Annotated in this window: 62 protein-coding genes and 1 pseudogene; 10 read left to right on the top strand and 53 right to left on the bottom strand. The window is 63.4% G+C overall.

What is annotated here, in order from left to right:
* Positions 1-162 precede the first annotated feature (162 nt).
* The 3 genes from AC22G6_RS04080 to AC22G6_RS04070 are packed head-to-tail and all read right to left on the bottom strand — an operon-like array spanning position 163 to position 4066.
* Entirely contained in the window at positions 163-1431 is a 1269-nt protein-coding gene (locus AC22G6_RS04080; RefSeq protein WP_487365713.1) for a sialidase family protein, read from the bottom strand.
* Entirely contained in the window at positions 1428-3056 is a 1629-nt protein-coding gene (locus tag AC22G6_RS04075; RefSeq protein ID WP_487365712.1) for an ArnT family glycosyltransferase, read from the bottom strand. The genes AC22G6_RS04080 and AC22G6_RS04075 overlap by 4 nt, the downstream gene beginning before the upstream one ends.
* A gap of 2 nt (positions 3057-3058) precedes the next feature.
* Complete coding sequence (locus AC22G6_RS04070) at positions 3059-4066, bottom strand: NAD-dependent epimerase (protein WP_487365711.1); 1008 nt, start codon at positions 4064-4066, stop codon at positions 3059-3061.
* Between the two features lie 115 nt (positions 4067-4181).
* On the opposite strand from AC22G6_RS04070, the gene waaA reads away from it, so the two are divergent.
* Positions 4182-5441, top strand: a complete 1260-nt coding sequence (gene waaA, locus AC22G6_RS04065; RefSeq protein ID WP_487365710.1) for a lipid IV(A) 3-deoxy-D-manno-octulosonic acid transferase — start codon at positions 4182-4184, stop codon at positions 5439-5441.
* Positions 5442-5477: 36 nt separating this feature from the next.
* On the opposite strand, the gene AC22G6_RS04060 is transcribed toward waaA, so the two are convergent.
* The 4 genes from AC22G6_RS04060 to AC22G6_RS04045 form a co-directional block, all read right to left on the bottom strand.
* Positions 5478-6842, bottom strand: a complete 1365-nt coding sequence (locus tag AC22G6_RS04060; RefSeq protein ID WP_487365709.1) for a sigma-54-dependent transcriptional regulator — start codon at positions 6840-6842, stop codon at positions 5478-5480.
* Complete coding sequence (locus tag AC22G6_RS04055; protein ID WP_487365708.1) at positions 6839-8395, bottom strand: sensor histidine kinase; 1557 nt, start codon at positions 8393-8395, stop codon at positions 6839-6841. Before AC22G6_RS04055 ends, AC22G6_RS04060 begins: the two co-directional genes overlap by 4 nt.
* 2 nt (positions 8396-8397) lie before the next feature.
* Positions 8398-8634, bottom strand: a complete 237-nt coding sequence (locus AC22G6_RS04050; RefSeq protein WP_487365707.1) for a PP0621 family protein — start codon at positions 8632-8634, stop codon at positions 8398-8400.
* A gap of 139 nt (positions 8635-8773) precedes the next feature.
* Entirely contained in the window at positions 8774-9934 is a 1161-nt protein-coding gene (locus tag AC22G6_RS04045; protein WP_487365706.1) for a pyridoxal phosphate-dependent aminotransferase, read from the bottom strand.
* Between the two features lie 218 nt (positions 9935-10152).
* On the opposite strand from AC22G6_RS04045, the gene mtnA reads away from it, so the two are divergent.
* The 3 genes from mtnA to AC22G6_RS04030 are packed head-to-tail and all read left to right on the top strand — an operon-like array spanning position 10153 to position 14319.
* The gene (gene mtnA, locus AC22G6_RS04040; RefSeq protein WP_487365705.1) at positions 10153-11223 is read left to right on the top strand and encodes an S-methyl-5-thioribose-1-phosphate isomerase; all 1071 of its coding nucleotides are present in this window, start codon (positions 10153-10155) and stop codon (positions 11221-11223) included.
* On the top strand, positions 11220-11879 hold the full coding sequence (locus AC22G6_RS04035) for a class II aldolase/adducin family protein (RefSeq protein WP_487365704.1): 660 nt from the start codon (positions 11220-11222) through the stop codon (positions 11877-11879). The genes mtnA and AC22G6_RS04035 overlap by 4 nt, the downstream gene beginning before the upstream one ends.
* Before the next feature lie 49 nt (positions 11880-11928).
* The gene (locus AC22G6_RS04030; RefSeq protein WP_487365703.1) at positions 11929-14319 is read left to right on the top strand and encodes a putative bifunctional diguanylate cyclase/phosphodiesterase; all 2391 of its coding nucleotides are present in this window, start codon (positions 11929-11931) and stop codon (positions 14317-14319) included.
* A 20-nt stretch (positions 14320-14339) separates the two neighbouring features.
* Here the strand turns inward: AC22G6_RS04030 and AC22G6_RS04025 are convergent.
* Positions 14340-15275 (bottom strand): annotated as a pseudogene (locus AC22G6_RS04025) (NAD(P)-dependent oxidoreductase); the annotation flags it as partial.
* Complete coding sequence (locus AC22G6_RS04020) at positions 15218-16099, bottom strand: NAD(P)-dependent oxidoreductase (RefSeq protein WP_487365702.1); 882 nt, start codon at positions 16097-16099, stop codon at positions 15218-15220. The pseudogene AC22G6_RS04025 and the gene AC22G6_RS04020, both read right to left, overlap by 58 nt.
* A 95-nt stretch (positions 16100-16194) precedes the next feature.
* Here AC22G6_RS04020 and ybiB point away from each other — a divergent pair, with 95 nt between their 5' ends.
* Entirely contained in the window at positions 16195-17112 is a 918-nt protein-coding gene (gene ybiB, locus AC22G6_RS04015; RefSeq protein WP_487365701.1) for a DNA-binding protein YbiB, read from the top strand.
* A 34-nt stretch (positions 17113-17146) separates the two neighbouring features.
* Here ybiB and AC22G6_RS04010 read toward each other — a convergent pair whose 3' ends face one another.
* Positions 17147-18034, bottom strand: coding sequence for a pirin family protein (locus AC22G6_RS04010; RefSeq protein WP_487365700.1), 888 nt, complete (start codon positions 18032-18034; stop codon positions 17147-17149).
* A 46-nt stretch (positions 18035-18080) separates the two neighbouring features.
* Positions 18081-18680, bottom strand: a complete 600-nt coding sequence (locus AC22G6_RS04005) for an FMN-dependent NADH-azoreductase (RefSeq protein ID WP_487365699.1) — start codon at positions 18678-18680, stop codon at positions 18081-18083.
* Positions 18681-18773: 93 nt separating this feature from the next.
* On the opposite strand from AC22G6_RS04005, the gene AC22G6_RS04000 reads away from it, so the two are divergent.
* The gene (locus AC22G6_RS04000; RefSeq protein ID WP_487365698.1) at positions 18774-19682 is read left to right on the top strand and encodes a LysR family transcriptional regulator; all 909 of its coding nucleotides are present in this window, start codon (positions 18774-18776) and stop codon (positions 19680-19682) included.
* Positions 19683-19816: 134 nt separating this feature from the next.
* Positions 19817-20317 carry a disulfide bond formation protein B gene (locus AC22G6_RS03995; RefSeq protein WP_487365697.1) on the top strand — a complete coding sequence of 167 codons (501 nt, stop codon included), beginning with the start codon at positions 19817-19819 and terminating at the stop codon, positions 20315-20317.
* A 45-nt stretch (positions 20318-20362) separates the two neighbouring features.
* Here AC22G6_RS03995 and AC22G6_RS03990 read toward each other — a convergent pair whose 3' ends face one another.
* The 7 genes from AC22G6_RS03990 to AC22G6_RS03960 form a co-directional block, all read right to left on the bottom strand.
* Positions 20363-20671 (bottom strand): PilZ domain-containing protein, encoded by a 309-nt coding sequence (locus tag AC22G6_RS03990; RefSeq protein ID WP_108949496.1) that lies wholly within the window; start codon positions 20669-20671, stop codon positions 20363-20365.
* An 87-nt stretch (positions 20672-20758) separates the two neighbouring features.
* Positions 20759-20974: a YgaP family membrane protein gene (locus AC22G6_RS03985; protein WP_108949497.1), complete on the bottom strand. Its 216-nt coding sequence runs from the start codon at positions 20972-20974 to the stop codon at positions 20759-20761.
* Entirely contained in the window at positions 20971-24216 is a 3246-nt protein-coding gene (locus AC22G6_RS03980; RefSeq protein ID WP_487365696.1) for an efflux RND transporter permease subunit, read from the bottom strand. Before AC22G6_RS03980 ends, AC22G6_RS03985 begins: the two co-directional genes overlap by 4 nt.
* 14 nt (positions 24217-24230) lie before the next feature.
* Positions 24231-25271, bottom strand: coding sequence for an efflux RND transporter periplasmic adaptor subunit (locus tag AC22G6_RS03975; protein WP_487365695.1), 1041 nt, complete (start codon positions 25269-25271; stop codon positions 24231-24233).
* An 83-nt stretch (positions 25272-25354) separates the two neighbouring features.
* Entirely contained in the window at positions 25355-25744 is a 390-nt protein-coding gene (locus AC22G6_RS03970) for a sirohydrochlorin chelatase (protein WP_487365694.1), read from the bottom strand.
* A 27-nt stretch (positions 25745-25771) separates the two neighbouring features.
* The gene (locus AC22G6_RS03965; protein ID WP_487365693.1) at positions 25772-26572 is read right to left on the bottom strand and encodes a tRNA threonylcarbamoyladenosine dehydratase; all 801 of its coding nucleotides are present in this window, start codon (positions 26570-26572) and stop codon (positions 25772-25774) included.
* A gap of 63 nt (positions 26573-26635) precedes the next feature.
* Positions 26636-27604: an MBL fold metallo-hydrolase gene (locus tag AC22G6_RS03960; RefSeq protein ID WP_487365692.1), complete on the bottom strand. Its 969-nt coding sequence runs from the start codon at positions 27602-27604 to the stop codon at positions 26636-26638.
* A 123-nt stretch (positions 27605-27727) separates the two neighbouring features.
* Between AC22G6_RS03960 and AC22G6_RS03955 the strand changes: the two genes are divergently transcribed.
* The gene (locus AC22G6_RS03955; RefSeq protein WP_487365691.1) at positions 27728-28879 is read left to right on the top strand and encodes a MalY/PatB family protein; all 1152 of its coding nucleotides are present in this window, start codon (positions 27728-27730) and stop codon (positions 28877-28879) included.
* Positions 28880-28889: 10 nt separating this feature from the next.
* On the opposite strand, the gene AC22G6_RS03950 is transcribed toward AC22G6_RS03955, so the two are convergent.
* From AC22G6_RS03950 to AC22G6_RS03925, 6 genes are all read right to left on the bottom strand, one after another.
* Complete coding sequence (locus AC22G6_RS03950; RefSeq protein WP_487365690.1) at positions 28890-31391, bottom strand: two-component system response regulator; 2502 nt, start codon at positions 31389-31391, stop codon at positions 28890-28892.
* Positions 31392-31406: 15 nt separating this feature from the next.
* Complete coding sequence (locus AC22G6_RS03945) at positions 31407-31850, bottom strand: response regulator (protein ID WP_487365689.1); 444 nt, start codon at positions 31848-31850, stop codon at positions 31407-31409.
* Positions 31847-34081: a sensor histidine kinase gene (locus AC22G6_RS03940; RefSeq protein WP_487365688.1), complete on the bottom strand. Its 2235-nt coding sequence runs from the start codon at positions 34079-34081 to the stop codon at positions 31847-31849. The genes AC22G6_RS03945 and AC22G6_RS03940 overlap by 4 nt, the downstream gene beginning before the upstream one ends.
* A gap of 1 nt (position 34082) precedes the next feature.
* Positions 34083-35045 carry an ABC transporter substrate-binding protein gene (locus tag AC22G6_RS03935; protein ID WP_487365687.1) on the bottom strand — a complete coding sequence of 321 codons (963 nt, stop codon included), beginning with the start codon at positions 35043-35045 and terminating at the stop codon, positions 34083-34085.
* Between the two features lie 68 nt (positions 35046-35113).
* Positions 35114-35596 (bottom strand): single-stranded DNA-binding protein, encoded by a 483-nt coding sequence (gene ssb / locus AC22G6_RS03930; protein WP_487365686.1) that lies wholly within the window; start codon positions 35594-35596, stop codon positions 35114-35116.
* Positions 35597-35619: 23 nt separating this feature from the next.
* The gene (locus tag AC22G6_RS03925) at positions 35620-36828 is read right to left on the bottom strand and encodes an MFS transporter (RefSeq protein WP_487365685.1); all 1209 of its coding nucleotides are present in this window, start codon (positions 36826-36828) and stop codon (positions 35620-35622) included.
* 92 nt (positions 36829-36920) lie between these two features.
* Here AC22G6_RS03925 and uvrA point away from each other — a divergent pair, with 92 nt between their 5' ends.
* Positions 36921-39743 carry an excinuclease ABC subunit UvrA gene (uvrA, locus tag AC22G6_RS03920; protein ID WP_487365684.1) on the top strand — a complete coding sequence of 941 codons (2823 nt, stop codon included), beginning with the start codon at positions 36921-36923 and terminating at the stop codon, positions 39741-39743.
* A gap of 103 nt (positions 39744-39846) precedes the next feature.
* Entirely contained in the window at positions 39847-40146 is a 300-nt protein-coding gene (locus tag AC22G6_RS03915) for a hypothetical protein (protein WP_487365683.1), read from the top strand.
* Between the two features lie 15 nt (positions 40147-40161).
* Here AC22G6_RS03915 and galE read toward each other — a convergent pair whose 3' ends face one another.
* From galE to rpsJ, 29 genes are all read right to left on the bottom strand, one after another.
* On the bottom strand, positions 40162-41184 hold the full coding sequence (galE, locus tag AC22G6_RS03910; RefSeq protein ID WP_487365682.1) for a UDP-glucose 4-epimerase GalE: 1023 nt from the start codon (positions 41182-41184) through the stop codon (positions 40162-40164).
* A gap of 91 nt (positions 41185-41275) precedes the next feature.
* Positions 41276-41674, bottom strand: a complete 399-nt coding sequence (rplQ, locus tag AC22G6_RS03905) for a 50S ribosomal protein L17 (protein ID WP_108949511.1) — start codon at positions 41672-41674, stop codon at positions 41276-41278.
* 27 nt (positions 41675-41701) lie between these two features.
* A complete protein-coding gene (locus tag AC22G6_RS03900; protein ID WP_108951370.1) occupies positions 41702-42682 on the bottom strand; it encodes a DNA-directed RNA polymerase subunit alpha in 981 nt (326 codons plus the stop codon).
* A gap of 35 nt (positions 42683-42717) precedes the next feature.
* A complete protein-coding gene (gene rpsD, locus AC22G6_RS03895) occupies positions 42718-43347 on the bottom strand; it encodes a 30S ribosomal protein S4 (protein ID WP_108949512.1) in 630 nt (209 codons plus the stop codon).
* Between the two features lie 11 nt (positions 43348-43358).
* Entirely contained in the window at positions 43359-43748 is a 390-nt protein-coding gene (rpsK, locus tag AC22G6_RS03890; RefSeq protein WP_108949513.1) for a 30S ribosomal protein S11, read from the bottom strand.
* A gap of 12 nt (positions 43749-43760) precedes the next feature.
* Positions 43761-44123 (bottom strand): 30S ribosomal protein S13, encoded by a 363-nt coding sequence (rpsM, locus tag AC22G6_RS03885; protein WP_108949514.1) that lies wholly within the window; start codon positions 44121-44123, stop codon positions 43761-43763.
* Positions 44124-44176: 53 nt separating this feature from the next.
* Positions 44177-44290: a 50S ribosomal protein L36 gene (rpmJ, locus tag AC22G6_RS03880; protein ID WP_011767118.1), complete on the bottom strand. Its 114-nt coding sequence runs from the start codon at positions 44288-44290 to the stop codon at positions 44177-44179.
* Positions 44291-44535: 245 nt separating this feature from the next.
* Positions 44536-45861: a preprotein translocase subunit SecY gene (gene secY / locus AC22G6_RS03875; RefSeq protein WP_108949515.1), complete on the bottom strand. Its 1326-nt coding sequence runs from the start codon at positions 45859-45861 to the stop codon at positions 44536-44538.
* A 14-nt stretch (positions 45862-45875) separates the two neighbouring features.
* Positions 45876-46313, bottom strand: a complete 438-nt coding sequence (gene rplO / locus AC22G6_RS03870) for a 50S ribosomal protein L15 (RefSeq protein WP_108949516.1) — start codon at positions 46311-46313, stop codon at positions 45876-45878.
* Position 46314: 1 nt separating this feature from the next.
* Positions 46315-46497, bottom strand: a complete 183-nt coding sequence (gene rpmD, locus AC22G6_RS03865; RefSeq protein WP_108949517.1) for a 50S ribosomal protein L30 — start codon at positions 46495-46497, stop codon at positions 46315-46317.
* Positions 46498-46500: 3 nt separating this feature from the next.
* On the bottom strand, positions 46501-47025 hold the full coding sequence (gene rpsE, locus AC22G6_RS03860; RefSeq protein ID WP_108949518.1) for a 30S ribosomal protein S5: 525 nt from the start codon (positions 47023-47025) through the stop codon (positions 46501-46503).
* A gap of 12 nt (positions 47026-47037) precedes the next feature.
* Positions 47038-47391: a 50S ribosomal protein L18 gene (gene rplR / locus AC22G6_RS03855; RefSeq protein ID WP_108949519.1), complete on the bottom strand. Its 354-nt coding sequence runs from the start codon at positions 47389-47391 to the stop codon at positions 47038-47040.
* Between the two features lie 11 nt (positions 47392-47402).
* Positions 47403-47936, bottom strand: a complete 534-nt coding sequence (gene rplF / locus AC22G6_RS03850) for a 50S ribosomal protein L6 (RefSeq protein ID WP_108949520.1) — start codon at positions 47934-47936, stop codon at positions 47403-47405.
* An 11-nt stretch (positions 47937-47947) separates the two neighbouring features.
* The gene (gene rpsH / locus AC22G6_RS03845; protein ID WP_108949521.1) at positions 47948-48343 is read right to left on the bottom strand and encodes a 30S ribosomal protein S8; all 396 of its coding nucleotides are present in this window, start codon (positions 48341-48343) and stop codon (positions 47948-47950) included.
* A gap of 12 nt (positions 48344-48355) precedes the next feature.
* A complete protein-coding gene (gene rpsN, locus AC22G6_RS03840; RefSeq protein WP_108949522.1) occupies positions 48356-48661 on the bottom strand; it encodes a 30S ribosomal protein S14 in 306 nt (101 codons plus the stop codon).
* Positions 48662-48668: 7 nt separating this feature from the next.
* Positions 48669-49208, bottom strand: a complete 540-nt coding sequence (rplE, locus tag AC22G6_RS03835) for a 50S ribosomal protein L5 (RefSeq protein WP_108949523.1) — start codon at positions 49206-49208, stop codon at positions 48669-48671.
* Between the two features lie 9 nt (positions 49209-49217).
* A complete protein-coding gene (gene rplX / locus AC22G6_RS03830; RefSeq protein ID WP_108949524.1) occupies positions 49218-49535 on the bottom strand; it encodes a 50S ribosomal protein L24 in 318 nt (105 codons plus the stop codon).
* Positions 49536-49547: 12 nt separating this feature from the next.
* On the bottom strand, positions 49548-49916 hold the full coding sequence (rplN, locus tag AC22G6_RS03825; protein WP_108949525.1) for a 50S ribosomal protein L14: 369 nt from the start codon (positions 49914-49916) through the stop codon (positions 49548-49550).
* Between the two features lie 150 nt (positions 49917-50066).
* Complete coding sequence (gene rpsQ / locus AC22G6_RS03820) at positions 50067-50336, bottom strand: 30S ribosomal protein S17 (RefSeq protein WP_108949526.1); 270 nt, start codon at positions 50334-50336, stop codon at positions 50067-50069.
* Positions 50336-50527, bottom strand: a complete 192-nt coding sequence (gene rpmC, locus AC22G6_RS03815) for a 50S ribosomal protein L29 (protein WP_108949527.1) — start codon at positions 50525-50527, stop codon at positions 50336-50338. The genes rpsQ and rpmC overlap by 1 nt, the downstream gene beginning before the upstream one ends.
* Positions 50524-50943 carry a 50S ribosomal protein L16 gene (rplP, locus tag AC22G6_RS03810; RefSeq protein ID WP_108951371.1) on the bottom strand — a complete coding sequence of 140 codons (420 nt, stop codon included), beginning with the start codon at positions 50941-50943 and terminating at the stop codon, positions 50524-50526. Before rplP ends, rpmC begins: the two co-directional genes overlap by 4 nt.
* Positions 50943-51698: a 30S ribosomal protein S3 gene (gene rpsC / locus AC22G6_RS03805; RefSeq protein WP_108949528.1), complete on the bottom strand. Its 756-nt coding sequence runs from the start codon at positions 51696-51698 to the stop codon at positions 50943-50945. The genes rplP and rpsC overlap by 1 nt, the downstream gene beginning before the upstream one ends.
* A 9-nt stretch (positions 51699-51707) precedes the next feature.
* A complete protein-coding gene (gene rplV / locus AC22G6_RS03800; RefSeq protein WP_108949529.1) occupies positions 51708-52037 on the bottom strand; it encodes a 50S ribosomal protein L22 in 330 nt (109 codons plus the stop codon).
* A gap of 2 nt (positions 52038-52039) precedes the next feature.
* A complete protein-coding gene (gene rpsS / locus AC22G6_RS03795) occupies positions 52040-52315 on the bottom strand; it encodes a 30S ribosomal protein S19 (RefSeq protein ID WP_108949530.1) in 276 nt (91 codons plus the stop codon).
* A 10-nt stretch (positions 52316-52325) separates the two neighbouring features.
* On the bottom strand, positions 52326-53153 hold the full coding sequence (rplB, locus tag AC22G6_RS03790; RefSeq protein WP_108971394.1) for a 50S ribosomal protein L2: 828 nt from the start codon (positions 53151-53153) through the stop codon (positions 52326-52328).
* Positions 53154-53159: 6 nt separating this feature from the next.
* Entirely contained in the window at positions 53160-53465 is a 306-nt protein-coding gene (rplW, locus tag AC22G6_RS03785) for a 50S ribosomal protein L23 (RefSeq protein WP_108949532.1), read from the bottom strand.
* A complete protein-coding gene (gene rplD, locus AC22G6_RS03780) occupies positions 53462-54082 on the bottom strand; it encodes a 50S ribosomal protein L4 (RefSeq protein ID WP_108949533.1) in 621 nt (206 codons plus the stop codon). Before rplD ends, rplW begins: the two co-directional genes overlap by 4 nt.
* Positions 54083-54096: 14 nt before the next feature.
* Positions 54097-54735, bottom strand: coding sequence for a 50S ribosomal protein L3 (gene rplC, locus AC22G6_RS03775; protein ID WP_108949534.1), 639 nt, complete (start codon positions 54733-54735; stop codon positions 54097-54099).
* Positions 54736-54849: 114 nt separating this feature from the next.
* Positions 54850-55161: a 30S ribosomal protein S10 gene (gene rpsJ / locus AC22G6_RS03770; RefSeq protein WP_108949535.1), complete on the bottom strand. Its 312-nt coding sequence runs from the start codon at positions 55159-55161 to the stop codon at positions 54850-54852.
* Positions 55162-55270 lie beyond the last annotated feature (109 nt).

Below are 55270 nucleotides of genomic sequence, written 5' to 3'. Positions count from 1 at the left end.
GCCCGCGCAAGGCGGCAATCAGACTCACGCCCGCCGCCGGCACACTGAGCGCACCCACCAGGATTGCGAGCACGCCCAGCGCGCGAGGCGTGCTGCGGCCGAGACCGGGCACACACAGCGCGAGGGCGAGCGCCCAGCCCAGCGTGTCAATCAGGGGCGCGATCACAGCTTGCTCTCCAGCCAGGCACGGTTGAAACTCAGGTGGCGCACAAAGCTGCGGTTCCAGGTGTAGACGAGATGAAACTCGCCGGCATCGGTGCGGATCAGGTAGGGATAGTCGTACTGCCAGCTGCACGTGTCGCCGTGACGGCACAGTGCCTGCTCGGCGTTGGCCTCGACTTCAGCCGGCGCGGGACCGGGCCCGAGCGCAGCCAGATCACCGGCAAGCAAGGGGCGGAACTGATCGAGCGCGAGATCCTGCCCCAGAAAGTCCTGACGGTCCTCGAAGCGGTGGATGGCGCGCCAGTGCGCGCCGCGGTCCTCACTCACCAGCAGTGACAGACGCAGGCGTTCGTCCTCGGTATCGTTCGCGACCGCGATCAGGCGACCGTCGTCCAGGCGCAGCGCAGCCAGCGCCGAGTTGGGGTTGGGCAGATCGGTCAGTTGCGGCGCACTCCAGCTGCGCCCGCCGTCCGTGGTCTCGCTGCGCCACGCCCGCGGCGGGTGTTCGGCGCCATCGCGCATCAGCGCAATCGCGCGCTGCGCATCCTCGACCAGCACCACCGGCTGCAAGGTCCGGTGACCGTGATCCATGCGGATCTTGCGCCGCATCTCGCCCGTATCGGAGAGCACCAGCAGCTCGGCGAACTTGCCCGCAAGCTCGTGATAAACCGGCATGCCGACCTCGCCGTTGTCGAAGAACACCGGCCCACCTTTGACCAGGGTGCTCAGGTTAATGAAGGGCGAGGTCACCAGGCGCGTGGCCGGCAGCCAGCTGCGGCCAAGGTCGGGCGAGCGCATCAGGTTGATGTGGCTGGTCGCCCACCCGCCCATGGTCACGCTGACATAGGTCACCCACAGTTCGCCGCGCGGGGTGACAAAAGCCACCGGATTGCCCATCTTGCGCACCAGCATTCCGGTATCGGCCGTCGTCTGTTCCGGCGAGGCAATGGCGTGCTGTTCGCCCCAGGCCAGCGCGCCCGGCTCGCGGTAGGCTGCAAAGATCTTGACGTCGGTGCTGCCCTCGCGCTCGCCACCGAACCACACCGAGAACAGGCGGCCGTCGGGCAGTGCCGCAATCGACGCTGCATGCACCCGGGGCGGCGTTGCGGCATTCACGAGCGCGCTGCGCAGATAGGGCTCGGCCTCAGCGCCGGCATGCACGGACGGCGGCACGAAGCCTGGGGCGGCTGTACCGGAAAAACCCGGCCAGGCCACCCAGGCCGTGAGCAAGCAGATCAGCCCGCAGCCCAGCCAGCGCCCTGCGCTCATTGCGCCACCACCCGGAGCAGGAAGACCTCCGACAGCGTGTCGGGACGCTTTGCCGGATTGAGAAAACGCGCATTCAGACGGGTCACGCGGAAATCCGGATTGCTTGCCAGCACTTCGGCACGCAAGCCTGCCGCCTCTACCGCCTCACGTCCGGAGGCCGAGGTGTAGAGCACGACCGGCGCGCTCATCGCCTGCAACTGTGCAAGCGTCAGGGTCGGTGTCAGCCGGGCGGTGGTGAAATCGAAACTGCCCGCCCGCCCCTGCTCCTCGAGGTAGTACACCGACGCGGGGTCGAGCGCGAGTCGTTCGACCGCTTCACCCAGCACGGTACCCGCCTGATAGCGCAACAGCTGCGGGTAGAAATTCCACGCCAGCAGGAAATTGAACACCACACCAGCGGCCACCGACGCCAGCACCACGCGCGCGCCGCCGGAGCGACTCAGACTCAGCGCCACCCCCGCCACCAGCAAGGCCACGGCGCCTGCCATCACACCCCAGCCAAGCGGCGGAAACGCCCAGCCATTGATCGCCACGGCGAGCAATGCAAGCACCAGAATGGCAAGGAACTGGACCGCCCACACTCCGCGCGTCGCAGGCCGTTCGATCCGCGGCGCAAGCCAGGTGGCGAGCACGATGGAGAACAGCGGCAGCAGGATGTTGAGGTAGTGCGGCAGCTTGAACTGCGAAGCGGAAATGATCGCGAACAGCACGACGATCGTTCCCAGGGTGAGCATTTCCTCGCCGGGCTGAGGACGCAGTCTGCCGCGCAACACGCGCAGCCCCTGCGACCACAGGGCCACAAGCGTCAGAAACGACCACGGCAGGAAGGCCCACAGGAAGGTATGAACGAAGAACAGCGGGTCCTCGGCGCCGGCATTGCCGAAGCGCTCGCCCGCGAGCCGCTCGAAGTTCTGCGACCACAGGATGAAGCGCACCCCGTCGGCACCGAACTGCTGGTAGTAGGCAAACAGCACCGGCGCCGCAAACACCAGCACGATCAGCGGCAGGGCCAGCCAGCGCGGGTCGAACAGACGCGCCCAGTCACGCCGGTAGAGCAGGTGCAGGAAGACGGCGATGCCCGGCATTGCCACCCCAATCATGCCCTTGGTCGCAAAGCCGAGCGCGAGTCCCAGCCCTGCCAGCACCAGACTGCGCCAGCGCCCGCCGGCAACGAACTCGGCCAGCTGCCAGATGGCGAACATGATCGACCCGGTCAGCAGCGCGTCCATGCGAACGTCGTTGTTGGCAAGGATGAAGGCGATTGCGCTGGCGAGAATCAGGCCCGCCAGCCGACCGACCTCGGCCGAGTGCAGCAGACGTCCGAGACGTACCGTGGAATACACCGCCAGCACCGAAAACAGCAGCGACGGCAGCTTGTAGGCAAAGGTGCTGACGCCGAAGACCTTGAACGACAGGGCCGCGAGCCAGAACAGCAGGTGCGGCTTGTCGAGGTAGTCGTGGCCCTGGGTGATCAGGCGCAGCCAGTCCCCCGATACATGCATGTGCAGCGCAATGCCGGCGTGATGCGCCGAGTCATTGTTCATCAGCGGGACCATGGCCCCGCCGACATACACCACAAGCAACAGCAGATAGCAGGCCAGCGTGCTGCGTGCGTCCAGCCGCACGCTCAGGCTCCGTAGTAGCCGCGATACCACTCGATGAAGCGGCCGACACCGTCGCTCACACTGGTAGCCGGCACGAAGCCCGTCCATGCATTCAGCTCGGAGGTGTCAGCGTAGGTCGCGGGCACGTCACCGTCCTGCAAGGGCATGAAGTTCTTCTCGGCCTTGCGCCCGAGGGCGTTCTCGATGGCCTCGACGAAGGCCATCAGCTCGACCGGATTGTTGTTGCCGATATTGAATACGCGGAAAGGCACGTTGCTGCGACTGGGATCGGGCTGGTCGGCATTGAAGCCGGCATCGGCCTCGGCCACATGATCGAGCGTACGCAGCACGCCCTCGACGATATCGTCCACGAAGGTGAAGTCGCGCTTCATCCTGCCGTGGTTGAAGACATCGATCGGACGCCCTTCCAGAATCGCCTTGGTGAACAGGAACAGCGCCATGTCAGGCCGGCCCCACGGCCCATAAACCGTGAAGAAGCGCAGGCCGGTGGTGGGCAGACCGTAGAGATGGCTGTAGGTGTGCGCCATCAGTTCGTTGGCCTTCTTGGTCGCTGCGTACATGCTGACCGGGTGATCGACGCTGTCGTGCTCGGAGAAGGGCATGCGGGTGTTGCCCCCATACACGCTGGAGCTCGACGCATACACGAGGTGTTTCACCTTGCTGTAGCGACAGCCTTCAAGAATGTTCATGAAGCCGACGATGTTGCTGTCGATGTAGGCATGCGGATTCTGCAGCGAATAGCGCACCCCGGCCTGGGCCGCGAGGTGAATGACGCGATCGAACTTCTCCTCGGCGAACAGACGCTCCATGCCCGCACGGTCGGCGACGTCCATCTTCACGAAGCGAAACGCGGGGTGCGGCGTCAGTCGCGCCAGCCGGCTCTCCTTCAGCCTCGGATCGTAGTAGTCGTTGAGGTTGTCCAGCCCGACCACTTCATCGCCACGGGCGAGCAGGCGTTCGGAGGTGTGCATGCCGATGAAGCCGGCAGCGCCGGTGACGAGAATTTTCATGATGTCTATGCAATGGATGACAGGAATGCGGCGATTATCTCATGAGCGTCATGACGATTGCCCTTCGATCATGTCACGCCCTTATACTTTCGCCGTCCCATCATTCCCGGCCCCGATGCTGCAACGCCTGCCCTACTCCCTGCTGTGGTTGCTCGCCCTTCCCCTCGTCCTGCTCCGCCTGCTGTGGCGCGCGCGCAAGCAGCCCGCCTACCTCCGCCACGTGAGGGAACGCTTCGGCAGCTACGGCGTTCGCGCACCAGGCCCGACGATCTGGGTTCACGCGGTGTCGGTCGGCGAAACACGGGCCGCCGAGCCCTTGCTCCGCGCCCTGCTGGCACGCTGGCCCGAGCACACCATCGTGCTCACGCACATGACCCCGACCGGGCGCGCAACCTCGAAGTCCCTGTTTGCCGACGAGGCCCGGGTCCTGCGCGTCTATCTGCCCTACGACCTCGGCTTTTTCGTCGAACGTTTTCTGCGCCACTTTCACCCGGCCTTCGGCGTGATCATGGAAACCGAGTTGTGGCCCAACCTGCTTGCCGTGTGCCATCGGCGCAGTATTCCGGTGCTGCTCGCCAACGCCCGCCTGTCCCCGCGCTCTGCAAGTCGCTACGCCCGCTTCCCGTCACTGACCGGTCTCACCCTCGGCGCCCTCAGTGCCATCGGTGCCCAGACCGCCGCCGATGCGGCACGTCTGTCAGCGCTCGGCGCGCGCCGTGTCAGCATTACCGGCAACATCAAGTTCGACATGACCCCGCCCGACGAGGTCCCCGCGCTGGCGCACATCTTTCGCACCCGTTGCGGCACACGGCCGATCCTGCTTGCCGCGAGCACGCGCGACGGTGAGGAGGCCCTGTTGCTGGATGCCTTTGCCCGTCTCGCGCCGCCCGAGGTCCTGCTGGTGATCGTGCCCCGCCACCCGCAGCGCTTCGATGAGGTCGGCGCGCTCGTGCAGTCACGCGGACTGAAGCTGCAGCGGCGCAGCGACAATGCCCCGGTGGACAGCGACACCCGGATCTGGCTGGGTGACTCGATGGGCGAGATGTTTGCCTACTACGCAGCTGCAGATGTGGCGCTGATCGGCGGCAGCTGGCTGCCGCTCGGCGGACAGAATCTGATTGAAGCCTGCGCGGTGGGCACCCCAGTGCTGGTCGGCCCGCACACATTCAACTTCGAGCAGGTTGCGCAACAGGCGATCGAACATGGTGGCGCAGCACGCCTGGAAACGCTTGAGCAGGGCGTGCACAGCGCGCTCGACCTGATCGCCGACGCCGACCGGCGCAATGCAATGTCACGGGCGGGGCTCGACTTTGCCGCCATCAACCGCGGCGCAACCGCGCGCACGGTCGAGCTGCTCGCGGAGATGACCGCCTGAGCCACCGTGGCGCCGGCCATCAGGCCAGCGCAGGACTCAGTCCATGCCCCATTTCTGCAGGCGATAGCGCAGCTGACGCAAGGTCATGCCGAGCTGGCGCGCCGCCGCAGAGCGGTTCCAGCGGTTTTCGTCGAGCGCACGCAAGACCTTGATGCGCTCGTCGTCGGAGTCGGCCACATCGTCGTCCTCGCCCGTATCCAGGTCGAGCCCCGTCTGCGTCAGCCCCTCGCACTGCTGCAGATCGAGATCGGCAGCCGTAATCTGGTCGGATTCGCACAGCGCACAGGCACGCTCAAGCAGGTTTTCCAGCTCGCGCACATTACCCGGAAAGCTGTGTCGGGAGAGGGCTGCGAGCGCATCGGGCGACAGCTGCCTGACCGCTCCGCCCTCACGCTCGGCCAGTCGTCCGAGCACATGCGCGGCGAGATCCGGGATGTCTTCCGGGCGCTCGCGCAATGGCGGCACGCGCAGCGTGATCACGTTGATGCGGAAGTAGAGATCCTGACGGAAGCGGTTCTCGTTCACCAGCTGCGCGAGGTCGCGGTGGGAGGCCGAGAGGATGCGGACATCGACCGATTCTTCGGCGTGCGCACCGACGGGGCGCACTGCGCGCTCCTGAATGGCGCGCAAGAGTTTGACCTGCATCGACAGGGGCAGCTCGCCGACCTCGTCAAGGAACAGGGTGCCGCCGCTGGCCGCCTGGAACAACCCCTCCTTGTCGGTCGCCGCACCGGTGAAGCTGCCCTTGCGATGACCGAAGAATTCGCTCTCCATCAGCTCCGGCGAGATCGCACCGCAGTTTACCGGCACGAAGGGGGCGGCCGCCCGCGCACCGAGGCTGTGGATCAGGCGCGCGATCACTTCCTTGCCCGTACCCGACTCCCCATGAATGAAGACCGGTGCCTGATTGCGTGCCAGCTTCTCGACCTGCCCCCGCAACTGCGCCAGCGCAGCCGAAGTCCCGATCAGCTTGCGTCCGCCTTCGCCCTGCGCCGCGTCCGACGGCGCCTGCAGCTTCAGTGCGTGCGTGACCAGTTCGCGCAAGGCCTTGAGCTCGACCGGCTTGGTCACGAAATCGAAGGCGCCGACCTTGAGCGCACGGATCGCGGTCTCGATACTGCCGAAGGCGGTGATCACGGCTACCGGCAGGCCCGGGTACTGGCGCTGGATGTGCTCGACCAGCTCCAGCCCGTCGCCATCGGGCAGTCGCATGTCGGTCAGGCAGAGCCGGTAGCGGCGACCTTCGAGCAGGGTTCTGGCTTCGGCCACCGTGCCCGCTGCATCGCAGCCCAGCCCCATGCGCATCAGCGAGAGTTCGAGCAGTTCGCGGATGTCTTCCTCGTCATCGATCACCAGCACATCCACGCTGGCACTGCGGTTACGGCGATCTGAAACGCTCATGGACAACTCCGTCCGGTCAGCACGAAATGCGCGCCCGTGGAGTCCGACACGGGCTCCAGCGTGGCGTCGTTGGCGTCGGCAAGCTCGCGGGCAATATACAGCCCGAGGCCGGTACCTTTGGCGTGCGTGGTGAAGAAGGGCTCGAACAGGTGGGCGCGGGTGTTCTTGTCCAGCCCGGGTCCATCATCCTGTACATGCAAGCGTACGCAGCCGTCCGCGCCCACGTCTGCGCGGATGCGCACCGAGCCCGGCTGGGCAGAGCAGTAGCGGCGAGCGTTGCCCAGCAGGTTGTCGAGAATCTGGTGCAGGTGCGCGCGATCGATTGCGAGCGTGAGCTCAGGGTCGATCTCGACGCTGAAAATCGCGCGTTCGGCCCCGTCGCGCAGCCCCTGCGCATCGACCACCTCGGTCACGAACCGGGCAAGTGGCAGGGCCTCGGGCTGCGCCTGCTGACGACGCCCGAGGGCGAGCACGTCGCGGATCATGCGCTCGATGCGCTGCGCGTTGTCGTTGATGATGCGCGCCAGCCGGCCCTGCATGTCGGCCCGCTTCTCCTCCTGAAGCAGCTCTGCCGCCTGGGTGACGGCCGACAGCGGATTGCGGATCTCATGCGCCATGCTGGCCGTCAGCCGCCCCAGCGCCGCAAGCTTGAGTTGCTGCATCTGGCGCTGGATATCCTCGAAGTCAGTCAGGTAGATCAGGACATCGCCCCCGCTTGCCGCTTCGGAATCCGCTTCCATCACGCGACAGCGCAGCAGCCTGCGTGCGGGCCCGAGCCGCATCAGACGCCCGTCCGCACCGCCACACTGCGCGCGGCAGTCGCCGAACGCGGAGTCGATGTCGGCCAGGGCCAGTCCATCCATGCTCTGCAAGCCCAGCAGGGCAGCCGCCTGAGGATTGGCCTGGCGGACGAAACCGTCGGGTCCGAGCACGATCACGCCATCGCGCATGTCGCGGATGATGCGTTCATTGACCGCCTGCTGCTTGACCAGCTCCTTGCCACGCCTTTCCGCAAGCGAAGCGTTGTTCTTGGCCCGCAGCGCAAGCAGGCGCGCCACCAGTGCAATACCGAAGAATGCGATGCAGGTGATACCGACCTGCAGAAAGTCACCCGGCGTGCCGTCGGCGATGAAACGCCAGCCATTCTCGGTGAGCACAGCCAGCGTCGTCAGCGCCGCAAGAAAGAGCACCATGCGCCCTTCGGCCACCAGCCCCGCACCTGCGAGCACAATCATCATCAGCACTGGCATGCCGCTGCGGAATCCGCCACTGGACCACATGAACGCCGTCAGCATGAACACGTCGATGACGACCTGCAGCGTCACCAGACGGTCGAAACCCATGCGTCGCGCAGCATCGGGAAACCCGAGGGTCAGAACGGCCCCGAGATAGCAGATCGCGGTAACGAGAAAGATGGTCGGGTGTTCGCTGCCCAGATTGAGCTCGCGCCCTGCCACCAGAAAGATGCCGGCGATGATGAGCCGGAACAGGTTGAAAAAGCGCAGCGACTGCAGTCGCGCGGGGTCGACGCCGGACAGCACGGAGTCACCCAAGCCTATTCTCCCCGGCCGCCATTACCCAGACGACGGTGCCCTTCGCAGCAGTAGAAACCGCTTTCGTCGCGAACGCCTTCGCTCTCCGGGACATGCACACCGCAATGCGCACAGGCCAGCACCCGTTCGGGCTCGTTCAGGCGCGGATCGCGCCCCGGGCCACGCCGCGGTCGCTTGAGGGCACGACGCACCCACCAGATACCACCCAGTATCAGCAGAAAGATCAGCAGATTGCGCACGATGGAGAGCGGGCCGCAAGAGAGAATGAGACCGGCAGTTTACCACGCAGGACGGCGGCAACGCCGCCGCCCGCGGGGACATGCCACCACCGGCCGAGTCGCGCCGGAAGGCAGGCAAAGCAGTATGACGAACCCGGCTTCAGCGCAGCTTCTGCAGGCGTTCGCAGGCCGCTGCGAGCGTGCTCTCGTTCTTGGCAAAGCAGAAGCGGATCACGCCTTCGTCGCGACCATCGGCGAAGAACGCCGATACCGGAATCGCGGCCACCCCCGCCTCACGCGTCAGCCAGTCGCAGAACACGCCATCCGGCTGATCCGAGATCGCACCGTAGCGGGCCAGCTGAAAATAGGTGCCGCCCGATGGCAGGAGTTCGAAGCGGGCGCCGGAGAGCCCGGCGCGGAAGTAATCGCGCTTGGCCTGATAGAAGGCCGACAGCTGCAGATGACGGCCGGCATCTGCCATGTAGTCCGCAAGCGCAAGCTGCACCGGGGTGTTGACGGTAAACACGTTGAACTGGTGAACCTTGCGGAACTCCGCCATCAGTTCGCGCGGCGCCACCACGTACCCCACCTTCCAGCCGGTGATGTGATAGGTCTTGCCGAAGCTCGACACGACGATGCTGCGCGCCGCCAGCTCCGGATGCGCGGCACAGCTCTGATGCACGGCGCCATCGAACACGATGTGCTCGTACACCTCGTCCGACACCACCACGATGCCGGTGTTGCGGGTGAGCGCTGCAAGCTGGGCGAGGTCGTCCGCGGACCACACGGTCGCGGTCGGGTTGTGAGGAGAGTTGATCATGATCATCCGCGTCCGCGGCCCGATTGCCGCCGCGACCGCAGCCCAGTCCGGACGGTAGTCCGGCGCCCGTAACTGCATGCGGATGACCGTGCCGCCGGCCAGCTCGACCGCCGGTCCGTAGGAGTCGTACACCGGCTCGAACACGATCACTTCATCACCGGCATGAACCAGCGCACTGACCGCAGTGAACAAGGCCTGGGTGGCACCGGCGGTCACCGTGACCTCATGCTCAACATCGTAGCGCGTTCCGTACAGGCCCTCGACCTTGCGCACGATGGCTTCGCGCAGGGGCAGACAGCCCGCCAGCGGGGCATACTGATTGAAGCCCGCCCTCATCCAGTGGGCGACACGCTCGAACAGCACATCCTCCGCATTGAAGTCGGGAAAGCCCTGCGACAGGTTGATCGCACCGCACTCCTGAGCGAGCCGGGACATGACGGTGAAGATGGTGGTGCCGACGTTCGGCAGGCGCGATTCGATCGGTGCGGGAAAATGCGGCATGGGAATCCTGGCGGATCGGCAATGGCTGGGATCTGCATTTTCGCAGAGTCGCGCCCGATCGCAAGCGCCGCGCCACCGGGCATTCGGACTTGCGGACAGGACCGAGGACTGGCACATTCCAAGGCTTAACTTGCCCCAGAGAGCAGGAGACAGGACCGTAGCAGGCCTGCGGCGACGCACTTTGTCGCCCGCACCCGAGCCCGGTCCGGATCCACACCATGTTCGTACAACCCGTTCCGACGCTGTGCCGTGATGGCGACAGCCTGCTGATACTCGACCAGACTGCGCTGCCATGGCGGCGTGAGCAATGTCGCCTGAACACCCTCGACGAGGTCGCGCACGCCATCCGGACCATGCAGGTTCGCGGCGCGCCGCTGATTGGCGCCACGGCTGCAATGGGTGTTGCGCTCGCCCTCACCCGCGCGGGCGCCGAAGACGAACAGCTCGAACACGCCCTGGCACTGCTCGCCGCCACGCGCCCGACCGCGGTCAATCTGCACTGGGCGCTGAACCACATGGCCGGCATTCTGCGTTCGCTGCCGGCGCCGCAACGCACGGCAGCAGCCTGGGACGCCGCCGAGGCAATCTGTGCCGACGACGCAGCGACATGCGACGCCATCGGCCGTCACGGCCTCGCCCTGCTGCGCGGCCTTCCCGCGCGCAACGGGCGCCCCTTGCGTGTGATGACCCATTGCAATGCCGGCTGGCTGGCCACGCTCGGTGCGGGCACCGCGCTCGCCCCGGTCTACGCGGCCCAGGCCACCGGAATCGACATCGAAGTCATCGCCAGCGAAACCCGCCCGCGCAACCAGGGCCTGCTCACCGCCTGGGAGCTGCGCGAAGCCGGCGTGCCGCACATGCTGATCGCCGACAACGCCGCAGGCCACCTGCTGATGCATGGCGAGGCGGACGTGGTGATCACCGGGGCCGACCGCATTGCCGCCAACGGCGACAGTGCGAACAAGATCGGCACCCTGCTCAAGGCGCTCGCGGCGCGGGCCGCTGGCATTCCCTTTTACATTGCCGCGCCCTATTCGACGCTCGATTTCGCCAGCCCCGACGGGGCCGCGATTCCGATCGAGGATCGCGGTGCCGACGAGGTCTGCTCGTCCATCGGTGTCGACGCACGCGACGAAGCCATCTCGCTGCGCATCGCGCCCGCCTGCACGCGCGCGGCCAACCCCGCTTTCGACGTCACACCGGCCAGCCTGATCACCGGCATCATCACCGAACGCGGGGTGATCGCGCCCGCGGCGCTGAGCGCGACCTATGCGGAGCGCCAGGGATGAGCATCACTGAAGAAGGCCTGCGCGAGGAGCTGTTCGCCACCGCGCTGGAGATGGGGCGCAGCGGCCTCAACGTCGGCACCTCGGGCAATGCCAGCGTGCGCTGGGGTACGGGTCTGCTGATCACGCCCAGCGGCATTGCCGCAAGTGCCTGCACCCCGGCCGACATGGTCGAGCTCGACAGCGACGGCAGCGCCACGGGCACACTGACGCCGTCCTCCGAGTGGCAGCTGCATCGCGACATCTACGCGGCTTGTCCCGGCGCAGGCGCGATCCTTCATGCCCACTCCCCGTTTGCCACCGCGCTCGCGTGCCAGCGCAGGCACATCCCGGCCTTCCACTACATGATTGCCCGCTTCGGCGGCACCGACGTGCGTTGTGCCCCTTATGCCACGTTCGGCACTCAGGCCCTGTCGGATGCTGCCGTCGCTGCACTCGTCGACCGCAGCGCCTGTCTGCTTGCGAACCACGGCATGGTGGTCTTCGGGCGCGATCTCGCGCATGCACTCGCTCAGGCCATCGAGTTCGAAACCCTGTGCGAACAGTACTGGCGCACCCTGCAACTCGGTGACCCGGTCCTGCTCTCGGCCGCCGAAATGGCAGAGGTCATCGAGCGCTTCCGCTGGTACGGCCGTCCCCGCGATGCCAGCGCATCGTGAGCACCTCCGGCAACACGCAAGCTCCACTCATGACAGCACGCCCTTCGGCATGAACCGACCGCCACTGCTGCCACTCGCAGGCACGCTGCTCCGCCTCTCGCTGCCGCTGATCGTCTTTGCCACCATCTGGGGCGGCCTGGGCAAGCTCGAGCAGCAGGCCCGCGAAGGCGAGGAGCGGCAGAACATCTCCGCCTTCCAGCGCACTGCCGCGCAACAGGTCGAGCGCCTGCGCAGCGAGCTCGGCACCACACGCATCGAGCGTGCTGCAGACCCGCGCAAGCTGGTGGCCCGGGTACTGGACAACCGGCGCGATGCGCGCGACGTCAGCCTCGAGATCATCGACCTTGGTGGCGACCACCCCAGGCTGATCTACCAGGACCCCGACCTGCGCCCGAGCACGATGATGTATGTCGAACAGCTCATCATCGGAAAGCAACGCTGGCTGGTCGAGGTCTCTCCCCTGCCCGGTCATTACCTGCTGAATCCCAGCCAGTCGGTCGAAACCCTGCGCTGGGGCGGGCCGCTGATCGGGCTGCTCGTTGCGCTGCTGGTGGCGCTGCTGCAGTCGCACGGGCGTAGTGTCAGGCGTCAGGTGCTGCGCCAGACCAGCGCGCTCGAACACATGAACCACCAGCTCGAACGCAGCAACAGTGCCTTGCAGGCTGAGATCGCACGCAGCACCGAAGCCGAGCGCAGCCTGCGCAACACGACCACGCTTCAGCGCGCCATCCTCGACGGTTCGGAATACGCGATCGTATCAACCGACACCAATGGCCTGATCGAACTCTTCAATCCGGCAGCCGAACGCATCTTTGGCTGGCGCGCCGACGAGCTCGTCGGCCGGGCCACGCCGCTGCTGTTCTGCCCGGAAGAGGAGCTCGCCCGCCTCGAAACCCGCGATGGCCGCGGACTCTTCGCGATGATTGGCGAGGCCCGCGCCGGCCATGCCGCCGAACCCCGCGAAATGACCCTGCGCCGCAAGGACGGGCACGAGTTCCCGGCCAGCCTCTCGGTGTCGCCGCTCCACGGCCCGGATGGTGCAATCCGTGGCTATCTGGGCATCGCCTCCGACATTGGCCGGCAGAAGGCGGCCGAGTCCCGCATCCGCTTCCTCGCGCATTACGATTCCCTGACCGAACTGCCCAACCGCAACTATCTCGGCCAGCGCCTGGCCGAGGCGCAGGAGCAATGCCGGCGCCGCGGCGAGCCGCTGGCGCTGCTGTTTCTCGATCTGGACCGCTTCAAGTACGTCAATGACTCGCTCGGTCACCACGCGGGCGACCTGCTGCTGCAGGCGGTATCAAGACGCTTCATGACCTGTGTCCGGGCAGAGGACACGGTGGCGCGCACCGGGGGTGACGAATTCGTGATCCTGCTGCCTTCATTGCCGGACCGCAGCCGCGCCGTCGAGGTCGCAGAGCGCATCCTGGCCGCATTGCGCGACCCCTTCGACATCCGCAGCCAGCGCCTGACGATCTCGCCCAGCATCGGCATCGCCCTTTATCCGGAAGACGGCGACGACGCCGAAACACTGATCAAGCACGCCGACGCCGCCATGTATCAGGCCAAGGCGGCCGGACGCAACGCCTACCGCTTCTACGACAGCCAGTACGCCCGCGAGCTGTCCGATCGACTGATACTCGAGAACGAACTGCGCCTCGCGCTCGAGCGCAAGCAGTTCATCCTCCATTACCAGCCGCAACTCGATGTCTTCAGTGGCGAAATCACCGGGGTCGAGGCCCTGTTGCGCTGGCAGCACCCGCAACACGGCCTGGTGCCGCCCGATCGTTTCATTCCGATTGCGGAAGACTCCGGTCTGATCGTTCCGATCGGCGACTGGGTGCTGCGCGCCGCCTGCGCGCAGGCGCATGCCTGGCGCGTCGCCGGCCTGCTCGATGCCCCGATGGCGGTCAACCTGTCGGCGCGCCAGTTCGATCAGCCCGATCTGCCCGAGCAGATCGCCAGCGTGCTGGAGGCGACCGGACTGCCGGCCACCCGCCTGGAGCTGGAACTGACCGAGAGTCTCGTAATGCGCGAACCCGAGCGCAGTTCGGACACGCTGAGCCGTTGCAAGGCGCTTGGTCTGACGATTGCGATCGACGACTTCGGCACCGGCTACTCCAGCCTCGCCTATCTGCGGCGCTTCCCCATCGACCGTCTGAAGATCGACCGCTCCTTCATCAAGGACATCGTCGACGAACCGGACGACGCCGCGATTGCACAGGCCATCATCGCGATGGCGCACAGCCTGAGGCTGAACGTCGTTGCCGAAGGCGTGGAAAGCGACGCGCAGCTGAGCCTGCTGCGTAAGTGGCGCTGCGGCATCTACCAGGGCTTCCTGTCCAGCCGCCCCTTGCCGGGCGAAGGTCTCACGGCGCTGCTGCGCGGCATGAAAGCCGCCGGGGTCGCCGAACTCGCACCGCCTCCGCGGCAGCACTGACGGCGACCACCGGGGCGGGATCAGGCGGCAGCCGTTCCGCTCATGGTTTCGAGCACGCGCAACAGGCTCGACGTGTCGTCGTGGCCCAGACCGGATGCCATCAGGGCGTTGAGCTGCTGCCAGACCTGAGCGGCAATCGGCAAGGGAATACCGAGGGCACAGGCCTCCTGCATCAGGATGCCGAAGTCCTTGTGATGCAGACGCGCCTCGACACCGGCGGAAAAGTCGCGACTCACCATGCGCGCGCCCATCACTTCAAGCACCCGCGACGCGGCCGACCCGCCCATCAGTGCCTGACGCACCGCAGCCAGATCCACACCATGTGCCTGAGCCAGATGCATGGCTTCGGCACCGGCCTGAATCGCCGCCACCATGATCATCTGGTTGCAGGCCTTGGCCACCTGCCCTGCACCCGCCGGCCCCACATGCACGATGCGCTTGCCGAGAACCTCGAGCAGCGGGCGCACCCGCGCCAGCGTCTCCGCCTCACCACCGGCCATGATGGCGAGCGTGGCATCGATCGCGCCCTGCGCGCCGCCCGACACGGGCGCATCGAGCCAGCCCACGCCACGGCCGGCATGGTGCGCAGCAAGCCTGCGCGCGCAACCCGGCGCAATCGTGCTCATGTCCACATGGACCGCACCCGCTGCAAAACCGTCTGCAAGCCCCTGTTCGCCCAGCACCAGCGCCTCGACATCCGCGCTGCCGGTCACGATGCTGAATACGACCTCGCTGCGCGCCGCCAGCTCGGCGGGCGTGGCACAGGCAAGCGCACCTGCGGCGACCACCTCTGCGGCCGCCTCCGGGCGCCGTGCCCACACCGCCAGCTCATGCCCGGCACCCAGCAGATGACGGGCCATCGACGCACCCATCGCGCCGAGGCCAATGAGGCCCAACCTCATTCGCCGGCTCCGCCGCTCATGAGCTCGAGCAGCTTCAGCATCGCGATCGAGTCGTCCTCGCCCAGCCCGCTGCCGACCATCGCATTGAACATCTGCGCGGTGGCAGCCGAGGACGGCAGTGCAAGCCCGAGACGATGCGCCTCTTCCATGACGATGCGCATGTCCTTCTGGTGCATCCAGGCCTTGAAGCCGGGACGGAAGTTGCGGTCGAGCATGCGCTGGCCGTGGTTCTCGAGGATGCGCGAATAGGCAAAACCGCCGAGCAGGGCCTCACGCACCTTGCCGGCATCCACGCCGCTGCGGGTGGCGAAGTTGAGCGCCTCGGCCACTGCCGCCACCCCGACGCCGGTCAGAATCTGGTTGCAGGCCTTCGCGACCTGGCCTGCGCCCGCGTCGCCGATGCGCGTCACCGACTTGCCCATGGCCTCGAACACCGGCCTGATTCTGTCGAACGCGGCCTCATCGCCACCGGCCATGATGGTCAGCGAGCCGGCAATCGCACCCACCTCGCCACCGGACACCGGTGCGTCGATCATGCTCACGCCACGCGCCTTGAGGCCGGCGGAAATCGACTGCGCCGCCGCAGGGGCGATGGTGCTCATGTCGGCGTGAATGTGCCCCGGTCCCGCACCTTCGGCCACGCCGCCGGCACCGAGCGTCACCTGCTCCACATCCGGCGCATCGGCCACCATGCTGATGGTGATCGCGGCACGCTCTGCGACCTCGGCGGCGCTGGCACAGTCTCCGGCACCGGCTTCAAGCAGCGGCGCCATCGACTCGCGGCGGCGGCTCCAGACATGCACCGTGTGGCCGGCCTTGATCAGGTTCAGCGCCATGGGGCGGCCCATCAGGCCCAGTCCGATAAATCCGACTTCCATTTCGACTCTCGCTCCGTGAGAAATTCATAGAAAAGCAGCGCAGCCGGCCCACACACCCTACCGCGAACGGCACGGGCAGCGGATAATCCCGACTCATGAACTGTGCTCCCATGATCAAGGAAATCGGGCGCGGCGCCAAGGGCGCCCGCTCTCTCGAACGCGACGCGGCCGCCACCCTCTTCGGTGGCATGCTCGACGGCAGCGTGGCCGACCTCGAGCTCGGCGCCATCCTGATCGCCCTGCGGATCAAGAGCGAGTCCCTCGACGAACTGCTCGGCTTCAAGCAGGCCATGGACGCGCTGGGCGCACAGCTCGTCGTGCCCGATGGTCCGCGCTGTGTCGTGCTGCCGAGCTACAACGGCGCCCGCCGCCAGCCCAACCTGATGCCGCTGGTGGCCATGTTGCTGGCTCGCGATGGCGTGCCGGTGCTGATTCAGGGCCGGCACGATTTTGAATCCAGGGTCAGCCCCTTCGAACTGCTCGCAGCGCTCGGCATCACACCCGCCAGCGATACTGCCGAAGCCGGCGCGCAACTGGCCAGCCGGCATCTCACCTGTCTGCAGGTCAGCACCCTGCTGCCGGGGCTGGACCGTCTGCTTTCGCTACGTCCGCGCATGGGTGTACGTAGCAGCGCCCACACCATGGCCAAGCTGCTCGACCCATGCAGGGGTCGCAGCGTGCGGGTGGTGGCCGTCACCCATCCCGAATACCTCGAGCGCATGGACGAATTCCTGCGTGCGGATGGTGGCCACGCCATGCTGCTGCGCGGCACCGAAGGCGAGATTTACGCCAACCCGAGACGCTGCCCCGAGATGAAGGCCTACGCCGACGGCACGGGCCAGACCGGCGTCGCAGGCGAGGATGGCGGTGCGCCTCCACTTGCGGGACTGCCCGACAGTCCGTCGATTGCCGACAACGTGACGACGATCCGCGCCATGCTGAGCGGCGAGCAGCCCGTCCCCGCCCCCATCGTGGCGCAGGTCCGGGCCTTGAAGGCACTCGCGCTGGATTGAACTTTCGCGGTCGCACCCTAAGGCCTGACGGCCCTCAGCCCGCCAGCCTGCCGTCCCGAAAATCGTTGAGCGCCTGATAGATCTCCTGCTCGGCATTCATCACGAAGGGGCCGTATTGTGCAATCGGCTCGTTCAGCGGCTGACCAGCGATGAGCAGCACCCGCGCCGGCGCGGCACTCTCGAGCACCACGCCGTCACTGCCTTCGGCCCTGCCGAGGATCGCCATGCGCTGCGCAGCGACCGGTTTTTCTCCGATCGTGACCTCGCCGCGATAGACATAGACGAAGGCATTGTGAGCTTCAGGCAGCGACTGAACGAAGCGCCCGCCGGCAGGCAGATGCAGGTCGAGATAGAGCGGCGCACTGGCCTCGCGCGTAACCGCGCCTTCCACACCATGACTGCGACCCGCGATCACGGTGACGGCCACGCCTTCGGCAGTCTCGAACCTCGGCAGTTCGGCCGCGGAAAAATCGCGGTACCACGGCGCGCACAGCTTGTCCCGTGCGGGCAGATTGAGCCAGAGCTGGAAGCCTTCCATCACGCCTTCTTCCTGCTGCGGAACCTCGGAGTGGATCACGCCACGACCGGCCGTCATCCACTGCACGCCGCCATTCTCCAGCAGGCCTTCGTGTCCCGCGCTGTCGCGATGAAGCATGCGCCCGGCAATCATGTAGGTGATGGTCTCAAAGCCACGATGCGGATGATCGGGAAAGCCGGCGATGTAGTCGTCCGGATTGTCGCTGCCAAAGGCATCGAGCATCAGGAAGGGATCAAGCCGGCGCTGCAGCGCCTGTGTCAGCACACGGGTCAGCTTCACGCCCGCGCCGTCCGAGGTCGGGCGCCCGACAACCAGTTGTTCCACAGTTCGCGGCCGCAGCACACACTCGGCCTGCAACGCGGACTGAAGATCTTTTGTTGTCATTTCAAGCTCCTGTGCGAGCGGGGACGATCCGCCCCCGCTGTGACTTTCAGCTCAATGCGGCGTCGATTTCCGCATCGGCATCGGCAAGCGCCTGGCGCGCGGCGTCCGGCCCCATTGAGAAACCTTCAGCATAGATGAAGCTGACATCGGTCATGCCGAGAAAGCCGAGGAAGGTTCTGAGGTGCGGCACCTGGGAGTCCAGTTCGGTACCACGGTACTTGCCACCGCGAGCAAGGGCGACATAGACCTTCTTGCCCTTGAGCAGACCTTCGGGCCCGTTCTCGGTATAGCGGAAGGTGACGCCTGCGCGCGCAACCGCATCGATCCAGGTCTTGAGCTGAACCGGAATGCCGAAGTTGTACATCGGCACGCCCAGCACCAGCACATCGGCCGCCTGCAGTTCTGCGATCAGGGCGTCATCGAGTGCCGCACGTGCTGCCTGCTCGGGGCTGCGCTTGTCTGCAGGGGTAAAGATGGCGCCCAGCGCGGCTTCGTCCAGCACCGGGTGCGGCGTTGTGGCCAGATCACGGACGTTCAGCACGGCGTCCGGCGAAGCCGTCTGCAGGCGCGCCACGATGGCGTTTGCAACACGCGTGGAGTTTGCACCTTCGCTGCGGGCGCTGGCATTGATTTGAAGGATGTTCATGATGTGCTCCGGTAAGTGGGGTTTCGATGGCCACACTTTATTCCTGCACAATAATGATGACAATCCGTCATATCGGATAACATTATCTCACCAATGGAACAATATGACGCAAACGATCTGCTGATCTTCGCCCGCGTGGTTGAAATGGGCAGCTTCAGCCGTGCCGCCGAGCACCTCGGACAGCCCAAATCGACCGTGTCGCGGCGCATCAGCCTGCTCGAGGAACAGCTCGGCGAGCGGTTGATGCAGCGCACGACACGCCGCCTGCAGGTGACCGAGTTCGGCCAGGTGCTGCTCGAACACGCGCGTCAGGTGGCGGCCGAGGTCGAAGCCGTGGCGAACCTGGCCGAACACCGTCAGGCCGTGCCAAGCGGTCGCCTGCGCGTGTCGATGCCAAGCGACTTCGCCAACCTGTTGCTGACCGACATGATTGGGGCCTTCGTTGCCCTGCACCCGGCCATCTCGCTCGAACTGGACCTGTCGCCGCGGCGTGTGGACCTGCTGGGGGAGAATTTCGACCTGGCGATCCGGATGGGCGAACTGCCGGAGAACAGTCTGCTCGCCGCGCGCCGCCTCACTGTCTTCAACAACGGACTGTACGCATCGCCCGGCTACCTTGCCGAGCACGGCGACCCTGCATCACCCGATGAGCTGGCACGTCACATGGCACTGCGCCTGCTGACCGGCTCGGGCGCCCCCTTGCAGCGGACACTGCTGCGTGGCGACGAACAGCGTCAGTTTGTCCCCACAGGACGGATCACCGCAAATTCACCCGAGCTGCTGATTCGAATGGCCTGCTCGGGGGCGGGCATTGCCGCCGCACCCGAGCAGTTTGCATCGCCCTATCTTCGTCGCGGCGAGTTGCGACGCGTTTTACCGGACTGGTGCCTGCCCTCTCACACTGCATGGGCCGTATTCCCCGGGCGACGGCTGATGCCCGCCAAGACGCGCGCCTTCATCGACATGCTGGTCACCGCCCTGTCCGTCACCCCGGATACATGAGCCGGGTGCGTCTCCGCGTACCGGCACGCGCCGCCTGACCGCCGGGAACTTTAACCGCGGTCCGATTACGAATCGACGCGCAACATGAATCGCCTACAATCCCTATTCTCCTCGCTCCAACGCAATCCCATTCAATGACACTCTCCCGCCTGTCCGCCCGTCAGATGTTTTTCGCGCTTTTCGCCCTGTGTGCAGGAATGCTCGGCTTCGGCCTCTATCTGCAGCATGTGGTCGGTCTGCACCCTTGCCCGATGTGCATCATGCAGCGCTACGCCCTGCTCACGGTCGGCCTGATCGGGCTGATCGGCGGACTGCACGGCCCTGGCGCAACAGGCAGCCGGATCTACGCCGGCCTGATCGGGCTGACCGCAATCGCAGGCGGCGGCGTTGCGGCGAACCAGAGCTGGCTTCAGCTCAACCCGCCGGGGATCGCAGAGTGCGGTCCGGGAATGGAGTATCTGATGGAGAGTTTTCCGCTGACGGAAGTGCTGCCGATGCTGTTTCGTGGCGCCGGCGACTGCAGCGCAATCGACTGGACCTTCCTGGGCCTGTCCCTCGCCAACTGGTCGCTATTGAGCTTCAGCGCCTTCACCGTTTTCGCGCTCTGGCTGATGTTCCGGCGTCAGCCGCGCTGAACCCCGAGGGCGACGCGTGACCGTCGCCCGTTCAGGCTGCTGCGATCAGCCCACCACCTGGGTGATCGCACCGCCGATTTCGTAACGACCGCCGCCAATCGCATGACAGCGCGTGACCTTGAGCCGGGTCACCAGCGGCGGCCGCCCCAGACCGGCCCCTGGCGACATCACTGCGACGTCTATCACCTCCAGCTCTCCAGGCACATAGGCGGCGTGAAGCGTCATGCCGCTGACGCTCAGTTCGATGCATTCGGCAGCCACCGAGCGCCCCTCCCCAAGCAGAATGGATGCAGCGCAACCCAGCGGAATGCGTCGATCGAGCCGTCGATCGGGAGGCGTGACATGGTCGTTCATGGGCAGGCTTGCATTCGCGGGATGAAAACAGCGCGATTGTAGCGCCCCGCCCACTCGGCCGCGCGGGCTCCCGTGTGCCCGCAGTGCTCAGTAGTGGTCCTTGACGCCGACCTTGCGCAGGATGTTCTCCAGCGGACACAAACCGGTGAAGCCGCTCTGGAACAGGTTGGCGCCGACAAACACGGTGAACCACAGGAAGTTCGCATTCACGAACAGCGGCGAGGCTTCAACCCCCAGCGCAAGGGAGATGAGCACGAAAGCACCGGCAAAGATGCGGACGAACTGGTTTGTGGTGAGCTTCATTCGGATTCTCCCGTCAGTTGGGCGAGGCGATTTCGCATCGCCGCGAAATACAGCACCGGAATCACCACCAGGGTGAGCACGGTGGACACGAACACCCCGAAGATCAGACTCAGGGCAAGGCCGTTGAAAATCGGATCGTCGAGGATGAATATCGCGCCGATCATCGCCGCCAGTCCGGTCAGACCGATCGGCTTGGCACGCACGGCCGCCGCCCGGATCACTGCCTCGGCAAAATCGACACCTTCCCTGACCTGTTGATTGACAAAGTCCACCAGCAGAATCGAGTTGCGCACGATGATGCCGGCGAGCGCGATCATGCCGATCATTGAGGTCGCGGTAAATTGCGCGCCGAACAGCGCATGGCCCGGCATGACGCCGATCAGGGTGAGCGGAATCGGCGCCATGATGATCAGCGGCACGAGGTAGCTGTGAAACTGCGCCACCACCAGCAGATAGATCAGGATCAGGCCCACCGCATAGGCCAGGCCCATGTCGCGAAACGTCTCATAGGTGATCTGCCACTCGCCGTCCCATTTGAGCTGGTAGCCGGCATAGGGATCGGCGGGGGCACGGATGAACCATTCGCCAAGCGTGCCTGCCAGTCCCGGCGCGCCGTCGAGCGCCATGTCCTTGAGCTTGCTGCGGATGTCGAACATGCCGTAAAGAGGCGAGTCGAGCTTGCCGCCCATGTCACCGGTCACGTACACCACGGGCAACAGGTCCTTGCGGTAGAGAATCTGCTCACGCCGGGTATCGAAGACATCGACCACTTCGGAGACCGCCACCAGCTGTCCGGAGCGGGATCGCACCTTCATCGACAACAGCGATGCCACATCCGACTGCCGAGTCGCCGGCAACTGGATGCGCACCGGGATCTCATACTTGTTGTCGCCGCCATGTACTGGCGTCACGTTTTCGCCTGACAGCCCCAGACGCACGACCTCTACGATGTCCGCCTGCGACACGCCCATGCGCGCCGCCTTGGCCTGATCCACCCGCAACAGCAGTTTGGGCGCGGCCTCATCGACCGAGTCGTCGACGCCCACGATGTCCTTCGTACCCTCGAACGCTGCCCGCACGCGCTTCGCGACCTCGATCTGACCCGCGTAATCCGGCCCGTAGATCTCGGCCACGATCGGTGACATCACGGGCGGCCCGGGCGGCACTTCGACGATCTTCGCATTGCCCCCGTTGCGCACCGCAATTGCGGTCACGGCGTCACGCACCGACACTGCGATCTCGTGGCTCTGGCGGCTGCGATGCGCCTTGTCGACCAGGTTGACCTGGATGTCGCCCTGTTCGGGCGCGCTGCGCAGATAGTACTGACGCACCAGACCGTTGAAGTTGATCGGGCTCGCGCTGCCGGCATAAGCCTGCCAGTCGGTGACCTCCTCGACTGTCGCCAGTTCGGTGCCAATCTCGCGCAGCACGCGCGCGGTTTCCTCGACCGGCGTGCCGACCGGCATGTCGAGCACGACCTGGAACTCGCTCTTGTTGTCGAAAGGCAGCATCTTCATCACCACCAGCTGCACCACCGGCAGCGCCACCGAACCTGCGATCAGCACCACCACCAGCAGCCACAGGCGCATGCGGGCGCGCCCGCCGTGATTGACGTCGAGCATCGGCGTCATGATGCGGCGGAACAGACCGTCGAGCTTGCGCGTGAGCTTGTCCTCGCCCTCGTGATGATGCGCGTCGACCGACTTCATCAGCTTCTGCGCGAGCCACGGGGTCACGATGAACGCAACCGCCAGCGAGATGAACATGCCCATCGAGGCATTGATCGGGATCGGGCTCATGTACGGCCCCATCAGACCGGTGACAAAAGCCATCGGCAGCAAGGCCGCGATCACGGTGAAGGTTGCCAGGATGGTCGGCCCGCCAACCTCGTCGACCGCCTTCGGAATCAGCTTCCACAGCGGGGTGTCGGGTTCGAGCGTATGCCAGCGGTGAATGTTCTCCACCACCACGATGGCGTCGTCCACCAGGATGCCGATTGAGAAGATCAGCGCAAAGAGACTGACGCGGTTCAGCGTGAAGCCCCAGGCCCAGGATGCAAACAGGGTCGCCGCCAGCGTAAGCGACACCGCGATGCCGACGATGATCGCCTCACGGCGGCCGAGCGCAAAGAACACCAGCGCGACGACCGCAGCCGTGGCGAACGCGAGCTTGCCGATGAGCTTCTGCGCCTTGTCATTCGCGGTCTGTCCGTAGTTGCGGGTCACCGTGACTTCGACCCCGTCCGGAACCAGCGACCCGCGCAGGCTCTCGATGCGCTTGATCGCAGCGTCGGCAACGTCGGCGGCATTTGCCCCCGGTTTCTTCGAGATCGACAGCGTCACGGCGGGAAACACGCCACTGCCGGCCGCGGAGCCGGCGGCACCGGTACCGAACCAGACGTAGCTGGAGGGCTGGTCCGGGCCGTCCTCCACCTGCGCCACGTCGCGCAGGAAGACCGGCTTGTCGTCGAACACCCCCACCACCAGGCGACGCACGTCTTCGGCAGACTCGAGATAGGTGCCGGTCTGCACCAGCACCTCACGATTGTCGCGTACCAGGCTTCCCGCCGGCTGCGATGCGTTGGCCAGCTGCAGCGCGGCGCGCAGATCCTGCGCCGTCACGCCATGCGCGTTCATGCGCTCGGTGTCGAGCTGAACGCGGATCACCCTGCCCGGCCCGCCGATGGTGGTGACATCCCGGGTGCCGGGCAGACGCTTGAGTTCGAGTTCGCTTGCGCGCGCCACCTGCTGCAGCTCGAAAGCCGCACGCTCGGGGTCGGCGGTCCACAGGGTGAGACTGACGATGGGAACGTCGTCGATGCCCTTGGGCTTGATCAGCGGTTCGCCGACGCCGAGCTGCGGCGACAGCCAGTCGCTGTTCGAATGCACCGTGTCGTACAGCCGCACCAGCGCATCCTGGTTGGGAACCCCGACCTCGAACTGCACGGTGATGATCGACATGCCCGGGCGCGAAACCGAATACACATGCTCGACGCCTGCCATCCGCGACAGCACCTGCTCTGCGGGCCGCGCCACCAGCGCCTCGACATCCTGCGCCGACGCCCCCGGAAAAGGCACGATGACGTTGGCCATGGTGACGTCGATCTGCGGCTCCTCCTCCTTGGGGGTGACCAGCGTGGCGAACACACCGGCCAGCAGCAGGACGAGGGCGATCAGCGGGGTCAGCGCGTTGCGCTGGAAGGTGGCCGCAATGCGACCGGACAAACCAAGAGAGGTGCTCATCTCCGGCTCCCTGCTCAGGGCCGGCTTGCGGTGCTGGCCGCAATACCTGCCTGAACCGGATCGAGGGCGATGGTTTCACCGCTGCGCAGGCCGGCAAGCACTTCGACCCCGTCCTCGGCGTCAACGCGCTCGCCAAGGCGCAACTGACGCAGGCTGAAGCCACCCTTGCCGTCGGCCACGTACACCGCAGTCAGCTCTCCGCGACGCAGGACCGCCGTCGACGGCACCACGAGGCGGGCGCTTTCGCCCGACAGAAAATGAACCCGGGCATAGCTGCCGGGCACCACGCCAAGGGTCGCAGGGGGCAGATCCACCCTGACCTGCACGGTATGGGTGCGCGCATCGGCCGCAGGCAGCACGGTGACCGCCGCAGCCTCCACCCAGCGCCCTGAACCGGGCAGTTCGACACTGGCACGCAGCGGTGCCTTGCCAAGGGCGGTCATGCGCTGCTGCGACACATCGGCCACCGCCCGCATGGCCGCGGGGTCGTATACGGTGAGCAGCGGGGTACCCGGTTGCGCCATCTCGCCGGCATCGACGTGGCGCGCAGCCACCAGGCCGGAGAGCGGCGACACGATGCGGGTATAGCCCACCACGGTCGACGCCTGGCCACGACCGGCTTGCGCGCTGCGCACCTGGGCGTTGGCAGCATCGAGTGCGGAGCGCGCCTGGTCGAGTGCGGACTGACTGACGAACTTGCGCTCGAACAGGCTGCGGGCACGCTCGTAATCGCTGCGCGCCTTGATTCTGCCCGCCTCGGCCTGCGCAACGCCGGCCTCGGCACCCGCCACGGCCTGACTTGCCTCGGCAGCATCGATACGCAGCAGCACGTCACCACGCGTGACGCGGTCGCCCGCATCGACGTTCAGCTCCATGACCCGGCCCGCAACCTGGGCAGCAAGGGTCGCCTGCCTGACCGCCTCGACAGTCGCTTCGGCAGGCTGCGACACGCTGACCGAACGGGCTTCGATCAACAGGGTCGGCACCTCGGCACGCGCCAGCGCAGCGCTGCACAGAAGAGCCGACAACAAGAGGGGGACGGTATGCTTGGTCATGAATATAAGTATATGCTTATAATTGTGACCGTCAAGCATTCCATGCTGCCACTCAAGCGCAGCGCATACTCCCCGCGCGGGGTTCAGTCGAACGCGCTCAACCCGTACTCGGCGATCGCGGCAACCACGCCAGGCGCCTCGCCCACGGCCAGACTCAGATGGAATTCACAGCCCGGATGTCGCTGCCGGGCTGCATCGAGCAACACCGGCACATCACGCTTGAGGTGCCCGCCCTGAGCGAGGAAAACGGGCACGACCGCGATTCGGGTCACGCCGCGCGCGACCAGTTCATCCACCGCAAGGTCGAGGGTCGGACTCATGAATTCGAGAAAGGCCAGTTCCACGTGCTGCCCGGGACCACGCGCGCGCATGGTGTCGCGGATACGCTGCATCGGGCCCGCCCACTCGGGGTCGCGCGCACCATGGCCGAACAGGATCACGGCCTGTGCTGCCGGAGAAGTGGTTTGAGTCATAGGGAATCCAGTCAGGTTGGAGCGGCGTCAGACCGCGGATTTCAGCAAATGATCCATCGCCCGCGCGGCAACGAACAGACCGACGCTGGCCGTCATTGCCATGCTCGACCCGTAACCCGCGCACGCCAGGCCCTGCGGCCCCCGCCCCGCGTCGCACGCGACGGCATCGGGGTAGCGCAGCGGCTCGCAGGAATAGACCGCCTCGATGGCGAACTTGCGCTTCGGGTCGCGCGGAAAACCATGCGCCTTGCGCAACTGCGCGCGCACCTTTGCCAGCAGCGGATCCTGCTCGGTACGCGACAGGTCATCCACCCGGATGCGCGTTGGATCGGTCTTGCCTCCCGCGCCGCCCGCTATGACCAGCGTGAGCTGGTGGAGGCGACAATGGGCCGCCATCGCGACCTTTGCGCGCACGTTGTCGATGGCATCAACGACCACATCGAAACCGCCGAGCAGTTCGCTCACGTTCTCGGGCGTAAGAAAATCATCGACCTGCGTCACCCTGCACAGCGGATTGATCCCGCGAACCCGCTCGCTCATGGCCGCCACCTTGGCCTGGCCAAGAGTGGCATCGAGCGCATGGGCCTGACGGTTGATGTTCGACTCGGCAACATGATCGAGATCGATCAGCGTCAGATGCCCAACGCCGCTACGCGCGAGCGCCTCGACCACCCAGGACCCCACGCCGCCAATGCCAACGACACAGACCGAAGACGCACTCAGACGCGCAAGCGCCTGATCGCCGTAGAGGCGTCCGATACCGCCGAAGCGGCGCTCGACATCGACGTCGGGCATCGAATCGGCGGAGGAAACAGCAGCAGACAACATGGACGAATCATCGTGAAGAGGGAAGGCCCGATCTTACCCCAGCGCCTTGCCCGGCACGCGGACTCAGAGGGTTGCGGCGGCCTCGACGCGCAGGGAGTCGAGCCAGACCCCAAGCCCCTGGGCGTTGAGCTCGAGGTCCATGCGCAACAGTTGCAGCGCTTCGTCCTCGTTGAGGGCCCAGTGCTGGCGCGCAGCTTCTTCGCGCACGATCTGCTCCAGACCGGCAAGAATCTCGACATGGCGCGCCACACCGTCGCCACGCGCGGCGCGTGCAACCGCAACCTGGGTATCGATCAGCCGGTGCAGATCGCCGGCCAGACGTTCGACATCTTCCACCCTGCTGTAATGCGTCAGGTACATCGCCTGCGGACCAAAGGCGAGCATGCGGTCGATGGATTCGTGCATTGCATCGGGATCGAATTGCGACGGCGTGGTCGTCGGATACACGAACGCACGCCCATCCACGTCCAGTTCGCGATAGGAAACGCCGAAAATGTCCCCGGTAAAGAACGCTCGTGCGCGCTCGTCCCAGATCGCCACGTGATGCCGTGCATGCCCCGGCGTGTCGACAATGCGCAGTCTGCGCGCGCCGAGCGAAATCTCAAGTCCGTCCTCGGCCGCCACGATGCGCTCGGCTGGCACAGGCGCCAGGCGCCCGTAGAGCCTGAAAGTATGCTCCGCCCCATATACCGCAGCCGCCCCCTCCCACAGACGCGACGGGTCGATCATGTGGCGCACGCCGCGCGGGTGCACCACCAGCTTCGCATTCGGCAGTGCGCACATCATGCTGCCGGCCCCGCCCGCATGGTCGAGATGGATGTGCGTGAGCAGCACCCAGTCGACCGCGTCCGGGGTAATGCCAAGACTGGCCAGCGCGCCCAGAATGCGGGGAATCGAAGCGTTGCAGCCGGTATCGACCACGGCAGCGCGACCCGTATCGACGATCAGATGAATCGCAGCCACCTGCGGCCGCTCACCATAGCCCGAGTCAATGGCATAAATGCCATCCGGATAAGTTGTAATGTCATTCATGATCAGTGTCCCACCCTGTTCTGCTGTTTTGCTCTTTTGTGCAATTGTATCTACACGGCGTGATACGTGATGCATGGCAAACCACACGTTACACTCGTACCTCCTGAACGCACGGTTCCAAGCATGAGCTTCGACTTCAACAGACATCCTGATCGCCGCGATGTTCCCGGCGAGAAATGGGGCCGTTTCAGCGGTCGTGACATCCTGCCGCTGTGGGTTGCCGATATGGACTTCACGGCACCGCCTGCGGTACTCGAGGCACTCCACGCCCGTATCGACCACGGCGTCTTCGGTTACACCGAAGCCTGGCCCTCGCTGATCGAAGCCGTGACAGACGGTATTGAGCGGGATCACGGCTGGCGTGTCGAACCCGACTGGCTGGTGTGGCTGCCCGGTGTGGTGACCGGCTTCAACCTTGCCTGCCGGGCGGTGGGCGAGGCCGGCGACGGGGTGTTTACTGCGACGCCGGTCTACCCCCCCTTTCTGTTCGCGCCGGGCAACAGCGACCGCAGACTGATCACCAGCCCCCTCGAACTGGAAGGCGGTCGCTGGCAGTGGAGCCGCGAAGCCACGGCGGCAGCGATGGATCCACGTACCCGCCTGTTCATGCTGTGCAATCCGCACAACCCGGTCGGCCGTGTGTTCGACCGCGACGAACTGACCTGGATCGCAGCCCTCGCTGAAGAGCGCGACCTGGTGATATGCAGTGATGAGATCCACTGTGGGCTGGTGCTCGATGAGGATCGTCCGCACATCCCGATCGCGGCGCTCGACGAACGGGTCGCCCGCCGCACGATCACCCTGATGGCCCCATCCAAGACGTGGAATATTGCCGCGCTCTATTCTTCGTTCGCGATCATCCCCGATGCAGAGTTGCGTCGGCGCTATCGTCACGTGATGCGTGGCATCGTGCCCCAGGTGAATGTGCTCGGTCTGGTCGCCACCGAGGCGGCCTACCGCGACGGCGGTCCATGGCGCGCAGCGCTGCTCGACCATCTGCGTGCCAACCGCGCACGCGTGCTTGAAGCCGTCGCGGCCATGCCCGGCCTGAGCACGACCGCGCCGGAGGCCACCTATCTGGCCTGGATTGACTGCCGCGAAGCCGGCCTGGACGACCCGGCAGCCTTTTTCGAGGCGCGTGGAGTGGGTTTGTCCGACGGTCGCGGATTTGGCCTGCCCGGCTTCGTGCGGCTCAATTTCGGCTGCGCACGCGACACGCTCGACGAAGCCTTGAGCCGCATGGCACGCGCCCTGAGCACGCGCCCGGCCCCATGACCGGGCAGCGCTAGGCGCAGAAGCCCGCAAGCAGAAAGCGCTGTTCGAAATCGACCGGGGGTACGGGCGGGCTGCAGGAGTAGCCCTGCCAGCTACCGCAGCCGATCGTCTTCAGCAGGGCGAGCTGCGCATCATTCTCGACCCCTTCGGCCTGCACCGTGATATCCAGCGCATTCGCCATGGCAACGATGGCCGACGCAATCGCGAGGTCGTTGCGGTCATCGGCCAGATCCTTGATGAAGCTGCGATCAATCTTGAGCTTGTCGATCGAAAAGCGCTTGAGATACGCGAGCGAGGAATAACCCGTTCCGAAATCGTCGATTGCCAGCCTCACGCCATGCTGCTTGAGTTGGTCGAGCAGCATGGCGGCCTTCTCGCCCTGCTGCATCAGGCTGCTCTCTGTCAGCTCGATTTCAAGGCGCTCAGCAGCCAGCCCGGACTCGGCAAGCACCTGCAGCAACATCGTGCCGACGTCCTGTCGCCGCACCTGTTCGGCCGACAGATTGACGGCAACCGAAGGCAGCACGAAACCCTGCGCATCCCAGGCCCGCATTTGCCGGCACGCTTCGCGCAGCACCCACTCGCCCAGTTGCACGATGAGGCCGGTTTCCTCGGCCATCGGAATGAAGTCCGCCGGCGAGACCATCTGCTCGCCCGGCGGCTGCCACCGCACCAGCGCCTCTGCACCCAGCAGGGTCCCGTCCGACACCGAAAGCACCGGCTGATAGAACACGACGAACTCTTCGTTGGTCAGCCCGCGCCGGAGGCGGGTTTCCAGGTCGAGACGCTGTGATGCGAAGCGGGTCAGGTCTTCGGTATAGAAACCGTAGGTGTTCCGTCCCTGCGACTTGGCCCGGTACATCGCGGCATCCGCGTTGCGCACCAGCGCCATGTGATCCTCGCCGTCATCCGGGTACAGGCTCACCCCCACACTGGCGTGCATGAACACTTCCTGCCCGTTGTCGAGCCTGAACGGTTCGGCCAGCGCGTCGACCAGCCCTTTCGCGACCACCGCGGCCGCGGCAGGGGTTTCGATGCGTTCAATCAGCACCATGAACTCGTCACCACCAAGGCGTCCGAGGGTGTCCTCGCTCCTGAGGTGCCCCCGCAGGCGCTTGCCGACCGCACACAGCAACTGATCGCCGATCTGGTGTCCGAGACTGTCATTGATGGTCTTGAAGCGGTCGAGGTCGAGACAGATCGCCGCCAGCCCCTGCTTGTGCCGCCGCGCGACCTCAATCGCATGCTCCAGTCTGGACATGATCAGCAGACGGTTGGGGAGGTCGGTGAGCGGGTCGTAGTGCGAGAGGTGGCTGAGCCTGGCTTCGGTCTGCCGCAGCGCGCTGATGTCGGTGAACACGCCCACGTAATTCGTGACCTCGCCGGCATCGTCGCACACCGCATTGAGCGTCAGCCACTCGGGATAAAGCTCACCATTCTTGCGCCGGTTCCACAGCTCCCCCTGCCAGCAACCGGTTCGGGTCAGGGTGGTCCACATGGTCTGGTAGAAGTCGCGACCATGGCGGCCTGAGCGCAGAAAGCGCGGATTCTGACCGATGGAGTCCTCGCGGGTATAACCGGTGAGCTCGGTAAAGGCCCGGTTGATCGAGACGATCCTGGCGTCGAGATCGGTGATCAAGACGCCGTCATGGGTGCTGTCGATCACCGCGGAGTGAAGCCGGAGGCGTTCGGTAAGCGCCCTGAGCGCGGTGCGTTCGCGCACCAGTTCGGCCTGCCGAAACGCATTGTCGAGCACGACAGGCAGTTCGTGCAGGTAGCCGTCGTGCTTGATGAGGTAGTCGGACACCCCCAGACGCAGTGCCTGCGCTGCAGTCTCCTCACTGCCCTGACCGGTGACGACGACGATCGGGATATCGAACTGGTGGTCCCGGCGCAGCGACTTGGTGAGGTCGAGCGCATTCATGCCGGGCAGGACATAGTCGAGCAGCAGGACATCGTAGGGCGTCGTCCTTGCTGCCGCCTGCAGCCGCGACAGCACTGCATCGGGACCGCGCACGACGTCGATTCGCAGATGCGGCGCCGACTGCGCCAGGCGCCGCAAGGTGAGATCGATATCGAAAAGATGATGCTCTGCGTACAGCACGCGCACCGGGCGGCTGCGACGCGCAGCCTCGGCACGGGCCCGCTCTATGGCAAAAGTCAGCGTGCCCGGCAAGTGCTCGAGGTAGTCCCCGTCCTTGACCAGATAATCGTCCGCACCGGACTTGAGGGCCGCGATCGCCGCGCCTTCGTCACCCGAGCCGGTCAGCACCACACAGGCGAGCGCCAGCCCCCGCTCGCGTATTGCCCCGAGCAGATCCAGTCCGCTGCCATCCGGCAGGGAAAGGTCGGTGAGCACGATATCGTAGGTCTTACCCAGATCGATGGCAGCCAGCCCATCGGCAAGCGAGCTGGCGACATCGATTGCGAGCTCGGGCATGCTGCGCGCGAGGGTGCGCTGCAGCAGGTCGACGTCAACCGGGTTATCTTCGACGTAAAGGGCTCTGATCACGTTCTCGGGCAGTCCTTAGGACAATGAATGGACCGGCTTGTTGAGCACACACCAGTACAGCTCGATCTGGGCAGCCACGCTCGCGAAACTGTCGAAATCGACCGGCTTCATGATGTATGAGTTGGCGCCCAGCTCATATGCCGTCTTGATGTCGCGATCCTCGTCCGAGGTTGTCAGCACCACGACGGGCATGCCGCACGCAGCCTTGCACGCCTTGAACTGGCGCAACACCTCGAGACCGCTGACCTTGGGCAAGTTGAGGTCGAGCAGAACGACGAGCGGAAGCGGCTTGCCCGCCTCCCACCCCGGCAGAAGATCGAGCGCTTCCTGTCCGTCGCGTGCAACCTGAATGGGGTTGAGGAGGTGACGGCGCTTGAAGGCGCGCAGCGTGAGATCGAGATCGGCCGGGTTGTCCTCGATCAGCAGAATCGGCCTCGTGGTCGGCAACGGATCGTTCATCGCGGCAACTCAAGATGGAAGCTCGCTCCCTCGCCAGGTGCGCTCTCGGCCCACACCCGCCCGCCCATGCGCTGCATCGCCTTCCGCACGATCGCCAGGCCGACGCCGGTGCCGGAATACTCTTCCGCGCGCTGAAGCCGCTGAAAAATGTCAAAAATGCGATCGTGGAACTTCATGTCGAATCCTATGCCGTTGTCGCGTACGAACAGGTGGCACCAGTCGCCCTCTGCACGTGCAACGATGCGAATCGTCGCTGGTCGGGCCTTACGTGAATACTTGAGTGCATTACCCACCAGATTGCGCAGAACCTGCGCCAGACCGTCAGGGTCCACTTCGACGGAAATATCAGAAACATCAACATCGATATGCACCTGGTTTTCGTCGATCTCCGCTGCATGTTCCGCGAGTATGCCACGCAGAACAGTGGCAAGGTTGACCCTGGTGCGCTGCAGACTGCGTCGCTCCATCCGCGAATAGGCGAGCAGATCGTCGATCAGCCGGGCCATCTGCTTGACGCCGGCACGGATATTCCCGATGAACAACCGCCCCTCCTCATCCAGACGATCCACATGGTCCTCAAGCAGCAGGTGGCTGTACCCGTCGATCCCGCGCAGCGGAGCCTTTAGATCATGCGCAACCGAATAGGCGAAGGTTTCAAGCTCGTCGTTGAGTGCGGCAAGTTCGTTCGTGCGCTGTTCAACGCGCAACTCCAGATCGGCATTCAGTTGCCGGATCCGGGCTTCCGCAGTCTTGCGCTCGGTCACGTCCAGCAGGGTTCCTAGGACGACCGTTCCTTCCTCATGAGGGATGCCGGTCCCGTAGACCTCCGCCAGAAACTCCGAACCGTCGTGCCGCTTCGCGCGCAGCACATAGTGCGCCCGGTCGGTATTGCCCGCCTCCCTGAGTCGCAACTGCCCCTCAACCAGCGGCAGATCAGCCGGCTGTACCAGCGCGCTGACCGGCACGCCCACAATGCTCTCCGTGGTGTAACCGAACCATTCGGCAAGCTGCGGATTGCCGTACAGCATCCGCCCATCGTGGATCAGAAAGACCCCCACGAGTGCATGTTCGACCAGACTACGAAAGCGCTCTTCACTCGCCGCCACGGCAGCAGACGCGGTCTTCTCCTGCTGGAGATCGTAGCAACTGCCGATAAAGCCAAGAAAGGCGTCGTCAGTGCCGAACAAGGGCTCACCGTGGTCCGAGAGCCAGTGATAGGTCCCGTCATGAAAGTGCAGCCGATACTCGGTCACGAAGGCCTCCCGCCTGGCGACTGCGTCGGAATACACCTTCCGACAGCCTGCGACATCGTCGGGGTGCACACCTTGAAACCATCCTTCGCCGAGCTCCTGCACGACTTCCCGACCGGTAAACGCCTGCCACGCGCGATTGACGTAACTTCGGCGGCCGTCAGCCCCAGCCCGCCAAGTGGGGTTGGGCATGCATTCAAGCAGGCGAACGTGGAAGTCGCGGGAATCGAGCACCTCGCGCATGAGGTCGGCCAGCGCCGTACCCAGTTGCCCCAGTTCATCCGCGCCCGAAACCGGCTCGGGCAAGGTTCCGCCACGCGCCTGCGACCGGGCATACACCAGCAGGCGCTCGATGCGGTTGGTCAGCAACACGCTGACCATGACCCAAATGGCCGCCGACAACAGCAGAATGGGGAGCAACACGATCACGCTCTGCCTTGCTGCGTGATACAAGGCCGCGCGCAGGTGGGGGGCGGTATCGATCAACAGGCTCACGTATGCGGTCTGGCGTGCCCTGATACCGCCGGCGGGAGACGGCAACCGGACCGGAAACACGCCCCACATCTGCTGCGCATCGCGGTCATCCAGGATCTGCGCGCCGAGCGTGCTGCGTGCAGTCTCGACAATTCGGTCCGGCGCTGCCTCGAAGCCGAACCGGGCAAGGTCCTGATCGCGCATGCCCGGATGGCTTCCGGACAGCACGCGCCCCGTGCCGCCGACCAGCGCCGCATAGGTGAGGTTTGGAAGGGTGATCTGTTGCGCCAGAAGGTGATCGACAAAGCCATCGTCCCCCTCGCGCATCGCCGCTTCAAGGTTCGCTGCCAGCGTCACCCCGGTATGGCGTACCAGCGCCTCAAGCTGCGAGCGCGCCTCGTCCGAATGCGTCTGGACGATGAAGGAGAACTGGGCGAGCGCCACCAACAGACCGAAGAAGAGCAGGATGAACAGCAGCAGGTGACGCAACGGCCGTTGCGACGCCATGTCAGACGGCCTCGACCAGGTCTGCGACCAGCATGCCCTTGAGCACGGGCTCCCCCTCGAGCAGGCCGAGGGACTTCATTCTGCTGCTCATGGTCACGAGCACCTGCGCCAGTCCCGCGTCGGCACCGCCAAGCAAGCGGCGATTCTCCTCGGGACCCGGGAGATGGATCAGCCCGAGTGCCGCCCGCAGCGCCGCCTCGTCCAGAGACAGCCTTGCACCGAGTCGCTCGGCAGCAGCAGCCGGGTCGGCAAGGAGCGCCAGTCGTGCCTCGAAATGCGCAGACACGGCCGCCTGCAGATCGGCGCGGCGCGTTCGCAGCACGTCTTCGCGCACAACCAGAACATCGACGATTTCGCCGGGAATTTCACGCGATGAGAACAGCTCGCTGGCGCCAGCTTCCAGCAGGCGGGAACGGACCGGTTCGAAGGTCACCAGGGCATCGACCTGCCCTGACGCAAAAGCCGACTCGTGCCGGTCAAGCGGCATCGAAACGATCTCGACACTGTGCAGCGGCAGACTGACGCGCTCCAGCGCCCGGCCAATCAGATAGGCGCCCAGCGCCTCGGTTTCGACCCCGACCCGACGCCCCTCGAGTTGATCAAGCGCCGAAATCCCGGGGCGCGCCACGATGACGTCGGCGCCATCGGAAACGTCGAAAACCAGCACGATGCGCAAGGGCTGCCGGCTTGCAGCCAGCGCAAGCGCCTCGTCCAGCGTGAGTCCTGCTGCATCGATCGTTCCGTTGCGGAAAGCCGAGAGCACCATCGACGAGTTCGGAAAATCGAGTACGCGCAGGCGCTCCGGGCTGATCAGACCGCTCGCTTCGGCCAGCCTCAGCGGCGCATAGCCTGGCCACGCATTGGCACCGAAGCGCAGCGGCTCAGACGGGGGGGAGCAGGCCGTCAAGACCTTGCCCGCGCCCGCACACACCAGCAGCGACTGAAGGAACCGACGTCGGATCATCCCCACCCCATACTGCGTTGCGCCGGGGGCGCGCCCTGGCGCCCCGTCCCTGAACGCTCAGACCCGTTTTAGAAGGGAATATCGTCGTCAAAGTCCCCGAACCCGCCTTTTGCCGGCTTGGCGGCGGGCGCCGGTGCGGGCTGACGGTTGGGTGCGGCTGCGGGCGCATCGTATCCGCCGCTGTCTCCGCCACGCATCGGCGCCTCGCCACCGCCTTCACGGCGGCCGAGCATCTTCATCTCGTCGCCACGGATTTCGGTGGTGTACCGATCCTGGCCTTCCTTGTCCTGCCACTTGCGCGTCTGCAGCCGACCTTCCACATAGATCTGACTGCCCTTGCGCAGGTATTGCGCAGCCACTTCGGCCACGCGCCCGAAGAACACCACGCGATGCCATTCGGTGGCTTCACGACGCTCACCCGACGCCTTGTCCTTCCAGGTCTCGGTGGTCGCCACGGTCAGGTTGGTGATCGCGTCGCCGCTGGGTGCATAACGGGTCTCCGGGTCCTTGCCCAGGTTTCCGATCAGAATGACTTTATTCAGGGATGCCATCCCGTTCTCCTATGAGTAGTGTGTCAACCCCGGACCGGCGAGGGAACCGCGCGGACCGGAGGGGGGGTCATGCTTAGCGAAACCGCCAGCCAGATCAGGGCGAGCACGCCACACGCCAGGCTGACGCCGCCCGCACCCAGGCGCTGCCCCAGCCATCCGCCGAGCAGACCGCCGGCAAACAGCCCGATGGACTGCAAGGTGTTGTAGACGCCAAGCGCAGTGCCTTTCGCGGCAGGCGGCGCGATACGTGAAATCCACGACGGCTGGGTTGCCTCGAGGACGTTGAAAGCCACAAAGAACAGCGTCAGCCAGAACGCAATCGAGAGCAGGCCATCGCTCCAGAAATACAGTCCGAACTGAACGATTGCAAGCAAAAGCACCGCGCCGTTGAATACCGGCTTGAGCCGGTTGTGACGCTCGGCAATGATGATCGCCGGCACCATCACGACGAAGGAGAGCAGCACGGCCGGCAGATAGACCTTCCAGTGCTCTGCAAGCGCCAGGCCACCATGTGCCACCAGCGCCGCCGGGACCATGACCCACATCGTGGTCTGAATCAGGTGCAGCGCGAATACGCCGAAATTCAGTCGCATCAACTGCCCGTTGCGCAGGATGTCCATGAAGCTGCCTGCATTGGCACGTGGCACCGGTGGCGCGGCCGGCACCACCCACACCACGACGCCCATGGCGACAAACGCAAGCACGGCCGTCAGCCAGAAGATGCCACTCATGCCGATCACCGAATACAGCAACGGCGCAGCAACCATCGAGGCCGCAAAGACCAGCCCGATGCTTGAGCCGATCATTGCCATCACCTTGGTGCGGTGCTGATCACGGGTCAGGTCAGCCGCGAGGGCTGTGACTGCCGCCGAAATCGCTCCGGCCCCCTGCAGCACGCGCCCGACGATGACCATGTAGATATCGCCCGCCATGGCTGCGATCGCGCTGCCGAGCACGAACAGCACCAAGCCGAACAGAATCACCGGCTTGCGGCCGAACCGGTCCGAGGCCGCACCAAAGGCGATCTGCAGCAGCGCCTGCGTCGCGCCGTAGGCGCCAATCGCCAGACCCACCAGGGTGAGGTCGTCGCCGCCCGGGATCGTGCGCGCATGCACCGCGAACACGGGCAGGATCAGGAACAGCCCCAGCATGCGCAGCGCAAAGATGGACGCAAGGCTGATCCCGGCTCGACGCTCGGCGGGCGTCATCGGATCACGTAGGGGTGGGGACATGCTGGACGCGGCGAAAAAGAAGGTGATTCTAACATTGGCCCGGAGCGGCTTCTCTCTTATAGTTTTGTGTTCCCCCTCGCGCAGCCACGCTCATGGACGAAATCCGCATCCGCGGTGCCCGCACCCACAATCTTAAGAACATCAGCCTCGATCTGCCGCGAAACCGGCTGACGGTCATTACCGGTCTGTCGGGGTCGGGCAAGTCCTCTCTCGCCTTTGACACGCTGTACGCAGAAGGGCAGCGGCGCTATGTGGAGTCGCTGTCGGCCTACGCCCGTCAGTTTCTGCAGCTGATGGAGAAGCCCGATGTAGACCTGATCGAAGGACTGTCTCCGGCCATCTCGATCGAGCAGAAAGCCACCAGCCACAATCCACGCTCGACAGTCGGCACCGTCACCGAGATTCATGACTATCTGCGTCTCCTGTATGCACGCGCAGGGACGCCTCATTGCCCCGACCACCCCGAGCACGCCCTCGAGGCCCAGAGCGTGGCGCAAATGGTCGACCATGTGCTCGCCCTGCCGGCGGAAACCCGGCTGATGATTCTTGCCCCTGTCGTTACCGGACGGAAGGGCGAACAGCATGACCTGTTTTCCGAGCTCCGCGCCCAGGGCTTCGTCCGCGTGCGGGTCGACGGCGAGATACATGAACTCGACAGCATGCCGCCGCTGGAAAAGGGCAAGCGCCACACGGTGGAGGTCGTCATCGATCGCTTCAAGGTGCGTCCCGATCTTCGAGGCCGCATTGCCGAGTCCTTCGAAACCGCCCTCACCCACGCCGACGGCCGAGCGATTGCAGTCGAGATGGACTCACAGGCGGAACACCTGTTCTCGGCCCGCTTCGCCTGCCCCGTGTGCAGCTACGCACTTGGCGAGCTGGAACCGCGACTGTTCTCCTTCAACAATCCCGCGGGCGCCTGCCCGAAGTGCGATGGCCTGGGCCAGGTGGACTTCTTCGACCCCCAGCGCGTCGTCGCCCATCCTGAACTCTCGCTCGCGTCCGGGGCCATCCGGGGCTGGGACCGCCGTAACCAGTTTTACTTCCAGATGCTCTCCAGCCTGTCGAACCACTACGCGTTCGACATCGAGGCGCCCTTTGAGACCCTGCCAGCCGAAATTCGCGAGATCATTCTGAGCGGATCGGGCCGCGAGAAAATCGCCTTTGTGTATCTCGCGGACAATGGTCGCATGGTGGTGAAGGAACACCCCTTTGAGGGCATCGTCCCCAACCTTGAGCGCCGCCTTCGTGAAACCGACTCGGCCGCCGTACGCGAGGAACTGCTCAAGTTCCGCAGCACCCGCCCCTGCCCAAGCTGCGAAGGCACCCGGCTGCGTTCCGACGCACGCCACGTGCTGATCGGTGGCAGTGCCCTGCCTGCAGTGAGCCGCTTGCCGCTCGCCGAGTGCAAGACCTTCTTCGAGCACCTGAAGCTCGAGGGCCATCGCGCCCGAATCGCCGAAAAGATCGTCAAGGAAATTGCCGATCGGCTCAGCTTTCTGACCAATGTCGGACTCGACTACCTGTCCCTGGATCGCGCGGCCGACACGCTGTCGGGCGGAGAGGCGCAGCGCATCCGCCTGGCGAGCCAGATCGGCTCGGGCCTGACCGGCGTGATGTATGTGCTCGACGAACCCTCGATCGGGCTTCACCAGCGTGACAACGACCGCTTGCTGGAGACCCTCCGCCGGCTGCGCGACCTCGGCAATACCGTCATCGTGGTCGAACATGACGAGGACGCCATTCGCAGCGCCGACCACCTCGTCGACATGGGCCCGGGCGCAGGCGAGCACGGGGGCTACATCATCGCCAGCGGCAAGCCCGAAGAGGTCATTGCCTGCGAAGCCTCGGTGACCGGCGCCTATCTGTCAGGCCGGAGACGCATTGCCATCCCGACCAGGCGTACGCCAGCGGACGCATCCCGCATGGCTCACCTGCGTGGCGCCAGCGGAAACAACCTCAGGGATGTCGATCTTGCCCTGCCGGTGGGCCTGTTCACCTGCGTCACCGGCGTGTCGGGGTCTGGAAAGTCAACCCTGATCAACGACACTCTCGCCGCTGCCGCAGCCCAGCAGCTTTACCGCTCGAACACCGAACCCGCTCCGTATGTCGCCCTTGAGGGGCTGAACGCATTCGACAAGGTCATCACCGTCGACCAGTCGCCGATCGGACGCACGCCGCGCTCGAATCCGGCCACCTACACCGGCTTGATGACGCCGATCCGCGAGCTTTTCGCCGGCGTCCCGGAGGCACGTGCTCGCGGATACGGCCCGGGAAGATTCTCGTTCAACGTAAAGGGCGGGCGCTGCGAGGCATGCCAGGGAGACGGCATGATCAAGGTTGAGATGCACTTCCTGCCCGACATGTACGTCCCGTGCGACACCTGCCACGGCAAGCGCTACAACCGCGAAACGCTCGAGATCCGCTACAAGGGCAAGACAATTTACGAAGTGCTCGAGATGACAGTCGAACAGGGCTTCGACTTCTTCCGCCCGGTGCCGGCGGTCGCACGCAAACTGGAGACCCTTAGCGAAGTCGGCCTGGGCTATATCCGTCTGGGCCAGAGCGCGACCACGCTCTCCGGCGGCGAGGCCCAGCGCGTCAAACTCGCGCTCGAACTCTCGAAGCGCGACACCGGCCGCACCCTTTACATCCTCGACGAACCCACGACCGGGCTCCACTTCCAGGACATCGAACTCCTGCTCAAGGTGCTGCATCGTCTGCGCGACCATGGCAACACCATCGTCGTCATTGAACACAACCTCGACGTCATCAAGACCGCGGACTGGGTGATCGACATGGGTCCCGAGGGTGGCAATGGCGGCGGGACCATCGTATGCGCCGGCCCACCCGAAGAGATCGCCAGCTGCGTCACGAGTTACACCGGTCGCTACCTGGCAAAGGTACTGACGCCATAGGCGCCGCCGACACCTGTGCTTACATTCGACCGGCCACCGATGCTTGCACTGCTACCTTAGTCGTATAAGGATAGTGCGATCGACAACATGATCGGGGTACGCAATGACCGAGCCGGACAGCACCGCCAGAACGCAGTACGCGCAGCGTGTCGAACGACGCATGCGTTTTCTGAAGACCTTGAAGGACGCCGGACTCGGCCTCTATCTTCCGGCCGACGAACAGGCGCGAAAGCACAGCTTTGATCAGCTCGCACGCATGACGGCACGGCAGCGGGAGTTGTCCGAGCTCAGCGCCGATGACCTGGCGCGGGCTGCAGAGGCCTTTCGCACCCACATCGACGCCATGCAGGGGGTACTGCCTCACGATGTGCAATACAAGAACCGTATCCGCCGCAACTGGTAGCGCGGCAACAGGCGTTCAAGCCTGGCGATAGCCGTCCGGATTCCCCTGCTGCCAGCGCCACGCATCCTCGCACATCGTGTCGAGGTCACGCTCGGCACGCCAACCGAGCACCTGCTCGGCCAGCGTAGGATCGGCCCAGCACTCCGCCACATCGCCGTCCCTGCGCGGCACGATGCGGAACGGCACCGGGCAGCCCGAGGCCTTCTCAAACGCAAGCACGACCTCAAGCACGCTGTAGCCGCGACCCGTGCCGAGGTTGATTGCCGACAGCGACGGCAAGGAGTCGAAGCGCTCCACCGCGCTCACATGACCGCGCGCCAGATCCACCACATGGATATAGTCCCGAACACCCGTACCATCGCGCGTGGGATAGTCGTTCCCGAACACCTGCAACTCGCCAAGTTTGCCCACCGCGACCTGGCTCACGTACGGCATCAGGTTATTGGGGATACCGCTCGGATCTTCGCCAATCTGCCCACTCTCGTCAGCACCGACCGGATTGAAGTAGCGCAGCAGCACCACTTTCCAGTCGGGGTCGGCCGCAGCGAGGTCGGTCAGAATCTCTTCGCTCATCAGCTTGGTGCGGCCATACGGATTGGTCGCCTGCGTCGGGAAGGACTCAGTGATCGGCACCGTGACCGGATCACCATATACCGTCGCCGATGAACTGAAGACGATGCGCTTGACACCGAATTCGCCCATCACTTCCAGCAGCGAAAACAGGCCACCCAGATTGTTGTCGTAGTACGCGAGCGGGATCCGCATCGACTCGCCAACCGCCTTCTTTGCCGCGAAATGAATGACCGCCGTGACGGGGTATTCCGAGAACACTTTCCTGAGCGCATCACGATTGCGCACGTCCGCTTCGATAACCGCCCGGAACTTCCTGCCGGCAAGCGCTTCCACACGCGTCAAGGCCAGCGGCGACGCGTTCGAGTAATCGTCGACCACCACCACTTCATGCCCCCCCCGGAGCAAGGCCAGGCAGGTGTGCGAGCCGATATAGCCGGCTCCGCCCGTCACAAGAATCACGCTCATCCGCAACCTCCGCGCAGCAAGTAAGAGACGAAAAAAAAGGCCGGGTATCCCCGACCTTTTTTATACCAAGCGAATCTTACAAAGATCCAGCTCAGGCAGCAACTGCTTCTTCTTCAACCACGACGTCCGTTTCCGGACGATCGAGCAGCTCGACGAAAGCCATCGGTGCATTGTCGCCATCACGGAAACCGCACTTCAGGATGCGAAGGTAGCCGCCGTTACGCGATGCGTAACGAGGACCCAGCGCGTCAAACAGCTTGACAACCATTTCGCGGTCGCGCAGGCGATCGAACGCCAGACGACGATTTGCCAGGCTCGGCTTCTTGCCCAGCGTGATCATCGGCTCGACGACTCGACGCAGTTCCTTCGCCTTCGGGAGCGTCGTCTTGATTACTTCATGGCGCAGCAGAGCGTTAGCCATGTTACGGAACATCGCCTGACGATGGCTGCTGGTCCGGTTCAGCTTGCGAAGACCATTACGGTGACGCATATTAATTCCTCACTTCACTGATACCGATTAACCGAGCTTCTCGAGCCCAGCCGGCGGCCAGTTTTCCAGTTTCATCCCCAGGGTCAGCCCACGAGTGGCCAACACTTCCTTGATCTCATTCAGCGACTTGCGGCCGAGGTTCGGCGTCTTGAGCAACTCGGTTTCGGTACGCTGGATCAGATCACCGATGTAATAGATGTTCTCGGCCTTGAGACAATTGGCCGAACGCACCGTCAACTCGAGATCATCAACCGGGCGCAACAACACCGGGTCAATCGTCACTTCAGGCTTCACGACATCGGTAACCGGCGTGCCTTCGAGGTCGGCAAACACCGACAGCTGATCCATCAGCACGCGAGCCGCATAACGGATCGCCTCTTCCGGATCAACAGCACCGTTGGTCTCGATATCGATAACCAGTCTGTCCAGATCGGTACGCTGTTCCACACGAGCGCTTTCGACCAGGTAGCTCACGCGCCGAACAGGACTGAAGGAGGCATCGAGAACGATGCGTCCGATAGTCTTGCTCTCGCCATTCGCCGGTCGGCTCGTGCCAGGAACATAACCGCGGCCTTCCTCGATCTTGATCTGCATATCGAGGTTGCCACCGGGTGCCAGATGCGCAATCACATGCCCCGGGTTGATGATATCGACGTCATGTCCGGTTTCGATATCGGCGGCAGTCACCAAGCCTTCACCCGACTTGACGAGACGAAGAGTCGTCTCGCTGCGGTTGTGGAGTTTGAACACCACACCCTTCAGGTTGAGCAGGAGATCGACGATATCTTCACGCATGCCATCCAGCGTCGAGTACTCGTGCAGGACGCCTTCGATCGTCACTTCCGTCGCTGCGTGCCCCGGCAGCGAGGAAAGGAGGATGCGCCGCAGCGCATTCCCCAGGGTATGGCCAAACCCGCGCTCGAACGGCTCCATCGTCACTCTCGCCTGGACGGGCGAGATGCTCTGGACGTCGATGATGCGCGGTTTCAGCAGTGCATTGCTTTGCATCAACATTTCCTCGGAACTAGAAGCTCGACTCCCAATTAGCGGGAGTACAGTTCCACAACCAGACCTTCGTTGATTGTGGGCGGCAGTTCGCTACGCTGCGGGTAGGCCTTGAAGACACCCTTACCAGCCTTGGCATCCATCTCGATCCACTCGGGAAATCCGCGGGACTCAGCTGCTTCAAGCGCAGCCTTGACACGCAGATGACCACGAACGCGCTCAACGAGTTCGACCACGTCGCCCGGCTTGACCAGGTACGACGGGATGTTCACACGCTTGCCATTCACGAGGACGCCGTTGTGACGAACAACCTGGCGCGATTCAGCACGCGAACCACCGAAGCCCATGCGATAGGCGACGGAGTCGAGACGACCTTCGAGCAGCTGCAGCAGGTTTTCACCCGTCTGACCGCGACGACGATCGGCTTCGGAATAAACACGGCGGAACTGCGCTTCGAGCACGCCGTAAAGACGACGGATCTTCTGCTTTTCGCGAAGTTGTACGCCATAGCCGGAAAGACGCTGACCGGAACGCTGACCATGCTGGCCGGGCGCATAGGCACGACGCTCGATGGCGCATTTATCGGTGAAGCACTTCTCAGCCTTCAGGAACAGTTTTTCACCCTCGCGACGGCACTGACGGCACTTCGGGTCGAGATTACGAGCCACGTTTCAACTCCTTAGATACGGCGCTTTTTGGGCGGACGGCAGCCGTTGTGCGGGATCGGCGTGATATCGGTGATGCTGGAGATCTTGATCCCCAGTGCATTCAACGCACGAACCGCAGACTCACGCCCTGGGCCGGGGCCCTTGATGCGCACTTCAAGATTCTTGATGCCGCATTCCAGCGCCACTTTGCCAGCCGCTTCGCCTGCGACCTGAGCAGCAAACGGCGTGCTCTTGCGCGAACCCTTGAAGCCAGCGCCGCCTGAGGTTGCCCATGAAAGAGCATTGCCTTGACGGTCGGTGATCGTAATGATCGTGTTATTGAAGCTCGCGTGAACGTGCACGATACCTTCAGCGACGTTCTTCTTGATCTTCTTACGGACCTTTGTTGCAGTCTTAGCCATAATTAAATCCTATCACTTCTTGCCAGCGATCGACTTGCGCGGGCCCTTGCGGGTACGAGCATTGGTCTTGGTGCGCTGACCGCGACACGGCAAACCACGACGGTGACGGACACCACGGTAGCAACCCAGGTCCATCAGACGCTTGATGTTCATGGTGACTTCGCGACGCAGGTCGCCTTCTACCACAAACCGAGCCACTTCATCGCGCAGCTTCTCCATGTCCGACTCCGTAAGGTCCTTGACCTTGACGTTGCGGGCAATAGCAGCAGCATCGCAAATCTTTTGAGCACGCGAACGGCCGATCCCATAGACAGCGGTCAGCGCGATCTCGGCATGCTTGTGGTTGGGAATGTTTACCCCAGCAATACGGGCCATTCGTTTACCCCAAAACGCTAAACATTAAATTTTAATACCTAGGACTGACAAGATCAACCCTGGCGCTGCTTGTGTCGCGGATCGGTGCAGATAACGCGCACCACACCCTTGCGACGGATGATCTTGCAATTGCGGCAGATCCTCTTTACTGAAGCCTGAACTCTCATGCTTTGCTCCTGTTTCTAATATCTTCTACATGGTCCGGAACACGATCCGACCCTTTGGCCGGGTCACTCGGCGTCAGCTGGACCGCTACCTGTTCTTGCGAAAGACAGCAGGCAATCGAGCCTCCCGCTTCCGAAGATGCGCTCGCGCAACCTGGGGTCGCATTCGAGCCTGACTCTGGCCGCCATCCCGGAGGGCCTTGGAGCCCTACCGGAATCTTGATCACACCACTCGCCGTTGCCGGCGATCACCTCATCGGGAGACCTGCTCCCTTGAAGTTCGCCTTCTTCAACAGGCTTTCGTACTGGTGCGACATGACGTACGCCTGAACCTGTGCCATGAAGTCCATCGTTACGACCACGATGATCAGCAGCGAGGTCCCGCCGAAATAGAACGGTACGTTCCACTTCAGAATCAGAAACTCGGGCAACAGGCAGACCAGCGTGATATACACCGCACCGGCCAACGTAAGACGCATCAGAATCTTGTCGATATAGCGCGCCGTCTGATCGCCCGGACGGATTCCAGGGACAAAAGCACCGCTCTTCTTCAGGTTATCTGCAGTTTCGCGGGCGTTGAACACCAGAGCCGTATAGAAAAAGCAGAAAAACACGATCGCAACTGCGTACAACATGACATAGATCGGCTGCCCGGGAGCGAGCGTAGATGAAATGTCACGCAACCACGTCATGCCCTCTGACGCACCGAACCACTGCCCCAGCGTTGCCGGGAACAGGATGATACTCGAGGCGAAAATCGGCGGAATCACGCCCGACATGTTCAGCTTCAGCGGAAGATGGGAGCTCTGCCCACCGTACACCTTGTTGCCGACCTGACGCTTTGCGTAATTCACCAGGATCTTTCGTTGTCCTCGTTCGACAAAGACCACAAACCCTGTCACCACCACTACCAGCACACAGATCAGCAACGCAGTGAAAGGATGCATCGCACCGGTACGAACCAGTTCGAACAACCCGCCAATCGCGCTAGGCAAACCTGCAGCAATACCGGCAAAGATGATGATGGAAATGCCGTTGCCAATGCCACGCTCGGTGATCTGCTCTCCCAGCCACATCAGGAACATCGTTCCCGTGACCAGAGTCGCTACGCTCACCAGCCGGAACGTCAGTCCCGGATCGAGCACCAGCCCGGCCTGCCCTTCGAGCGCCATTGCAATCCCAAGGGACTGCGCTAATGCCAGCACCAGGGTACCGTAACGCGTGTACTGGGTGATCTTGCGCCGGCCAGCCTCACCTTCCTTCTTCAGGGCCTCGAAGTGAGGCACTGCCACCGTCATCAACTGCATGATGATGGACGCGGAAATGTAAGGCATGATCCCCAGCGCGAAGATCGTGAAGCGCGACAGCGCCCCGCCAGAAAAAAGGTTGAAGACCCCAAGGATTCCGCCGGCTTGCGACTGGAACAACTCCGCAAGCCGTTCGGGATCGATTCCGGGAACGGGAATGTGAGCGCCGAGGCGATAAACAATCAAGGCACCGAGCAAAAACAGCAGTCGGTTCTTGAGATCGCCAAAACGCCCGGGATTCCCTACCGCGGCAGCTGGTTTGGCCACAATCGTACCTTTGCTTACTCAGCCGAGACGGAACCGCCGGCGGCCTCGATGGCAGCGCGTGCGCCACGAGTAGCACCAACGCCCCGAAGGATCACTTTCTTGCTGATTTCGCCCGACAGAACAACCTTTGCCGAAAGCGAGTCAGCCGGAACGATTCCAGCCTGCATCAATACCAGCAGATCCACTTCCTCGACCGGCAGAGCAGCCAGTTCGGACAGGCGGACTTCAGCATTGCGAGCACGCGTCAGCGAGACAAAGCCACGCTTCGGCAGGCGGCGCTGCAGGGGCATCTGACCGCCCTCGAAGCCAACCTTGTGGAAACCGCCGGCACGGGACTTCTGTCCCTTGTGACCACGGCCGCAGGTCTTGCCCAGGCCGCTACCGATACCACGACCTACGCGCTTGGCTGCAGACTTCGAGCCAGCGCCCGGTTTAATCGTATTCAGGCGCATATCAAGCCTCGTACTTAACCAGATAGGACACCTTGTTGATCATGCCGCGAACTTCCGGCGTATCGATCAACTCGACGCAGTGGTTCAGGCGACGAAGGCCCAGACCACGAACCGTCGCGCGGTGCGATTGCTTGGTTCCGATCACGCTTTTCACAAGCGTGACCTTGATTTTCTTGTCGGTCATCGCTTACCCCAGAATCTCTTCGACGGTCTTGCCGCGCTTGGCTGCAATCTCCGACGGGGTGTTGATCGCCATCAGCCCGTTGATCGTGGCACGCACCACGTTGTACGGGTTGGTCGAACCGATGCACTTGCAGATGATGTCGGTAACGCCCATCACCTCGAACACAGCGCGCATCGGACCACCGGCAATGATGCCGGTACCGCCAGGAGCCGGCTGCATGAGCACCGAGGCGGCGCCGTGCTTGCCGATCACGGTATGCTGAAGCGTACCGTTCTTGAGCGACACCTTAGCCAGCTTGCGACGGGCTTCGTCCATCGCCTTCTGAACTGCCACCGGAACTTCACGGGACTTGCCCTTGCCCATACCGATGCCGCCATCGCCATCGCCCACCACGGTCAGTGCAGCGAAGCCGAGAATACGGCCACCCTTCACAACCTTGGTAACGCGATTGATCGCGACCATCTTTTCGCGCATGCCGTCGTCGCGCTCCTCGGAGGCTTGCGGGCGCTTGGTTTGCTGCTTAGCCATTCGAATCCTCGCTTAGAACTTAAGGCCGCCTTCGCGGGCAGCCTCAGCCAACGTCTTGACGCGGCCGTGATAGAGGAAGCCCGAGCGGTCAAACGCAACCGTCTCGATCCCGGCAGCCTTGGCGCGCTCGGCAATCAACTTGCCGACCACTGCAGCTGCTTGTTTGTTGCCGCCATTGGCAAGCTCGGCACGAACCGCAGGTTCGACGGTGGAGGCAGCCGCGAGTACGCGGGAGCCGCAGCCGGAAATCACCTGGGCATACATGTGCGCATTGGAACGGAACACGGTGAGGCGCACCGCCTTGAGCTCCGCGAGCTTGGCGCGAGTTTTACGCGCACGGCGAAGACGAGTTTCTTTTCTGTTCATGACGAACCGCCTTACTTCTTCTTGGTTTCCTTGAGCACAACCACTTCGTCCGAATAACGGACGCCCTTGCCCTTGTAGGGTTCGGGAGCGCGGTATGCCCGCACCTCGGCCGCGACCTGACCGACTTGCTGCTTGTCGATACCCTTGATCACGATCTCGGTTTGAGTGGGAGTTTCAGCCTTCACGCCGGCGGGCAACTGGTGCACGACGGGGTGGGAGAAACCCAGCGAGAGATTCAACTTGTCGCCCTGAGCCTGCGCGCGATAACCAACGCCGACCAGGTTGAGCTTGCGCTCGAAGCCCTTCGTCACGCCGGTAACCATGTTGTTCACCAACGAACGCACGGTTCCGGACATGGCGCCAGCATTGACGACACCTTCGCGCGCCTTGCACACGAGGTTGTCGCCATCGCGCTCGACCGTCACTGCCGAGCTGAGCGCCTGGCGGATGACACCGAGCGGCCCCTTGACCGCGATTTCGGCTGCCGAGATCGTAACCTCGACACCACTCGGAATCGCGACCGGATTCTTAGCTACACGAGACATGAAATCCCCCTTTAGGCCACGAGGCAGATGACTTCACCGCCAACCCGGCTGGAGCGGGCTGCACGATCGGTCATCACACCACGGGGCGTCGACACGATGGCGACACCCAGACCATTCATCACGCGCGGCAGATCTTCGCTACCCTTGTACACGCGGAGGCCGGGACGGCTGACGCGGTCAATGCGCTCGATAACCGGACGACCGGCGTAATACTTCAGCGCAACTTCAAGTTGCGCCTTGCCGTCTGCGTCATGCACGACGTAACCGTCGATATAGCCTTCGTCCTGAAGAACCTTGGCGATTGCGACCTTAAGCTTCGACGAGGGCATGCTCACGTTCGCTTTCTGGGCCTGCTGCCCATTGCGAATACGCGTCAGCATGTCGGCGATCGGATCGGACATACTCATCTTCTATTCTCCTTACCAGCTCGCCTTGGTCATGCCGGGCACTTCACCGCGGAAAGCAATTTCACGCAGCTTGTTACGACACAGACCAAACTTGCGGAAAACGCCACGCGGACGACCCGTCAGAGCGCAGCGGTTACGACCACGCGAAGGACTCGAATTGCGCGGCAGCTGCTGCAGCGCGAGACGAGCGGACATGCGCTCTTCTTCCGGCAGCTTCATATCGTTGATCTGTGCGTTGAGCGCAGCACGCTTGGCGGCGTACTTCTCCACCGTCTTGCGGCGCTTTTCTTCACGATTGATCAGAGCCAGTTTCGCCATATCACCCTCAATTCTTGAACGGGAACTTGAATGCACCCAGCAGCGCACGCGCTTCCTGGTCATTCTTAGCCGTCGTCGTGATGCTGATGTTCATCCCGCGCAGCGCGTCGATCTTGTCGTACTCGATTTCCGGGAAGATGATCTGCTCTTTGACACCGAGGTTGTAGTTGCCGCGGCCATCAAAGCCCTTGGCAGCGATACCACGGAAGTCACGAACGCGCGGCAACGCGATGGTCACCAGTCGATCGAGGAATTCGTACATCTTCGGACCGCGCAGAGTGACCATGCAGCCAATCGGATAGCCGTCACGAATCTTGAAGCCGGCAATCGATTTGCGAGCTTTCGTCGCTACCGGCTTCTGACCAGCAATCTTGGTCATGTCGCCGATTGCGTGCTCGAGCACTTTCTTGTCACCAACAGCTTCACCCACACCCATGTTCAGGGTGATCTTAGTGATGCGCGGCACTTCCATGACGGACTTGTAGCCAAACTGCTTGAGCAGCTCGGGCACTACAGCGTCCTTATAAACTTGTTGCAAGCGAGCCATTGTCACTCCTTACGCATCCACCAGCTCGCCATTCGACTTGAAGAAGCGTGCCTTGCGGCCGTCCTCAAGCACCTTAATCCCGACGCGGTCAGCTTTCTGCGACGCGGGATTGAACAGCGCGATGTTCGAAACATGGATCGGCATTTCTTTCTCGACAATGCCACCGACCTCACCCTTGAGGGGATTCGGGCGAACATGCTTCTTCACCCGATTCACACCCTCAACCACCAGACGCTCGTCATCTACACGACGGAGCACCGAGCCACGGCGCCCACGGTCTTTACCCGTCAGCACCACAACTTCATCACCCTTGCGGATCTTGTTCATCTCATCGACTCCTCAGAGCACTTCGGGCGCCAGCGAGACGATCTTCATGAACCGCTCGGAGCGCAGCTCACGCGTCACGGGCCCAAAGATACGGGTGCCGATGGGCTCGAGCTTGTTATTCAAAAGCACAGCAGCATTGTTGTCGAACTTGACCAGGGAGCCATCCGGACGACGGACACCCTTGGCGGTACGCACAACAACCGCGTTGTATACATCACCCTTCTTGACACGACCACGGGGTGCAGCATCCTTGACGGTGACCTTGATAATGTCACCGATGCCGGCATAACGACGTCTTGAACCGCCGAGTACCTTGATGCACATCACCGAGCGCGCGCCAGTGTTGTCGGCTACATCGAGCCTGGACTGCATTTGAATCATGAATTTATCTCCAACTTATCCCGCAGCGCGGTCAGTATTGGAACCCGTCAGGGTAGGATGCCCCGACGAATCCCGGAGCAAGATTTGAAAGTATAACAGCTTGGCACCGGAGCGCCAAGCTGTTCTTGCAAAAATTGCAAACCAACCTGATCAGATCACACGTGCCTTTTCGAGCACTTGCGTTACACGCCAGGTTTTGGTCCGCGACATCGGACGACACTCTTCGATTTCGACGAGGTCACCCTGCGTTGCAGCGCCATTTTCAACATGCGCGTGGTACTTGGCAGAACGGGTAATGATCTTGCCGTACAGCGGGTGCTTGACCCGGCGCTCGACCAGAACGGTTACCGTCTTGTCCATCTTGTCGCTCACGACACGCCCAACGAGGGCGCGGCGAACCTTTTCTGCTTGCTCGCTCATTATGCACCCGCCTTTTCGCGAAGGAGCGTACGGACACGCGCGATGTCGCGACGCACCTTACCCATTTGGCTCGTGTTGCCAAGCTGCTGTGTTGCAAGTTGCATGCGCAGGGAAAACTGCGCTTTCAACAGCTCGAGCAACTCCTGGTTCAATTCATCTGCGCTCTTGGCGCGGAGTTCACTCGCTTTCATGCTTGCCCCAACTGACGGGTCACAAATACGGTCTCAAGCGGAAGCTTGGCGGCGGCAAGCCGGAAAGCTTCACGCGCGAGCGCTTCGTCAACACCATCCATTTCGTAGAGCACCTTGCCCGGCTGAATCTCTGCGACCCAGTACTCGGGATTGCCCTTACCGTTACCCATTCGAACTTCAGCCGGCTTACGCGAAATCGGCTTGTCCGGGAAAATGCGGATCCAGATCCGGCCACCACGCTTGATGTGACGCGTCATTGCACGACGCGCCGCTTCAATCTGACGAGCGGTCAGGCGACCACGCCCGACTGCCTTCAGACCGAAGTCACCGAAGCTGACCTTGGCACCACGGGTGGCAACACCCGTGTTGCGGCCTTTCTGCTCCTTACGATACTTTCTTCTCGACGGCTGCAGCATCATTCACTCCTGCTATCTTCGCGGCGAGCGGGACGACGACCCGGACGGCCTTCACCATCACGGGGCGCGCCACGGCGGCCACGGCGGTTATCGGCTTCGGGTTCTGCGACCACCGGCTGCTCGTTGCGACCAAGCATCTCGCCCTTGTAAACCCAGACCTTGATACCGATGATGCCGTACGTGGTCTTGGCTTCGGAAACACCGTAATCGATGTTTGCACGCAGGGTGTGCAGCGGCACACGACCTTCACGGTACCACTCGGTACGCGCGATCTCGGCGCCGTTCAGACGACCGGCACTCATGATCTTGATGCCCTGGGCACCAAGGCGCATTGCATTCTGCATCGCACGCTTCATGGCGCGACGGAACATGATGCGCTTCTCGAGCTGCTGAGCGATCGAATCGGCGATCAGCTTGGCATCAATCTCGGGCTTGCGAACTTCTTCGATGTTCACATGCACCGGCACGCCGACGATCTGCTGCAGATCGCGCTTGAGTGCTTCGATGTCTTCGCCCTTCTTGCCGATGACCACACCGGGACGCGCGCTGTACAGCGTGATGCGCGCATTCTTGGCGGGACGCTCGATGACCACACGCGCAACGGACGCGTGCGAAAGGCGCTTCTTCAGGTAATCCCGAACCTTCAGATCTTCCTGAAGCATTTTCGAGAAGTCCTGGCTCGATGCGTACCAGCGGGAAGTCCAGTCACGCGTAACGGCGAGGCGGAATCCGGTGGGATGTATTTTCTGACCCATATATCCTCCTTACTCGCCGACGGTCACGTAAATGTGGCAGGTAGGCTTGGAAATACGATTTCCGCGCCCTTTCGCACGCGCCGTGAAGCGCTTGAGGGTGGTGCCCTCTTCCACATGAATCGTTTTGACCTTCAGCGCATCGATATCGGCGCCGTCATTGTGCTCGGCGTTCGCGATTGCCGATTCGACAACCTTGCGAATGATCTTTGCGCCCTTCTTCGGCGAAAAAGCCAGGACATTCAGAGCCTGATCAACGGAACGACCGCGAACCAGATCGGCCACGAGGCGGCCTTTCTGCGCTGAGAGGCGCACACCACGGAGAATTGCTTTGGTTTCCATGATTACCTCTTAGCCTTCTTGCTCGCAGCGTGGCCCTTGAAGGTACGCGTCAGAGCAAACTCGCCCAGCTTGTGGCCGACCATGTTCTCGGACACGTAGACCGGGATGTGCTGACGACCGTTGTGGACTGCAATCGTCAGGCCGACAAAGTCGGGCAGGACGGTGGAACGACGCGACCAGGTCTTGACCGGACGCTTATCGTTGCTCGCCCGTGCGGCGTCGACCTTCTTCAGAAGGTGCGCGTCGATGAACGGGCCTTTCTTAATAGAACGTGCCATCTGTTACCCCTTAACGCTTGTGACGACGCTGCACGATCATCGTGTCGGTACGCTTGTTGCTGCGGGTACGGTAACCCTTAGCAGGCGTGCCCCACGGGCTGACCGAAACGCGACCTTCGCCGGTACGACCTTCACCACCACCATGCGGGTGATCCACCGGGTTCATGGCAACACCACGAACCGTCGGGCGGATACCACGCCAGCGGTTTGCACCAGCCTTGCCGATCTTGCGCAGGCTGTGCTCTTCGTTACCGACTTCGCCGATCGTGGCACGACATTCGACGTGAACACGACGAATCTCGCCCGAGCGCAGACGCAACTGAGCGTAAACGCCCTCACGCGCCAGCAACTGAACCGACGTACCAGCAGCGCGCGCCATCTGCGCACCCTTGCCAGGCATCATTTCCACACAGTGAATGGTGGAACCGACCGGAATGTTCCGGATCGGCAGCGCGTTACCGGCCTTGATCGGAGCTTCGACGCCACTCACGACCTGCTGGCCAACGACCACACCACGCGGAGCGATGATGTAACGACGCTCGCCATCGGCGTAGCACAGCAGTGCGATGTTTGCCGAACGGTTCGGGTCGTACTCGATGCGCTCAACCTTGGCAACGACGCCGTCCTTGTTGCGACGGAAATCGATGACGCGGTAGTGCTGCTTGTGCCCACCACCCTGGTGACGCACCGTGATGCGCCCTGTGTTGTTACGACCGGCCTTGCTGCTCTTCTTCTCGAGCAGACCGTCGAAAGGACGGCCCTTGTAGAGGTCGGCGTTGACCACCTTGACCATCGAACGACGGCCGGCGGAGGTAGGCTTGAGTTTTACCAGTGCCATAATTGATTACTCCCCAGCCGCAAAGTTGATTTCCTGGCCGGGCTTGAGGCAAACGAAGGCCTTCTTCCAGTCTTTGCGACGGCCGACGGTGCGACCCGAACGCTTGACCTTGCCCTTGACATTCAGGACCTGAACCGACTCAACCTGCACCTTGAACAGCAGCTCAACAGCCGCCTTCACTTCGGGCTTGGTTGCGTCAGACGCGACCTTGAACACCACCTGCTCGTTCTTGTCGGCGACATAGGTCGCCTTTTCGGAGATCTGAGGGGCGAGCAACACCTGCAGCAGACGTTCCTGAGTAATAGCGCTCATTGCCACGATTCCTCCATCTTTGCCAGCGCACCCTTGGTGACCAGCACCTTCGGGAAACGCACCAGCGAAACCGGATCGGCCTCGTGAACGTCGAGCACCAGCACCTGATTCAGGTTGCGCGAGGACAAGAACAGGTTCTCGTCCAGGCCATCGGTGATCACCAGCACGGAGTCCAGACCCATACCCTTGAGCTTCTGAACCAGCATGCGGGTCTTCGGCGCCTCAACGCTGAAATCCTCGACCACAGCAAGACGGTCTTCGCGAGCCAGCTGCGAGAGAATCGCGGCAACACCGGCGCGATACATCTTGCGGTTGACCTTCTGCGAGAAGTTCTCGTCGGGCGAGTTCGGGAAGATCTTGCCGCCGCCACGCCAGAGCGGGCTGGACGCCATACCGGCACGAGCGTTACCCGTACCTTTCTGACGGAAAGGCTTGCGCGTCGATTTGTTAACCTCGGCACGACCCTTCTGGGCACGATTACCCGAACGTGCATTCGCCTGATAGGCGGTCACGAGCTGGTGAATCAGCGCTTCGTTGTATTCACGGCCAAACAGCACGTCAGACGCCTGCAGCGTCGACGCAGCCTGACCCTGATCATTCAATAGTTTCAGTTCCATTGCGTAATCGCCCCTCAAGCCTTGACCGCGGGACGAACGACTACGTCGCCACCCTTGGAGCCCGGCACCGCGCCCTTGATCAGGAGCAGTTGACGTTCGACATCAACACGCACGATCTCGAGACCTTGCGTGGTGCGCTGAACGTTGCCGTATTGACCAGCCATGCGCTTACCAGGAAACACACGACCCGGGTCCTGCGCCATACCGATCGAACCCGGCGAATTGTGCGACACGGAGTTACCGTGCGACGCGCGGTTCGATGCGAAGTTGTGACGCTTCTGAACACCGGAGAAACCCTTACCGATGGTGACACCCGTCACGTCGACCTTCTGGCCAACAGCGAACAGATCAGCACCGACGGCGTCACCAGCCTTGAAGCCGGAGACTTGCTCGGCATCAACGCGGAACTCGCGCAGAATGCGGCAGGGCTCGACACCCGCCTTGGCGAGATGCCCGGCGAGCGATTTCACGACGCGACTGGCGCGACGCTTACCTACAGCGACCTGGACCGCGGCATAGCCGTCGGTTTCAGGCGTCTTGATCTGGGACACACGGTTGTCGGACACGTCAAGCACCGTCACCGGGATGGTCCTGCCATCCTCAGCAAAGATGCGAGTCATGCCGACCTTGCGCCCTACAAGGCCTAGACTCATTTTTTTCTCCTGATTCCCGGTTTCGATTGACCGGGGGTCGAACAAATAAATTGCACCAAAAGGCACAAGGGCCGGATTATACCGGCCCTATCGAAATAAATGCAAGCGCGTTTATTACTGCAGCTTGATCTCTACATCCACACCAGCCGGCAGATCCAGCTTCATCAGTGCATCAACCGTCTTGTCGGTCGGATCCACGATGTCCATCAGGCGCTGGTGAGTACGGATTTCCATCTGGTCGCGCGACGCCTTGTTGACGTGCGGCGAGCGCAGCAAGTCAAAACGCTCGATACGCGTCGGCAGCGGCACGGGGCCACGGACGACAGCGCCGGTGCGCTTGGCGGTATCAACGATTTCGAGTGCCGACTGATCGATCAGGCGGTAGTCGAAAGCTTTCAGGCGGATGCGGATTTTCTGGCTTTGCATGATTTTGTTCCCAAAGAGCGAATGCGCGGAGCCCTGTGGCCCCGCGCAGTTTTGATGTTACTCGATGATCTTGGCGACGACACCGGCGCCAACAGTACGGCCACCTTCG

This window comes from Parazoarcus sp. PS-13 R2A, from assembly GCF_057621855.1.
The sequence above is the reverse complement of the archived record's forward strand: the minus strand, read 5'-3'. Positions and strand labels throughout refer to the sequence as shown.

Coding starts and splice junctions, on each gene's coding strand:
- AC22G6_RS04080 (WP_487365713.1), bottom strand. CDS start 1,431: ATGAGCGCAGGGCGCTGGCTGGGCTGCGGGCTGATCTGCTTGCTCACG.
- AC22G6_RS04070 (WP_487365711.1), bottom strand. CDS start 4,066: ATGAAAATTCTCGTCACCGGCGCTGCCGGCTTCATCGGCATGCACACC.
- waaA (WP_487365710.1), top strand. CDS start 4,182: ATGCTGCAACGCCTGCCCTACTCCCTGCTGTGGTTGCTCGCCCTTCCC.
- AC22G6_RS04060 (WP_487365709.1), bottom strand. CDS start 6,842: ATGAGCGTTTCAGATCGCCGTAACCGCAGTGCCAGCGTGGATGTGCTG.
- AC22G6_RS04045 (WP_487365706.1), bottom strand. CDS start 9,934: ATGCCGCATTTTCCCGCACCGATCGAATCGCGCCTGCCGAACGTCGGC.
- mtnA (WP_487365705.1), top strand. CDS start 10,153: ATGTTCGTACAACCCGTTCCGACGCTGTGCCGTGATGGCGACAGCCTG.
- AC22G6_RS04035 (WP_487365704.1), top strand. CDS start 11,220: ATGAGCATCACTGAAGAAGGCCTGCGCGAGGAGCTGTTCGCCACCGCG.
- AC22G6_RS04030 (WP_487365703.1), top strand. CDS start 11,929: ATGAACCGACCGCCACTGCTGCCACTCGCAGGCACGCTGCTCCGCCTC.
- AC22G6_RS04020 (WP_487365702.1), bottom strand. CDS start 16,099: ATGGAAGTCGGATTTATCGGACTGGGCCTGATGGGCCGCCCCATGGCG.
- ybiB (WP_487365701.1), top strand. CDS start 16,195: ATGAACTGTGCTCCCATGATCAAGGAAATCGGGCGCGGCGCCAAGGGC.
- AC22G6_RS04010 (WP_487365700.1), bottom strand. CDS start 18,034: ATGACAACAAAAGATCTTCAGTCCGCGTTGCAGGCCGAGTGTGTGCTG.
- AC22G6_RS04005 (WP_487365699.1), bottom strand. CDS start 18,680: ATGAACATCCTTCAAATCAATGCCAGCGCCCGCAGCGAAGGTGCAAAC.
- AC22G6_RS04000 (WP_487365698.1), top strand. CDS start 18,774: ATGGAACAATATGACGCAAACGATCTGCTGATCTTCGCCCGCGTGGTT.
- AC22G6_RS03995 (WP_487365697.1), top strand. CDS start 19,817: ATGACACTCTCCCGCCTGTCCGCCCGTCAGATGTTTTTCGCGCTTTTC.
- AC22G6_RS03990 (WP_108949496.1), bottom strand. CDS start 20,671: ATGAACGACCATGTCACGCCTCCCGATCGACGGCTCGATCGACGCATT.
- AC22G6_RS03985 (WP_108949497.1), bottom strand. CDS start 20,974: ATGAAGCTCACCACAAACCAGTTCGTCCGCATCTTTGCCGGTGCTTTC.
- AC22G6_RS03980 (WP_487365696.1), bottom strand. CDS start 24,216: ATGAGCACCTCTCTTGGTTTGTCCGGTCGCATTGCGGCCACCTTCCAG.
- AC22G6_RS03975 (WP_487365695.1), bottom strand. CDS start 25,271: ATGACCAAGCATACCGTCCCCCTCTTGTTGTCGGCTCTTCTGTGCAGC.
- AC22G6_RS03970 (WP_487365694.1), bottom strand. CDS start 25,744: ATGACTCAAACCACTTCTCCGGCAGCACAGGCCGTGATCCTGTTCGGC.
- AC22G6_RS03965 (WP_487365693.1), bottom strand. CDS start 26,572: ATGTTGTCTGCTGCTGTTTCCTCCGCCGATTCGATGCCCGACGTCGAT.
- AC22G6_RS03960 (WP_487365692.1), bottom strand. CDS start 27,604: ATGAATGACATTACAACTTATCCGGATGGCATTTATGCCATTGACTCG.
- AC22G6_RS03955 (WP_487365691.1), top strand. CDS start 27,728: ATGAGCTTCGACTTCAACAGACATCCTGATCGCCGCGATGTTCCCGGC.
- AC22G6_RS03945 (WP_487365689.1), bottom strand. CDS start 31,850: ATGAACGATCCGTTGCCGACCACGAGGCCGATTCTGCTGATCGAGGAC.
- AC22G6_RS03940 (WP_487365688.1), bottom strand. CDS start 34,081: ATGGCGTCGCAACGGCCGTTGCGTCACCTGCTGCTGTTCATCCTGCTC.
- AC22G6_RS03935 (WP_487365687.1), bottom strand. CDS start 35,045: ATGATCCGACGTCGGTTCCTTCAGTCGCTGCTGGTGTGTGCGGGCGCG.
- ssb (WP_487365686.1), bottom strand. CDS start 35,596: ATGGCATCCCTGAATAAAGTCATTCTGATCGGAAACCTGGGCAAGGAC.
- AC22G6_RS03925 (WP_487365685.1), bottom strand. CDS start 36,828: ATGTCCCCACCCCTACGTGATCCGATGACGCCCGCCGAGCGTCGAGCC.
- uvrA (WP_487365684.1), top strand. CDS start 36,921: ATGGACGAAATCCGCATCCGCGGTGCCCGCACCCACAATCTTAAGAAC.
- AC22G6_RS03915 (WP_487365683.1), top strand. CDS start 39,847: ATGACCGAGCCGGACAGCACCGCCAGAACGCAGTACGCGCAGCGTGTC.
- galE (WP_487365682.1), bottom strand. CDS start 41,184: ATGAGCGTGATTCTTGTGACGGGCGGAGCCGGCTATATCGGCTCGCAC.
- rplQ (WP_108949511.1), bottom strand. CDS start 41,674: ATGCGTCACCGTAATGGTCTTCGCAAGCTGAACCGGACCAGCAGCCAT.
- AC22G6_RS03900 (WP_108951370.1), bottom strand. CDS start 42,682: ATGCAAAGCAATGCACTGCTGAAACCGCGCATCATCGACGTCCAGAGC.
- rpsK (WP_108949513.1), bottom strand. CDS start 43,748: ATGGCTAAGACTGCAACAAAGGTCCGTAAGAAGATCAAGAAGAACGTC.
- rpsM (WP_108949514.1), bottom strand. CDS start 44,123: ATGGCCCGTATTGCTGGGGTAAACATTCCCAACCACAAGCATGCCGAG.
- rpmJ (WP_011767118.1), bottom strand. CDS start 44,290: ATGAGAGTTCAGGCTTCAGTAAAGAGGATCTGCCGCAATTGCAAGATC.
- rplO (WP_108949516.1), bottom strand. CDS start 46,313: ATGCGCCTGAATACGATTAAACCGGGCGCTGGCTCGAAGTCTGCAGCC.
- rpmD (WP_108949517.1), bottom strand. CDS start 46,497: ATGACCGACAAGAAAATCAAGGTCACGCTTGTGAAAAGCGTGATCGGA.
- rpsE (WP_108949518.1), bottom strand. CDS start 47,025: ATGGCTAAGCAGCAAACCAAGCGCCCGCAAGCCTCCGAGGAGCGCGAC.
- rplR (WP_108949519.1), bottom strand. CDS start 47,391: ATGAACAGAAAAGAAACTCGTCTTCGCCGTGCGCGTAAAACTCGCGCC.
- rplF (WP_108949520.1), bottom strand. CDS start 47,936: ATGTCTCGTGTAGCTAAGAATCCGGTCGCGATTCCGAGTGGTGTCGAG.
- rpsH (WP_108949521.1), bottom strand. CDS start 48,343: ATGAGTATGTCCGATCCGATCGCCGACATGCTGACGCGTATTCGCAAT.
- rpsN (WP_108949522.1), bottom strand. CDS start 48,661: ATGGCGAAACTGGCTCTGATCAATCGTGAAGAAAAGCGCCGCAAGACG.
- rplE (WP_108949523.1), bottom strand. CDS start 49,208: ATGGCTCGCTTGCAACAAGTTTATAAGGACGCTGTAGTGCCCGAGCTG.
- rplX (WP_108949524.1), bottom strand. CDS start 49,535: ATGAACAAGATCCGCAAGGGTGATGAAGTTGTGGTGCTGACGGGTAAA.
- rplN (WP_108949525.1), bottom strand. CDS start 49,916: ATGATTCAAATGCAGTCCAGGCTCGATGTAGCCGACAACACTGGCGCG.
- rpsQ (WP_108949526.1), bottom strand. CDS start 50,336: ATGAGCGAGCAAGCAGAAAAGGTTCGCCGCGCCCTCGTTGGGCGTGTC.
- rpmC (WP_108949527.1), bottom strand. CDS start 50,527: ATGAAAGCGAGTGAACTCCGCGCCAAGAGCGCAGATGAATTGAACCAG.
- rplP (WP_108951371.1), bottom strand. CDS start 50,943: ATGCTGCAGCCGTCGAGAAGAAAGTATCGTAAGGAGCAGAAAGGCCGC.
- rpsC (WP_108949528.1), bottom strand. CDS start 51,698: ATGGGTCAGAAAATACATCCCACCGGATTCCGCCTCGCCGTTACGCGT.
- rplV (WP_108949529.1), bottom strand. CDS start 52,037: ATGGAAACCAAAGCAATTCTCCGTGGTGTGCGCCTCTCAGCGCAGAAA.
- rpsS (WP_108949530.1), bottom strand. CDS start 52,315: ATGGCACGTTCTATTAAGAAAGGCCCGTTCATCGACGCGCACCTTCTG.
- rplB (WP_108971394.1), bottom strand. CDS start 53,153: ATGGCACTGGTAAAACTCAAGCCTACCTCCGCCGGCCGTCGTTCGATG.
- rplW (WP_108949532.1), bottom strand. CDS start 53,465: ATGAGCGCTATTACTCAGGAACGTCTGCTGCAGGTGTTGCTCGCCCCT.
- rplD (WP_108949533.1), bottom strand. CDS start 54,082: ATGGAACTGAAACTATTGAATGATCAGGGTCAGGCTGCGTCGACGCTG.
- rplC (WP_108949534.1), bottom strand. CDS start 54,735: ATGAGTCTAGGCCTTGTAGGGCGCAAGGTCGGCATGACTCGCATCTTT.
- rpsJ (WP_108949535.1), bottom strand. CDS start 55,161: ATGCAAAGCCAGAAAATCCGCATCCGCCTGAAAGCTTTCGACTACCGC.